51 protein-coding genes (2 of these 51 running past the window's edge) are annotated in these 57671 nt (G+C 44.8%); 20 read left to right on the plus strand and 31 right to left on the minus strand.

The annotated features are described in order from the left end of the window. The 6 genes from OH459_RS09965 to OH459_RS09990 form a co-directional block, all read right to left on the minus strand. A protein-coding gene (locus tag OH459_RS09965) for a TniQ family protein (protein WP_269986703.1) crosses the window boundary here: on the minus strand, positions 1 to 159 show its start. It extends 705 nt beyond the left edge of the window; the window shows 159 of its 864 coding nt (coding positions 1–159); the start codon lies at positions 157 to 159; the stop codon falls past the left edge of the window. 50 nt (positions 160 to 209) lie between these two features. Continuing rightward, on the minus strand, positions 210 to 1868 hold the full coding sequence (locus tag OH459_RS09970) for an AAA family ATPase (protein WP_269986535.1): 1659 nt from the start codon (positions 1866 to 1868) through the stop codon (positions 210 to 212). Continuing rightward, positions 1868 to 3952 carry a transposase gene (locus OH459_RS09975; protein ID WP_269986537.1) on the minus strand — a complete coding sequence of 695 codons (2085 nt, stop codon included), beginning with the start codon at positions 3950 to 3952 and terminating at the stop codon, positions 1868 to 1870. The genes OH459_RS09970 and OH459_RS09975 overlap by 1 nt, the downstream gene beginning before the upstream one ends. Beyond that, positions 3939 to 4769 (minus strand): TnsA endonuclease N-terminal domain-containing protein, encoded by an 831-nt coding sequence (locus tag OH459_RS09980; protein WP_269986538.1) that lies wholly within the window; start codon positions 4767 to 4769, stop codon positions 3939 to 3941. The genes OH459_RS09975 and OH459_RS09980 overlap by 14 nt, the downstream gene beginning before the upstream one ends. 140 nt (positions 4770 to 4909) lie before the next feature. Then, positions 4910 to 6742 (minus strand): glutamine--fructose-6-phosphate transaminase (isomerizing), encoded by a 1833-nt coding sequence (gene glmS, locus OH459_RS09985; protein WP_005450449.1) that lies wholly within the window; start codon positions 6740 to 6742, stop codon positions 4910 to 4912. Between the two features lie 115 nt (positions 6743 to 6857). Then, positions 6858 to 7619: a DeoR/GlpR family DNA-binding transcription regulator gene (locus OH459_RS09990; protein WP_005450450.1), complete on the minus strand. Its 762-nt coding sequence runs from the start codon at positions 7617 to 7619 to the stop codon at positions 6858 to 6860. Positions 7620 to 8051: 432 nt separating this feature from the next. On the opposite strand from OH459_RS09990, the gene pykF reads away from it, so the two are divergent. Next, on the plus strand, positions 8052 to 9464 hold the full coding sequence (gene pykF, locus OH459_RS09995; RefSeq protein ID WP_005450451.1) for a pyruvate kinase PykF: 1413 nt from the start codon (positions 8052 to 8054) through the stop codon (positions 9462 to 9464). A 151-nt stretch (positions 9465 to 9615) separates the two neighbouring features. Next, positions 9616 to 10293 (plus strand): GntR family transcriptional regulator, encoded by a 678-nt coding sequence (locus OH459_RS10000; RefSeq protein ID WP_017190055.1) that lies wholly within the window; start codon positions 9616 to 9618, stop codon positions 10291 to 10293. A 92-nt stretch (positions 10294 to 10385) separates the two neighbouring features. On the opposite strand, the gene OH459_RS10005 is transcribed toward OH459_RS10000, so the two are convergent. The 8 genes from OH459_RS10005 to OH459_RS10040 all read right to left on the minus strand — a co-directional run bounded on the left by OH459_RS10005 (position 10386) and on the right by OH459_RS10040 (position 21252). Continuing rightward, positions 10386 to 12266, minus strand: a complete 1881-nt coding sequence (locus tag OH459_RS10005; protein ID WP_269986539.1) for a sensor domain-containing diguanylate cyclase — start codon at positions 12264 to 12266, stop codon at positions 10386 to 10388. 112 nt (positions 12267 to 12378) lie between these two features. Next, positions 12379 to 12873, minus strand: coding sequence for an acetolactate synthase small subunit (gene ilvN / locus OH459_RS10010; protein WP_005450454.1), 495 nt, complete (start codon positions 12871 to 12873; stop codon positions 12379 to 12381). A 1-nt stretch (position 12874) separates the two neighbouring features. Then, positions 12875 to 14599 carry an acetolactate synthase 3 large subunit gene (locus tag OH459_RS10015; protein WP_239924021.1) on the minus strand — a complete coding sequence of 575 codons (1725 nt, stop codon included), beginning with the start codon at positions 14597 to 14599 and terminating at the stop codon, positions 12875 to 12877. 449 nt (positions 14600 to 15048) lie between these two features. After that, positions 15049 to 16857, minus strand: a complete 1809-nt coding sequence (locus tag OH459_RS10020) for an AMP-dependent synthetase/ligase (RefSeq protein ID WP_009698844.1) — start codon at positions 16855 to 16857, stop codon at positions 15049 to 15051. Positions 16858 to 17156: 299 nt separating this feature from the next. Further along, positions 17157 to 18116 carry a LysR family transcriptional regulator CalR gene (gene calR / locus OH459_RS10025; RefSeq protein ID WP_005430441.1) on the minus strand — a complete coding sequence of 320 codons (960 nt, stop codon included), beginning with the start codon at positions 18114 to 18116 and terminating at the stop codon, positions 17157 to 17159. A 532-nt stretch (positions 18117 to 18648) separates the two neighbouring features. Next, entirely contained in the window at positions 18649 to 19695 is a 1047-nt protein-coding gene (locus tag OH459_RS10030; protein WP_050904027.1) for an MJ1255/VC2487 family glycosyltransferase, read from the minus strand. Positions 19696 to 19698: 3 nt separating this feature from the next. After that, complete coding sequence (locus OH459_RS10035) at positions 19699 to 20247, minus strand: phosphatase PAP2 family protein (RefSeq protein WP_005450458.1); 549 nt, start codon at positions 20245 to 20247, stop codon at positions 19699 to 19701. 216 nt (positions 20248 to 20463) lie between these two features. Continuing rightward, the gene (locus OH459_RS10040) at positions 20464 to 21252 is read right to left on the minus strand and encodes an SH3 domain-containing protein (RefSeq protein WP_005450460.1); all 789 of its coding nucleotides are present in this window, start codon (positions 21250 to 21252) and stop codon (positions 20464 to 20466) included. 534 nt (positions 21253 to 21786) lie between these two features. Here OH459_RS10040 and leuA point away from each other — a divergent pair. The 5 genes from leuA to OH459_RS10065 all read left to right on the plus strand — a co-directional run bounded on the left by leuA (position 21787) and on the right by OH459_RS10065 (position 27574). Continuing rightward, a complete protein-coding gene (leuA, locus tag OH459_RS10045; RefSeq protein ID WP_005450461.1) occupies positions 21787 to 23334 on the plus strand; it encodes a 2-isopropylmalate synthase in 1548 nt (515 codons plus the stop codon). Between the two features lie 89 nt (positions 23335 to 23423). Beyond that, positions 23424 to 24515 (plus strand): 3-isopropylmalate dehydrogenase, encoded by a 1092-nt coding sequence (leuB, locus tag OH459_RS10050; protein ID WP_005450462.1) that lies wholly within the window; start codon positions 23424 to 23426, stop codon positions 24513 to 24515. Between the two features lie 111 nt (positions 24516 to 24626). Then, the gene (leuC, locus tag OH459_RS10055) at positions 24627 to 26045 is read left to right on the plus strand and encodes a 3-isopropylmalate dehydratase large subunit (RefSeq protein ID WP_005450463.1); all 1419 of its coding nucleotides are present in this window, start codon (positions 24627 to 24629) and stop codon (positions 26043 to 26045) included. Positions 26046 to 26055: 10 nt separating this feature from the next. Continuing rightward, positions 26056 to 26658, plus strand: coding sequence for a 3-isopropylmalate dehydratase small subunit (gene leuD / locus OH459_RS10060; RefSeq protein WP_005450464.1), 603 nt, complete (start codon positions 26056 to 26058; stop codon positions 26656 to 26658). A 133-nt stretch (positions 26659 to 26791) separates the two neighbouring features. Continuing rightward, a complete protein-coding gene (locus tag OH459_RS10065; protein ID WP_061065568.1) occupies positions 26792 to 27574 on the plus strand; it encodes a DUF547 domain-containing protein in 783 nt (260 codons plus the stop codon). A 136-nt stretch (positions 27575 to 27710) separates the two neighbouring features. Here the strand turns inward: OH459_RS10065 and djlA are convergent, their stop codons facing one another. After that, entirely contained in the window at positions 27711 to 28571 is an 861-nt protein-coding gene (djlA, locus tag OH459_RS10070) for a co-chaperone DjlA (RefSeq protein ID WP_009698850.1), read from the minus strand. A gap of 269 nt (positions 28572 to 28840) precedes the next feature. Between djlA and lptD the strand changes: the two genes are divergently transcribed. The 6 genes from lptD to apaH all read left to right on the plus strand — a co-directional run bounded on the left by lptD (position 28841) and on the right by apaH (position 35600). Beyond that, positions 28841 to 31186, plus strand: coding sequence for an LPS assembly protein LptD (gene lptD, locus OH459_RS10075; protein ID WP_005450467.1), 2346 nt, complete (start codon positions 28841 to 28843; stop codon positions 31184 to 31186). Between the two features lie 61 nt (positions 31187 to 31247). Continuing rightward, a complete protein-coding gene (gene surA, locus OH459_RS10080; protein ID WP_269986540.1) occupies positions 31248 to 32531 on the plus strand; it encodes a peptidylprolyl isomerase SurA in 1284 nt (427 codons plus the stop codon). Beyond that, positions 32521 to 33519, plus strand: a complete 999-nt coding sequence (gene pdxA / locus OH459_RS10085; RefSeq protein ID WP_005450469.1) for a 4-hydroxythreonine-4-phosphate dehydrogenase PdxA — start codon at positions 32521 to 32523, stop codon at positions 33517 to 33519. The genes surA and pdxA overlap by 11 nt, the downstream gene beginning before the upstream one ends. Next, positions 33516 to 34325, plus strand: coding sequence for a 16S rRNA (adenine(1518)-N(6)/adenine(1519)-N(6))-dimethyltransferase RsmA (rsmA, locus tag OH459_RS10090; protein WP_005450470.1), 810 nt, complete (start codon positions 33516 to 33518; stop codon positions 34323 to 34325). The genes pdxA and rsmA overlap by 4 nt, the downstream gene beginning before the upstream one ends. A 75-nt stretch (positions 34326 to 34400) precedes the next feature. Beyond that, complete coding sequence (gene apaG, locus OH459_RS10095; RefSeq protein ID WP_005450471.1) at positions 34401 to 34781, plus strand: Co2+/Mg2+ efflux protein ApaG; 381 nt, start codon at positions 34401 to 34403, stop codon at positions 34779 to 34781. 12 nt (positions 34782 to 34793) lie between these two features. Beyond that, positions 34794 to 35600 (plus strand): bis(5'-nucleosyl)-tetraphosphatase (symmetrical) ApaH, encoded by an 807-nt coding sequence (gene apaH, locus OH459_RS10100; RefSeq protein WP_049534604.1) that lies wholly within the window; start codon positions 34794 to 34796, stop codon positions 35598 to 35600. Positions 35601 to 35667: 67 nt separating this feature from the next. On the opposite strand, the gene folA is transcribed toward apaH, so the two are convergent. From folA to rplU, 6 genes are all read right to left on the minus strand, one after another. Further along, on the minus strand, positions 35668 to 36147 hold the full coding sequence (folA, locus tag OH459_RS10105) for a type 3 dihydrofolate reductase (protein ID WP_269986541.1): 480 nt from the start codon (positions 36145 to 36147) through the stop codon (positions 35668 to 35670). Positions 36148 to 36156: 9 nt separating this feature from the next. Further along, positions 36157 to 36630, minus strand: coding sequence for a threonine/serine exporter family protein (locus tag OH459_RS10110; protein ID WP_009698851.1), 474 nt, complete (start codon positions 36628 to 36630; stop codon positions 36157 to 36159). Further along, the gene (locus OH459_RS10115; RefSeq protein ID WP_017817252.1) at positions 36630 to 37430 is read right to left on the minus strand and encodes a threonine/serine exporter family protein; all 801 of its coding nucleotides are present in this window, start codon (positions 37428 to 37430) and stop codon (positions 36630 to 36632) included. The genes OH459_RS10110 and OH459_RS10115 overlap by 1 nt, the downstream gene beginning before the upstream one ends. A gap of 303 nt (positions 37431 to 37733) precedes the next feature. Then, entirely contained in the window at positions 37734 to 38906 is a 1173-nt protein-coding gene (cgtA, locus tag OH459_RS10120) for an Obg family GTPase CgtA (RefSeq protein WP_269986542.1), read from the minus strand. Positions 38907 to 39117: 211 nt separating this feature from the next. Then, positions 39118 to 39375, minus strand: coding sequence for a 50S ribosomal protein L27 (rpmA, locus tag OH459_RS10125; protein ID WP_005383095.1), 258 nt, complete (start codon positions 39373 to 39375; stop codon positions 39118 to 39120). Positions 39376 to 39395: 20 nt separating this feature from the next. After that, positions 39396 to 39707, minus strand: coding sequence for a 50S ribosomal protein L21 (gene rplU / locus OH459_RS10130; RefSeq protein WP_000271393.1), 312 nt, complete (start codon positions 39705 to 39707; stop codon positions 39396 to 39398). Positions 39708 to 39964: 257 nt separating this feature from the next. Here rplU and ispB point away from each other — a divergent pair, with 257 nt between their 5' ends. Next, the gene (ispB, locus tag OH459_RS10135) at positions 39965 to 40936 is read left to right on the plus strand and encodes an octaprenyl diphosphate synthase (protein WP_005450493.1); all 972 of its coding nucleotides are present in this window, start codon (positions 39965 to 39967) and stop codon (positions 40934 to 40936) included. 75 nt (positions 40937 to 41011) lie between these two features. Here the strand turns inward: ispB and OH459_RS10140 are convergent, their stop codons facing one another. Continuing rightward, entirely contained in the window at positions 41012 to 41203 is a 192-nt protein-coding gene (locus OH459_RS10140; RefSeq protein WP_005430528.1) for a hypothetical protein, read from the minus strand. 133 nt (positions 41204 to 41336) lie between these two features. Beyond that, entirely contained in the window at positions 41337 to 42272 is a 936-nt protein-coding gene (gene mdh / locus OH459_RS10145) for a malate dehydrogenase (protein ID WP_005450494.1), read from the minus strand. Positions 42273 to 42630: 358 nt separating this feature from the next. Here mdh and argR point away from each other — a divergent pair, with 358 nt between their 5' ends. From argR to OH459_RS10165, 4 genes are all read left to right on the plus strand, one after another. Beyond that, a complete protein-coding gene (gene argR, locus OH459_RS10150; RefSeq protein ID WP_005430583.1) occupies positions 42631 to 43101 on the plus strand; it encodes a transcriptional regulator ArgR in 471 nt (156 codons plus the stop codon). A gap of 384 nt (positions 43102 to 43485) precedes the next feature. Continuing rightward, positions 43486 to 44454, plus strand: coding sequence for a TAXI family TRAP transporter solute-binding subunit (locus tag OH459_RS10155; RefSeq protein WP_009698854.1), 969 nt, complete (start codon positions 43486 to 43488; stop codon positions 44452 to 44454). Positions 44455 to 44760: 306 nt separating this feature from the next. Continuing rightward, a complete protein-coding gene (locus tag OH459_RS10160; RefSeq protein WP_026000312.1) occupies positions 44761 to 47340 on the plus strand; it encodes a TRAP transporter permease in 2580 nt (859 codons plus the stop codon). Positions 47341 to 47384: 44 nt separating this feature from the next. Continuing rightward, positions 47385 to 47822 carry a universal stress protein gene (locus OH459_RS10165; RefSeq protein WP_005450497.1) on the plus strand — a complete coding sequence of 146 codons (438 nt, stop codon included), beginning with the start codon at positions 47385 to 47387 and terminating at the stop codon, positions 47820 to 47822. A gap of 71 nt (positions 47823 to 47893) precedes the next feature. Here the strand turns inward: OH459_RS10165 and thiQ are convergent, their stop codons facing one another. From thiQ to mpl, 5 genes are all read right to left on the minus strand, one after another. Continuing rightward, on the minus strand, positions 47894 to 48598 hold the full coding sequence (gene thiQ / locus OH459_RS10170; protein ID WP_172580347.1) for a thiamine ABC transporter ATP-binding protein: 705 nt from the start codon (positions 48596 to 48598) through the stop codon (positions 47894 to 47896). Beyond that, positions 48598 to 50184 carry a thiamine/thiamine pyrophosphate ABC transporter permease ThiP gene (thiP, locus tag OH459_RS10175; RefSeq protein ID WP_269986644.1) on the minus strand — a complete coding sequence of 529 codons (1587 nt, stop codon included), beginning with the start codon at positions 50182 to 50184 and terminating at the stop codon, positions 48598 to 48600. Before thiP ends, thiQ begins: the two co-directional genes overlap by 1 nt. A 14-nt stretch (positions 50185 to 50198) precedes the next feature. Continuing rightward, a complete protein-coding gene (thiB, locus tag OH459_RS10180) occupies positions 50199 to 51191 on the minus strand; it encodes a thiamine ABC transporter substrate binding subunit (protein ID WP_005450500.1) in 993 nt (330 codons plus the stop codon). Positions 51192 to 51442: 251 nt separating this feature from the next. Next, positions 51443 to 52081, minus strand: coding sequence for a flavin prenyltransferase UbiX (locus tag OH459_RS10185; RefSeq protein ID WP_269986646.1), 639 nt, complete (start codon positions 52079 to 52081; stop codon positions 51443 to 51445). After that, on the minus strand, positions 52081 to 53439 hold the full coding sequence (mpl, locus tag OH459_RS10190; protein ID WP_005450502.1) for a UDP-N-acetylmuramate:L-alanyl-gamma-D-glutamyl-meso-diaminopimelate ligase: 1359 nt from the start codon (positions 53437 to 53439) through the stop codon (positions 52081 to 52083). The genes OH459_RS10185 and mpl overlap by 1 nt, the downstream gene beginning before the upstream one ends. Before the next feature lie 314 nt (positions 53440 to 53753). Here mpl and fbp point away from each other — a divergent pair, with 314 nt between their 5' ends. Together fbp and ppa are read left to right on the plus strand one after the other, a co-directional pair. Beyond that, positions 53754 to 54770: a class 1 fructose-bisphosphatase gene (fbp, locus tag OH459_RS10195; protein ID WP_005450509.1), complete on the plus strand. Its 1017-nt coding sequence runs from the start codon at positions 53754 to 53756 to the stop codon at positions 54768 to 54770. A 125-nt stretch (positions 54771 to 54895) separates the two neighbouring features. Then, positions 54896 to 55426, plus strand: coding sequence for an inorganic diphosphatase (gene ppa, locus OH459_RS10200; RefSeq protein WP_009698861.1), 531 nt, complete (start codon positions 54896 to 54898; stop codon positions 55424 to 55426). Between the two features lie 63 nt (positions 55427 to 55489). Here ppa and OH459_RS10205 read toward each other — a convergent pair whose 3' ends face one another. The 3 genes from OH459_RS10205 to tamB form a co-directional block, all read right to left on the minus strand. Next, complete coding sequence (locus OH459_RS10205) at positions 55490 to 55849, minus strand: DUF2799 domain-containing protein (RefSeq protein ID WP_005450511.1); 360 nt, start codon at positions 55847 to 55849, stop codon at positions 55490 to 55492. Between the two features lie 123 nt (positions 55850 to 55972). Then, positions 55973 to 56320 carry a gamma-glutamylcyclotransferase family protein gene (locus tag OH459_RS10210; protein WP_005450512.1) on the minus strand — a complete coding sequence of 116 codons (348 nt, stop codon included), beginning with the start codon at positions 56318 to 56320 and terminating at the stop codon, positions 55973 to 55975. A gap of 28 nt (positions 56321 to 56348) precedes the next feature. Then, positions 56349 to 57671, minus strand: partial view of an autotransporter assembly complex protein TamB gene (gene tamB / locus OH459_RS10215; RefSeq protein WP_269986648.1) — the 3' portion only. The gene runs 2592 nt beyond the window's last position; 1323 of the gene's 3915 nt are visible here — the last part of the coding sequence; its start codon lies beyond the right edge, outside the window — the gene reads right to left on this strand; the stop codon is at positions 56349 to 56351.

Below are 57671 nucleotides of genomic sequence, written 5' to 3' on the forward strand. Positions count from 1 at the left end.
CTGTTGGACGTCAAATCGTCCCGTGTTAACTAGCTGCTCTGATATCGAAGACAAATGACTAGGCAGGTCAATTGTCGCAATCACTTTTCTGTCACCATACACTTCATCTAGTAGCTGTTTAGAACTTGTAATCGCACTGCGAATTCCAGCTCTAGCCACCAAGCTATAGATTAATTCATCTGGATAAGGGACAGGGAAGCAGTGCAATATTAAACCGCCTTTTCTAACAGTGACTGAATGTCTAGAATCAAACCCGACTTTGACATTGCTGTGTACACTTCATTATCAGAATCAGATTGAGAGTGAACAAACCTCAAATCCTCACTATCAAGGGTATGCCACTGAGTCTGTTTGATTGCGGATGCCCTCTTGCCCTTACTTGGCTTAGCCTCTTTTTTAGATTTTAACAGCTCAGGATTGGCAAGTTGCTCATGTACCAATGGGAGTAAGCTTATCCATGTCAAATCAGGATGTTGATCAAATAGCTGTCGTATTACAGGAGCTAAAAGCGTTGAGTCAAACTCATCTTTTAGGGCCATATATACACGTCGCTCTTCATCGGTTCTGAGCCGTTGATATGCAAACTCCTCTGGTGTCTGTTGAACAGTTGTTGCTACCTGTTTTTGCAACTCAAGTAACCGTTTATCAGTGTTGCTTAGTTTAAGGTCTGAAAACTTAATCATTTCTTCGACATCACCCGAGCGAAGAGCAGCTAGCATTGGGTGAACAGGTTTTAATTCATCCTCGTAAACCTGTTGCATTAATTTAGGTGTGATCCTTTCTACTTTTGTCGCGATTGCTCTCAGCTGACACAAGACATATAGCTTAACCACAATATCCAAGACACCTTGGCTTAGCTCATACCATAGAGAACGAATGTCATCCGACAACACCTCATCACGTTTTTGTAGCCATTGAAGAGTCCATAACTTATCCGTGAGCGCTTTCCATTCTCTTCCTTCTTCCATTGGATCCCAAAAAATCGCTCCAAGACCAGAGCCTCGCCTTGCAGATCTCATATCAGCCTCAAATATCTCGCGGGCTCGTGGTGTTCCAACCAAAATCACAGGAAGGCCAATGGTATTTACTAATGTCACAAAGAAGTTAAGCATTTTCTCAGAGCCACCAGAGCGAGAACGGCTAAGGTGCTGTATTTCATCAATAATAAGAACACCTACTGCATGAGCATTTGCAACCTGAGCCATTGCAGCTAAAAGTGTTTCAATACTCGGTCTTTTGCTCATCGAGTATTGTCTTTCGTAGTTGGATGTCCCTAATGCTCTATCCATCGCACGAAAAAAGTTCAAGCACAGCTCTTTCAGTGATCCATCATGGGAGCAGTCAATTTTTAGATAAACGACTTGCTCAAGATTTCTGTCAGGGTGGTAAATAACTTGAGGGTATAACGACAAAAGCTGCTTGATCGCTGTTGTTTTGCCATTACCGCTACATCCAATCAATGTCATACTTTGGGCTGTAGAACTAACTTCCGTGAACTTTATCGCCTTTAAATCACCAGTTAATACACGTTCGTAACCATTTTGTATATGTCTTGCCCAATCACCTGTTTCGGGGTTTCTTCCAACATAACCACGCCGTATCATCAGTGACAGTCGTTCGTGCAACTGTATGTGCTGACTGAGGGGTTGAAAAAAATCATCAATAACACGACAGATACTATGCGCTCTTTCAATACCATTTCGATGGATATCTTCTGCGGTACACCTCAACGAGCCCTTTAGAGCACTCGAGTCGTCCAAGAAGCTATTTATTGGTGGTAGTGCCTCTATCAGCGGGTTACCTAGATAAGCTGAGAGTGTTGCACCTTGATAGACTGCAACTACACGATGATCTTGATTTCTCTTCATCAGCTATCACCCTCATCATCAAAGAGCTCCGGTATGAAGTCAGGCAGTTGATAACTTTCCTCCTCTCCATGTATAGGTATAACCGGTGCAACTTCTTCTTGTTTTGCCCTCGCGGGCTGTATTGCTAGTTCCTTTCTCTCTTGCTCTCGCGCATTCCGTTTATTGCCTTTGATGTCATTTATCTTTTGCGCGTTGCTCAATGTACTGGTTTTACGATTTTTTGTAGCTTTCTTCAGTTTCTTTTCAAGAAGATCATCAAAATCTCGTTCTACGGGTGCAAATTGATACTTAGCTTCAGCTAAAATCTGCTTTTGATATGCTTGACGCTCCCATACTTGATACCAAGTTAGATCACGGAACTCTCTACTTCGACTAGAAAGATCACAAACCCAAAATGTATTTTTTCCTTCTTCAGGAAACAGATATATGTGATTAGCAGAACCAAGCTCATAGGCTGCAAATAGTTTTTTAGGTCTAGACACTTCCGAAGAACGGTGCATCCAACCTGTCTGAATAATTTCTTTTCCTGTGTAGGTTAATCCCCATAACTTTATGCCCAATTCAGATACAGTGACTTTTTGACGAGGTAACAGCAGTATTTTTGCAATATCCGTATCAATAGCTCGTAAACGCCCAGTACGATTCTGTAGGCCCCACCTCCAAAGCTCAATAGGGATCGATGGAAGGCTTTCTGGCATATCAGGAGCACGATCGTACTTATCCAATGGCTTGTTTAAGTTGTGAGCAAGTATTGAATAGAGCAGTATTTCAATAAAGTCTGATCTCGCCACAGCAGCTTCAACTCTATAGTCTCTTTCACCATGCTTCTTAACCTTGTTACCAGTTACGACACCTGGCATATAGGGCTTGAACTTAGCCTGCAATGTACCAAATGATCTCTCGACAATGCCTTTAGCATCGCCTCTTCGAGGTGGAGCACTTTCAAGGCGAACACCAATAGCATCAACCAAATAATTTGCTTGATGGCTCATCAATTCGCCACGATCAGCCAGCAACACATCGGGAATGCCTATGCATGGCCACTGTTCTTCTGAAATATCGATACCATATTTTGCGCAAGTTTCTATTTTGCTGCTAAAGCTGCATATCAGTGCTTTCATTGCAACGGGGAAAGATGGGTTATCGAAACCAATATAAAACCCTGCAACCATACGGCTAAAAACATCAATGACCATATAAATCGTCGGCCGACCGATAACCTTGTCTGCATCGTCATCATCGACCAAGTAAATATCTGCAATGGTGGCATCAATCTCATATCGACTCCCTGGGCCTAAAGCTTGCTCGGTTGCAGTTCCATGTAGTGGCCTAACATCTTTATTGTAATTGCCTTGAGGTGTTTGAACGGTAAGCTTTGTGACATTGCTATACTCGGTTTTGTAGAAGTATCTAAATTGGCGGAGTGTTGGAATTTCATGCTCTTCAACACCTGGGTTCTTTAACTTATATGCTTTTGAAAACTTTCTATGTGCATAAGCAACGGAGTCCCCTTTATCATTCATCAAATATTTATCACAAATAATTCGGAACTGTTTTCTGATTTCTTCAGTGACTTGTTTGCCATCACCGACACCGTAAACCCTAGACTTACCAGCTTTATTTGTTGTGAAGTTTCTTCTCTTTCCGGCAGCGCCTGAGTTTTTGTAGTCTGGTATTAGGGCATTTTTTATTTGTCCACGCTGCCAATATCTCCGAACTAAACGATAGATGGTCGATTTGGTTTTATTTGAATTGGCAACCGCATGACTAACCCTTTTTGCTCGAACCCTTTTGTCAAATGCTCCTTCACCATCTACGATAGGCTTAATCAAGTCAAAGTCGTTCTGCCTTTTCTGATATGCATTTGACTCTTTGGTCCAAGACTCTCCTTGAAGGTATGAATAAGGGTCCGGAATTTTTTCTATACGCCCTTCATCAACCCAGTTACGGCATTCATCAAAATAGACTCTTTCCGGTAAACCTTTATCCTCATCAATAGCAATCCAATAGAAGTAATTTGTCTCGGTAAAAAGCACGCGGTAAGCCTTACCGTCAAACGCTAGAGTTTCGTTAACTGGCCACATTATGATGCCCCCCGAACAAAGAAACGCTTCTAAACGCAATTTCTTTCGCTTTCAAACTATGAAATGGTAAACGAATATCGAACGTTATAAGCCTTGCTGCACACATTAAACGAATATCATAAAGCGACTGACCAAGATCTTGCTGGTATGCCATGTCATACTCTTTACACAGATCAACGACTTTTCTTTCTGGGTGTTGAACAAAATAAGCACTGATATGCCCAAAAGTAAGCGATAGCTCATCCGTTATTACTTCATCAAAGTACCCCTTAACCCCGTATAACCACTCAATATTCGATACGACTGTTTTGTCTATCTCTTTATCTGTTACGAGGAACCAGGGGATTCTTTTTAGCTGCCAATAACGGCGTTCTATTTCTAGCTTCTCAATAGTTCTCGGATCTTTTAAGTCTTTAGAATATTTTGCTTGAATAGCGAACTTGGGCTGAGTTTTAGAAGCGGTGCTAACCAAAAAGTCAGAGGACATGACAAGATTTACCCCTCCTTGCGAAGGGTGCCAAAGTTGACCGTCCTTGGAAATATTGAGAGTGTCATCTCTGTTGAGTGGAAACTGCTCACGAATGTCTGTTACGGCAGGGTTATGGTCTAGAAGGAGAAAGACTGCGAACTCAAGATCCGATAGTACATGATGAATCCGCCCCGTTAGGTGAGAGTAAACTCTCTGAGATCGACCTTCTGAAGGAACCTCATTGACATACAGCCACGGCTTATAGCCAGAAAGCCTTCCTGCACCTCGGCCTTCACTTATCCGCTTGATGATCTGCTTTTCAGTTAAAACGTACTTTGATTTTGCCATAACAAAAACCCGGTCAACTTTTAATCAGTTTAACCGGGTTTAAAAAGTTTTCAACTTTAGTGGTACAGTTTCAAACTTTAATGTCACAGTTCCAAACTTTAATGTCTACCGACAGTAATCTTAATCACACCATGTGTTGATTATTCTACGGTTACCGCTTTCGCTAGGTTACGTGGTTGATCTACGTCCGTACCTTTGATCAGCGCTACGTAGTAAGAAAGTAGCTGCATTGGAATGGTGTAGTAGATAGCCGCCGTGATTTCACTAACGTGTGGCATTGTGATGATCTTCATTGTCTCATCACCTTCAAAGCCTGCGTCAGCATCGGCAAATACGTAAAGCAGACCACCACGAGCACGTACTTCTTCAACGTTTGATTTCAGCTTCTCTAGAAGATCGTTGCTTGGTGCAACAACCACAACTGGCATATCTGCATCGATCAATGCTAAAGGACCGTGTTTCAATTCACCTGCCGCGTAGGCTTCTGCGTGAATGTAAGAGATCTCTTTTAGTTTTAGAGACGCTTCCATCGCGATTGGGTAGAACTCACCACGACCTAGGAATAGAGTGTGGTGTTTATCGGCAAAGTCTGGTGCTAGTGCTTCAATTTCTTTTTCGAAAGACAGCGCTGCATTGATTTGTTTCGGTAGAGCGTGAAGCGCTTCTACGATCTCTTTTTCTTTCTCTTTGCTAATGCGGTTTTGTTGCTTACCAAGTGCCGTCACTAGCATGAGTAGCGCAGAAAGCTGAGTCGTGAACGCTTTAGTTGATGCCACACCGATTTCCACGCCTGCACGTGTCATGAATGCGAAGTCAGACTCACGAACCAAAGAAGAACCCGCTACGTTACAGATGGTCATTGCCGCCATGTAACCCTTCTCTTTTGCTAGGCGAAGTGCTGCTAGCGTATCGGCGGTTTCACCAGATTGAGAAAGCGTGATCAATAGGCTGTTTGGACGCGTCACAAATTTGCGGTAACGGAATTCAGACGCGATTTCTACATCACAGCTCACGCCCGCAATGTCTTCAAACCAGTAACGTGCTGTCATACCAGCGTTGTACGATGTACCACATGCAACGATTTGTACGTGTTCCACTTTGCTTAGGATTTCTGCCGCGTTAACACCGATTGCTTCAGTGACAACAGAGTCTGCCGTGATACGACCTTCCATTGTGTTGATCAACGCTGTTGGTTGTTCGTAGATCTCTTTCTGCATGAAGTGACGGTATTGACCTTTGTCACCTGCGTCGTGTTCCGCGTTTGATTCTGTGATTTCGCGTTCTACACGCTCACCTGTTGCATCAAATACCGTTACGTCACGACGAGTGATCTCAGCAACATCACCTTCTTCTAGGTACATGAAACGGCGTGTTACGTTAAGTAGCGCAAGTTGGTCAGACGCGAGGAAGTTTTCACCCACACCAAAACCAATAACGATTGGGCTACCTGAGCGCGCCACAACAATACGTGAAGGATCTTTACGATCCAGTGCCACTGTACCGTATGCACCTTCAAGTTGTTTTGCTGTTTTTTGTACTGCTTCAAGCAATGTTTCTGAAGTGCGAAGCTCCCACTCAACCATGTGAGCGATAACTTCAGTATCCGTTTGAGATTCAAATACGTAACCGCGAGATTGAAGTAGCTCACGTAGCTCTTCGTGGTTTTCGATGATGCCGTTGTGTACTACTGCGATGTCACCAGACATGTGTGGGTGTGCGTTCACTTCTGAAGGCTCACCGTGTGTTGCCCAACGAGTGTGTGCGATACCAGTACCACCGATCACTTTTGCTTGATCAACTGCGTCTGCCAGCTCTTGTACCTTACCTAGACGACGAATACGCGTTAGGTTGGTTTCGCCATCAACGATCGCTACGCCCGCTGAGTCATAACCGCGGTATTCCAAGCGACGTAGACCTTCAACCAAAATTTCTGCAACATCTCGTTGTGCTACTGCACCTACGATTCCACACATGTGTTTATCTCCGTTTGTAGTTTTGTTCTTCCCTAGCCATGGTTTCAAATAGAGGCAGCAAGCAAAGGCCTTTATCCAGAGGGAAGTGAAATATGAAACTGTTTACTTAGTTAGATTAGGCGCAAATGACTTTTACGCCATGTTGTTCAATCTGTGCTTTGTGTTCTGGCTGTAACTCTGCGTCGGTAACCAATACATCAATTTGGTCCCAAGCCAACTCTAAGTTCGGAATTTTGCGTCCGACTTTTTCAGACTCGATCATGACAATGACTTCACGAGAGACTTCTGCCATGACTTTGCTTAAGCCAACCAATTCATTGAACGTTGTGGTTCCGCGCTCTAAATCGATACCATCAGCACCGATAAACAGCTGGTCAAAGTCGTAAGCTCTTAGTACAGATTCGGCTACTTTGCCTTGGAAGGATTCTGAGTGCGTATCCCAAGTTCCACCTGTCATTAACAGGGTAGGTTCGCTCTCTAATTCGTTAAGTGCATTTGCGACATGCAACGAGTTGGTCATTACAACCAAACCACGTTTGTCGTTTAATTGCTGAATCAATGCCGCTGTTGTGCTGCCACTGTCGATCACAATTCGGTTATGATCACGAATCAGTGATGCTGCCGCTTTTGCTAGACTTAACTTTCGACTCGAAACAATTGGACTCAATTCTTCATGAATAACTTCGGTTGGAATCGAAATCGCACCACCGTAACGGCGCAAAAGTTGTCCATTTTTCTCTAAAGAAGCTAAGTCCTTTCTAATCGTGACTTCTGAGGTTTCAAATTTCTGCGCCAGTTCATCAACGCTGACTTCCCCAAGCTCATTTACTAGGTTAGAAATGGCGTGTCTTCTTAGTTGAGTGTTTCGTTTCGACATTTATGTTTTGATTTTAAGTTTCGGTTTGAAATTTATTATAGTCAAAACGAAACTTTTAAGTCCATTTATTTCGATCCAAAAAATTAATATTTCTCGATAAAACCTTGTCCTAAGACAATTCTTAAACAGTGATATTGGATTCATTCGGTGGTAGAATTCGCCACCGAAAAGAAAAAAAATTACAGAATTGAAGGTTATTTTTTTGCAACTTTCTGCATATAAAGTGGGATTAGTCACAAAAAGGTAACCAAAATCGCCGATCTTTTAGTCATAAAATGACTAAACTTGGTGAAAGACTTACAGAATCTGAAGTTCCAATAATGCGGCGGAAAATCGGTGGGTGACAGGCACTAAATGTCATCAAAACGCCCTAACTTCAGAGTAAACAACCGACTTTCAAATTGTAACTATACTTACCGGAGAGTATCTTCCATGAAAAAGACCAAAATCGTTTGTACGATTGGCCCTAAAACTGAATCTGTAGAGAAGCTAACTGAACTAGTAAACGCTGGCATGAACGTTATGCGTCTTAACTTCTCTCACGGTGACTACGCAGAGCACGGCACTCGTATCGCGAACTTCCGCCAAGTAATGGAAGCTACAGGCAAACAACTTGCAATCCTTCTAGACACTAAAGGTCCAGAAATCCGCACTATCAAACTAGAAGACGGCAACGACGTTGATCTAGTAGCTGGTCAAGAATTCACTTTCACAACTGACATCTCAGTTGTAGGTAACAAAGACAAAGTTGCAGTAACTTACGCTGGTTTTGCTAACGACCTAAACGTTGGTAACACTATCCTAGTAGACGACGGTCTAATCGAAATGGAAGTGCTTGCAACTTCTGAAACTGAAGTTAAGTGTAAAGTTCTTAACAACGGTGCTCTAGGCGAAAACAAAGGTGTTAACCTTCCAGGCGTTTCTGTAAACCTACCTGCACTATCTGAAAAAGATAAGAACGACCTTAAATTCGGTTGTGAGCAAGGCGTTGATTTCGTAGCTGCTTCTTTCATCCGTAAAGCTTCTGACGTTCAAGAAATCCGTGAAGTACTTGCTGCAAACGGCGGCGAGAACATCCACATCATCTCTAAGATCGAAAACCAAGAAGGTGTTGATAACTTCGACGAGATCCTAGAGCTTTCTGACGGCATCATGGTTGCTCGTGGTGACCTAGGTGTTGAAATCCCAGCTGAAGAAGTAATCTTCGCTCAGAAGATGATGATCGAGAAGTGTAACCGTGCACGTAAGATGGTTATCACTGCAACTCAAATGCTTGATTCTATGATCAACAACCCACGTCCTACTCGTGCGGAAGCTGGCGACGTTGCTAACGCGGTAATGGACGGTACTGACGCAGTTATGCTTTCTGGTGAAACTGCTAAAGGTAAGTACCCAGTTGAAGCGGTAACTATCATGGCTCAAATCGCGAACCGTACTGATTCAGCTCTAAAAGCTGAGCTAGGTTCTCGTCTAGACAGCCCACGTCTTCGCATCACTGAAGCAGTATGTAAAGGCGCGGTAGACACAGCTGAAAAACTAGCTGCTCCACTTATCGTTGTTGCAACTGAAGGTGGTAAGTCGGCACGTTCAGTACGTAAGTACTTCCCAACTGCAAACATCCTAGCACTAACGACTAACACTAAGACTGCTGCACAGCTAGTTCTAACTAAAGGTGTTACTCCAGTAGTTGTTGAGTCTATCCAAAGCACTGACGCGTTCTACGTAGCAGGTAAAGAACTTGCTCTAGAATCAGGTCTAGGTAACAAAGGCGATATCGTTGTTATGGTTTCTGGTGCTCTAGTAGCTTCAGGCACAACGAACACAGCTTCTGTACACGTTCTATAAGACTGAAGAATTCAATCATCAGTTCAATAAAAAAGAGGGCTTCGGCCCTCTTTTTTTATATATTTAATCTTGCCCTCATAATCAGTACGCTGTATTATCAATCACAACCGAACTACGTACTGTTTAGTTGTCGTCACGATAATAAAATTTCATGAGGTTGCTTGTGTCCAGTCCTACTCTTACCGACAAAGTTTCGAAAATGATCTGTCAGGACATCCTGACGGGTGAATTAAAGCCAGGTCAAAAGCTTGTGGTTGCTGACCTGAAAGAGAAATACAACGTTGGTGCATCACCTATCCGCGAAGCACTTGTGCAACTGTCTTGGAGCAAGTATGTAAAGCTTGAGCCACAAAAAGGCTGTTGGGTTGCGCCTGTGTGCAAAAAAGAATTGAACGACCTATACGAAAGCCTTCGTGTGGTTTCTTCTGTACTGCTTAAGAAAGCAATCTTGGCGGGTGATGAAAGCTGGGAATTGGACGTGCTAACGTCATACCATAAGCTATCTCGTCTGAACTTTGACGAAACATTCTGTTGGAAAGAGTGGGAAGAGCGCCACCATCAGTTCCACGTCTCTTTGTTGGAAGGTGCTGATTCAAAGAACATGTTTGAGTTCTTCAGTGATCTGATAAACCAAATCAAACGCTACCGCTACTTTGCGATGCAAACATTGAACTCTGAGCAAGATGCTCTGTTCAACATTGATGAACATGAGATGATCATGAAGCTTGTTCTTGCGAAGAACAGCGAAGAAGCAATGACACTGCTTGATAAGCATTTATTGAGCTCAATGCAGCGTATTGAAACCGTACTAGAGCTAGAAACGGCTTAATCATATCGTCGCCCAATAGATAGCAAAAAATCGGGGTTATCCCGATTTTTTTATTTGCTAGAGAAGCCAATTACTGCTTTTTCTCATCGCCTCTAAGCAATGTCATCAAAACTGTGACAAATCGACACTCGGTTCCGCCCTGCACTTTTTGACTCGTACAGGGCAATATCGGCACATTTGTAACTGCGAGTTCTATCCGCAGTCACATCGCTGTAACCCACACTTACGGTCACTGAACGGTCACTACTTAGCTCTACTGCAACACGCAAGCGATTCAAAACCACTTCCGCCTCTTGCGTAGTAGTGTGCGGCATGATCACCGCGAACTCCTCTCCGCCAACTCGAGCCACGAAGTCGGTGCTTCTCACCCCACGAAGTAAAGTTTCAGCCACCGTACAAATGACTTTGTCGCCTTCATCATGCCCCAGTTCATCGTTGATACGCTTGAAATGGTCGATATCAAACAAGGCTAAACAAGTCGTGGGTGTATTCGGATAGCGTTCAACCAAGTTGGTATATTGTGCAAGCTGCTCTTCAAATTTACGACGATTCCAAAGGCTAGTTAAACCATCTTTCTCACTTAAGTTGCGCAGCTTTTCTTCTAGCTCTTTACGCTCCGAAATATCCACCAGTGAAGAGATGTAATAACTGACCTTACCAGACTTTGCCATAATGGCTTGAATACGCATAATGGCAGTAAACACATGATTAAGTTTAGTACGACAACGCACCTCACCTTCCCATACTTGCTCAACACCCAGTTGATTCCAAATCGCCAGAATATTTTCAATGTCTTCGGGGATAAAAATCAGATTGTGGGCATTCCAGCCTCGTAAGCGAGAATTCGAATAACCCATCATGTTTTCGAACTCTTGGTTAACCATCATAATTCGGTGTGAAGTATCCGATATCATCACTGCGGTCATGCCATCCAGTGCCGCTCGAGCCAGCTTGGACTCAATGCTATGGCGACGATAGTGCAGTGCTAAAGTTGTTATCGGGAGCGCGAAAACCAGCATCAAGCTTAAAACAAAGAGAGCTTCTTGCAATAAGTCATCAATGTCTCGATCAGCTCGCTCTAAGAGCTGTTCTTGCGAAAGATCGATAATTAAATGAAGAGACTCCCCCGGCACAAAGTTAATCGTATTAAAGATCACCAGATGGTTACCATCGTATTCGTAGCCCATCTTTTCTGCCCCCATGTTCTGCCAAACTTTGGGGTGAAGCAAACCAAAGTTGAATCGAGAGCGAGCAGGAATAATATCGCCATACAGCTTGTCATTATGAGAGCTCGCAACGTAGTAACCCGCTTGGTTGATAAGCTCGATGTTAAAATCTCTTACAGGTGAGTAATTTAAACGTGACGATAAATATTGAACGTTGATGTTCAGTACCAGATAGCCTTCGCGCGTGCCATCCATCGCAACAGGCATCATGATACGAATCGATGGACTGTACGGATAAACGAGCTCACTATTTTCTCGTTCTAACTCTATCCCCCAAGAACCGATCTGGTCATTGCTAAGATTCTGAGCGAATTGGAAATAAGCTCGCTCGGACTTATCTTGCAAAACCTGAGCTGGCGCAGCAATGCCCGTTTTGAAGTCGTAATTAATCCGTACGTTCTCTTGCCCTTCAAGGTTTAGGAAACGTATCTGTCGATACCATTTTTGGTTAACGGCGACTGAGCTCCACACCTCTTGTAAAATGGCGAGATTTTTGTCGCTAGGATCACGCAAATAATCGTAAAGGCTTTGGCTATGACCGAGTAGATCACTGATGGAAGAGATTTGATCTTGAACGTTGTTATATTCTCGCTCGGAATACGCGAGTTGATGAAGAGCCTCTTTAGCGGTGCTCTTGACGTTATCCGCTAACAGCGTTTGATATTTCTGATAGTAGTAGATTGAGATGAGCGCGCTAAAAAATAGCGTCGTCGCCAACAAAGCGCTGACTAACTTCCTGACTTTCACGCGTTCTACTACTCACATTGATTACGAAAGCAGCAATTATATCACTGTTTGTTATTTTCTAAACAAAAAGCCATCGAACAACGATGGCTTTTCTTAAATGCATCAGATTTCATTAAGGCTTGAGGCAACGTTCCCCGCGAGCAATGCCTACGACACCGCTTCGAGCCACTTCGACCACTTCCGTAACTTCCGAAATCGCTTGGATGAAAGCGTCCAGTTTCTCACTGGTACCCGCAAGTTGCACCGTGTATTGAGAAGCCGTGACATCAACAATCTGACCACGGAAAATATCCGCGGTACGCTTCACTTCAGCACGAGCAAAACCACTCGCTTTTACCTTGACCATCATCAGTTCGCGCTCGATGTGGTCAAATTCCGTAACTTCTTGCACTTTGAGCACATCGATCAGCTTATGCAGTTGCTTCTGAATCTGCTCCAACTGCATTTCATCAGAGTTAGTCGTGATATTTAGACGCGACAGTGTTTCGTCATCAGTTGGTGATACGTTCAACGATTCAATGTTGTAACCACGCTGAGAAAACAAACCGACAACGCGAGACAAAGCACCTGGCTGGTTTTCCATTAACAAAGAAATAATGTGTCTCATATTAAGTACGCTCCGTTTTGCTTAGCCACATCTTGTCCATACCCTCGCCTTTGATCTGCATTGGGTAAACGTGTTCGGTTTCATCTACGTTGATGTCGACAAACACCAAACGATCTTTCATGTCGAGCGCCTTTTGGAGACCCGCTTCTAGCTGATCTGGCGTTTCGATACGAATACCGACGTGACCATAAGCTTCTGCAATCGCTGCAAAATCAGGAACAGAACTCATGTACGAGTTAGAGTGACGACCTTGATAAATAATGTCTTGCCATTGTTTTACCATGCCTAGGAAACGGTTATTCAAGTTAATGATTTTTACAGGGATGTCGTATTGCATGGCCGTCGACAACTCCTGAATATTCATTTGGATACTGCCATCACCAGTCACAATCACCACTTCTTCTTCTGGCATTGCGAATTTCACACCCATACCAGCAGGTAGACCGAAGCCCATTGTGCCGAGACCACCCGAGTTAATCCAACGGCGTGGCTTATTAAATGGATAGTACAGCGCCGCAAACATCTGGTGCTGTCCCACATCAGACGCAACGTAAGCGTCTCCCTTGGTTAGCTTGTGCAGTGTTTCGATAACTTGTTGCGGCTTAATGCGCTCAGGAGATGTCTCATACGCCAAGCAGTTGCGATCTCGCCATACTTGAATGTCTTCCCACCACTGACCTATCGCTTCTTGATCGTTGTTATTGCCCTGCTCGTTGAGCAGACCAACCATGGTCGCTAATACTTTTTCAGCAGAACCTACGATAGGCAAATCAACTTTCACATTTTTCGAGATAGAAGATGGGTCAATATCAATGTGCATCACTTTAGCATTCGGACAATACTTCTCTAGATTATTAGTCGTACGGTCATCAAAACGTACCCCAATACCAAAGATAAGATCCGCTTCATGCATCGCCATGTTAGCTTCGTAAGTACCGTGCATACCTAGCATACCAAGCGAGTTTTTATGTGTACCCGGGAAGGCACCTAACCCCATTAGTGTGCTTACAACAGGAAGGTTTAACTGCTCCGATAGCGTTTGAATATGCTCATGCGCACCGGAAATTACCGCCCCACCACCGATGTACAATACTGGTTTCTTCGCTTCAACAAGCGACTTCAACGCTTTTTTGATCTGACCTTTGTGACCAGACGTCGTTGGCTTATATGAACGCATCGAAATGCTTTCTGGGTACTCGTAAGGAAGCTTGATTTGCGGGTTCAAAATATCTTTCGGCAAATCAATCACAACCGGTCCAGGTCGACCTGTTGTCGAGATGTAGAACGCTTTTTTGATCGTTTCAGGAATGTCTTCCGCTTTCTTGACGAGGAAGCTGTGTTTCACAACAGGGCGTGAAACACCCACAATGTCACACTCTTGGAAGGCATCATTACCAATCAGGTTGTTTGGTACGTTACCTGAGATAACAATCATTGGAATTGAATCCATGTATGCAGTCGCAATACCTGTGATGGTATTGGTTGCACCAGGACCAGAACATACCAGTACGACTCCGGGCTTGCCCGTCGCTCGCGCATAGCCATCTGCCATATGGGTAGCGGCTTGTTCGTGTCTTACTAGTACGTGTTTGATTTGATCGGTTTTGGCGTGCAGTGCGTCGTAGATATCTAAAACGGACCCGCCAGGGTAACCAAAGATTTGCTCTACGCTCTCTTCAATCAGAGATTGCACAACCATCTCTGCGCCTGACAACATTGCTGTCATAATTTGCTCTCCTTACCAGTTTTCCTCACCGTAAGGCCAACGGTTTGGTCTGGTTTTACATAGTCTAGGTCTTATTCGTAGCCTAATAGAAATACTTCCACTTTTTCAGCTATGTCTTACGTCTGTCATAACAAAACGCAAGGTAACACAACAAATGTAACGTTTTATTATCAACGGGTCTAATGAGAGTTGAATCAAATTTTAAACAAGATGCTATAAATCAGAACAAAGGCAGGGTTTGACGCTAACTAAGTAGCGCAAAATAGAATCAAGATAAGAAACCAAAAGAAAATAAAGTGAATAATTTCACTAGAAATGGCAACTTTCAGCGAAACTTCCTTCATAAGTCACAACTAAAAGTGTGAAAGACGGTCATAAAAAATCCCCAGCAGCACAATATCAGGCAACTGGGGACATTTTCATCAATCTGAAATCTAAGTTAGCTTAAGTTACTTTTTATCAGACTTTTCAGTGTACATTTCTTCGATTTCGTCTTGGTATTTGTCGTTAATGACTTTACGACGAAGTTTTTGTGTTGGGGTCAACTCACCATCATCCATCGAGAATGCTTTAGGTAAAAGTTTGAATTTCTTAACTTGTTCAAACTTAGCCAGTTCTTTCTGCAGGTCATTAACACGCTTCTCAAGCATCTCAACAATCTGATGATGTTTGATCAATTCAACACGATCGTGGTACTTGATATTTAGTTCTTTCGCATACTCTTCAAGTGAGTCGTAACACGGAACAATCAGAGCCGATACAAATTTACGTGTATCTGCGATGACAGCAATCTGCTCAATGAAGTGGTCTTTACCGATTGCACCTTCTACGACTTGAGGTGCAATGTACTTACCGTTTGAAGTCTTCATCAGTTCTTTGATGCGGTCAGTAATGAACAAGTTGCCATTTTCATCAATGTAGCCTGCATCGCCAGTCTTCAAGAAGCCATGTTCGTCAAACGTCTTCTCAGTTTCCTCTGGCATTTTGTAGTAGCCACGCATCACCATTGGACCGCGCACTAAAATTTCGTTGTTTTCACCAATCTTAACTTGAGCGCCTGGCATTGCCATACCGATAGAGCTCGGATCAAAGCATTGATCATCCCAACAAGATACGGTTGCCGTGGTTTCTGTCATACCGTAGCCAAGCTTAACATTGATGCCAATTGCGTGGAAAAAACGCCCAATGGTTTCATCTAGCTTCGCGCCACCACATGGCATGAAATTAATGCGTCCACCCAATAATGCACGTAGCTTGCTCAACACTAGTTTGTCTGCCAAAGCATAAGATTTACGTAGCATCAGTGATGGCTTGCGGTTTTCTTGATGACAAGCAGCCATCTTCGCACCCATGTTGACCGCCCAAGTAAACATAATTTTGCGATGGAATGGTGCACGTGACACTTTCTCGTGGATCGCAGAGAAGATCTTCTCATAAAAACGAGGAACCGCACTCATCACGGTTGGGCGTACTTCACTCAGGGCATCACGTACTTGCATGGTGTCTTGCAGGTAGCAGTTGGTACCACCTTTATAAAGCACATAGAATGTCCATGCACGCTCAAACACGTGTGATAATGGCAAGAAACACAGCGATACGTCGTCTTCAGTTAAACTCAAGCGCTCATCATGACCTTCAAGTTGGGCAGAGATGTTCGCGTAATCTAGCATTACACCTTTCGGTTGACCTGTGGTACCAGAGGTGTAAATCAGGGTCAGTAGATCTTCTTCTTGCGCATGTTCTAAACGAGTTTCTAGCTCAGCTTGGTGACTAACGTCGCCCTTAGCAACGAAGTCTTTCCATGTCATGGCAAATGCATGATCGCCTAGGTCAATATCATCTGACATCGCAACGATCAGTTCTAGCTGCTTACATTCATCGAAAATGCTAACCGCGGCATCAAACTGTGGCTGCTCACCAACGAACAACACTTTGACGTCTGCGTTATCAATGATGTAAGCCGATTGAGCTGCGGTGTTAGTTGGATAGATAGGTACGGTAACGCCACGCAATTGCAGTGCTGCAAAATCAGCAATGGTCCATTGCGGCATGTTATTTGAGAAAATACCGATCTTATCTTGAACGCCCAATCCCTGAGCCAAAAGCGCAAGTGACAAAGCATCTACTTGCTGACCAAACTGCTCCCAAGTAATACCTTGCCATGTGTCGCCGACTTTATGTTTAAGCGCAACACGAGTACTACCCTTCGCAATTTGTTCACGAATACGTTTTACGATATGAAAATCTAACTTGGCCATTCTTTACATTACCTTTTGGCTTACAGGCGTAAGCTATTTGAGCGCACAAGTGTAACCTCGACGCTTAAAAACGCAACTGACCATTATCAAACTTATCATTATTAAGAGACGACTATCACTAATGAGAGCATAGCAGGTCTTTAACTGCTGAAGGTTTAATCAACTTAAGTCGCTGTTTCGACTATTAAATAGCGGACATAAAAAGCCCCTGAGAGACGGCGTTCTCTCAGGGGCAAGGAATTGTAAAAATTGATGATTACAAGTCCAGTCTGACCAGTTGATCAGGCTAAAAATTCAGCTTATTTAAGCGCAACAACTTCACCACAAGTGATCATAAGTTGGTCACGTAACCAGATGTGGCCTTTGTCCTTCTCACTTGATTCGTGCCAGCTTAGGTAACCACTGATTTCCTTGTTTTCAAATGGGAAATCTAGGATTTGCAACTGGTCGCTGTTCACTGCATTCTCAGCCATCCAGCGAGGAGCGATAGTCACAAGCTCAGATTGGCTTACTACGTATAGCAGGTTGCTTAGGCTTGAACCTTCATAAGCGGCTTGGCAATCAAGTTCGCGGTACGCTTGCTCAGAGAAGCTACGTTGACCATGTACACGTGATAGCTTCGCGTGTTTCTCGTTGATCAGTTGCTCAGCAGATACACCACCTTGGATGCGAGGGTGCGTCTTAGAAGCAATAACCACTAGCTCATCTTTAAAGATTTCAGTACTTGAGAAACCTTGATCATCAAAACGTGCGTAGTCAATTACGAAGTCGATTTCTTGGTAGCGCATACGCTCAGATAGAAGGCGATCAAATTCCGCATCTAGGTGTAGCTGTACGCTTGGTGCTTGCTCGTTAATATTAGCCATGATTCTCGGTGCGAAACGCATATCACATGGGCTACAAATCGCCAGTTTAAACAGACGAGTTGAAGACTCAGGTTGGAAAACTGAGCTTGGAAGTTCGTTACGAATAAGCTGTAGTGCTTGGCGGATAGGACCAAACAGTTGACGAGCACGCTGAGTTGGCTGAATACCACGACCCTGACGCATGAATAGCTCATCATTAAACATTACTTTTAGGCGAGCAACCGCATTACTTACTGCTGGTTGTGACATGCCAAGGTTATGTGCTGCACGAGTAATATTTTGCTCTTGCATCACTGCATCAAATACGGTCAATAGGTTTAAATCTACACCACGCAATGTGCTTTCCATACGGTAGCTAGCAATTGCGCTCATCGCGTCTTTTTTATCTAACATGGAGTGCGCCTCTTATGTAATCGTCAACTTGGTTCAATGAATTCTTAACGAATAGAATCTCTTTGCACACAAACGACCGTGGCTGGATTCAAATCATTTTTTAAGGAATAGAAAACCGAATTTGTATTATATTTATCGTCCAGATATTTCCGGCTCGAACCGTACTATCAACTAATCAATCAAGGTTTCGCAACTAGATTGATATTTAATCATTAAATTTTAGCCAATTAGTTATTTATTCCATATTTATCATATCGTTAAGAAAAACATAAAAAAGTATAAAACGCCTAAATCAGAGGTTTCTTACAACCTATTTAGCACGTTAATGACAATCTACAGGGATCATACAACCCATTTACCCTGCTTATTGTTTGCATTTGCGTTCAAAAACCAGCATCAATAGTTAAGTTCACAAAACATGCAAATCAGTTAAAGAGTCAGCAAAATGACCGTGAATAGAAATGATATAGAAGGCATAAAAATGCAGCCAATCAGCGCGTGAATGACTGCAACTTAGAAGATAAATCGGACGTTAAATATTCGATACGTAACTCGGAAAATCGACTTGTTCCCATAGTTGTTCAGAGAGTTTTTCAGGTGTATCCCAAGCACCTTGTAATACCCAGTTGGCGATCGCTTTTGCAACATCAGGATACTTCACGCTTTCTGCTTGTTGTTCTTTCAACCACTGACGTACCGTCGAAATATCAAGATTTTCCATCGAAGATGCTAGCCCTAAATCTTCCAATGTTGCGACGTTACTTTGCTGTTCAAATTGCCCAGAAAGCGGTTTAAGTAATAGCTTCTTGCCAAGAGAAAGGGCTTCCGATGGCAGTTCAAAACCACCATTGGCAATCACTCCACTACAACGTTGCAAATGAGATTGAAAGTTAGTGTGACACAGAGGTCTTAGTTCAATATTTTCCACTTGCTCACACTCAATCACGTTCGGGTGATAACAGACAAAAGACTGTTGATTAAAATGGAACAACAAATCGCTGATGTCTTCTATTGATTCAAACGGAAGATAGACGAGAACAAAGTCATCATTACCACTCGTTTGCTCAAGCGTATGAACGATAGGTGGTAAGATCGGCTGATCAAAGTGATACCAATGCAAGCCTAGGTGGTGTTGCGAAGGAGCAAAATGCTCTATGACGGATTTATCCAACCAACTCGCCCCCTTAAGAGGTACTGGGTAGCGGAATGCATTTTGATGACTGATACCAATACAAGGTTTGTTCTGCTTACGAGCAGCCCAAGCCGAGACGGGTTCGAAATCATTGATCACCAGATCATAAGAAGACAAATCCAGCTGGTTTACTTCTTGGATAAACTGAACCAAGTTATTGCGTAATGCCGTTTTAGCATAGCTCACGGCGCCTTTCTCTGTCACAAAGGTAAAGCCACGCCGAGTTTGATAGTTTCCAAAAGACTCCATTGAAAAGTACTTTTCTGGTTCGCGTCCAGAGAAAAGAAAATCAACCTGCACGTCGTGAGTTTGAAAAGCTTTACTCATGGCTCTTGCGCGGGCGATGTGACCATTTCCTGTGCCTTGAACACCATACAGAATTTTCATCCATTAACCTCCAATGAGCCCAATTGCCAAAGAACCACATAGGCTCCCCAACAAAGCACCAATGATAATGTCAGTAAAAAAGTGCACGCCAAGCAGAATACGTGATGTCCCAATCAAGGCTGCCCAAGTGAAAGCAAATATGCCTAAGTCTGGATAAAAATGATGAATGAGCGTCGCCATCAAAAAGCCCGCCGCAGTATGACCTGACGGTAAGCTGTAGCGGTCAGAAGGAGTAATAAAGGCAGGAAGCAACGCGCTCAATTCCTCAGGACGACGGCGCTTAAAGCTGTTTTTCAACACCCAGTAAATGGGTAATTCGATGGCAAATGCGGTTAACCCGGTAATCAAGAACCAATGACCATGTTGCTTATCAAGTAGCCAAGCTAACAACCCTAACACCACATAGAGGTGTCCATCCCCACTATGAGAAACTCCTTTACTGATATTCGCGACTTGCTGATTAAATCGATGTTGTAAACACACACTGGAGAACGCCAAATCAAATTTAGCAATGCTTGCCATTGGCTGGCTAATTGTCTCTAAAGCTCGCATGTAACATTCCTTTACTTTGACCTTTATATGAAAACTAGGCGTGTAAGGTGACAACTACATGACGAGAATTTGGATAATTAATGACACGTTATCATTTGCAGCAGGGCAGAAAAAACGGCGGGAGTTAAGAGTAGCACTAAGCTCGGTAATCGTTACGTTGATCAACCGAGCTCATAAGTACGAAGATATTCACCCAGAAGATCTGAGCATAAAAGATCAAGACTGATTGGAAGCAGAGACTGGTGCATCGATGTACCAGATCTTTCTTTGTTTACGACATGCTCTAAGCGAGCCGGTGGTCATGTGACCATCTTTCGTGAGCTCATAGCTCAAATCACGGCAAGTATAGCTACCGAACAATTCGTTTTTCCCTTGTTCGCTTGGCTCAACATTATGCTTTAATAGTGGATTAGGCTTGATCGACAAAATGTCTCGGTTGACGACATTACTACGAGCGTAGTCTTTGTGTACGTAACCTCTAATCACACCTTTTTGTTCGACCAGCAACCATGGTTCGCCTTCCACTTTAGCAAGAGCATTAAAGACCTCACCTTTGGTTAGCTCTCCCAGCTTCTCTCCTTTTAAGCTCGGTTTTGCTCGCAAATTAAGAGTGGTCTTTGAGCGATATGAAACATCCATAAATTCAAGTGTATTTGACGTATCCACTCCCTCTACAATAGGACGACTTACTTCTGCTTCCTTCCATTGATTTGGCTGGACACGGATCTTCCACCAAGAGTAAGTGTCTGGATCTTTACCTTTAAACTTGTCACGGTTATCCGACTCTAACGCCACCAGCATTTGATTTAGAAAGGATTCACGTCCATCTTCACTCAAGTATTCATCCATTTGGTGGTTGATCATCAAGACACTATGAGCATGATCGCTCGCCACCACTGAAGAGGTCGCCTCTGTCGGTTGCCCAAATTGAAGTAACTGACACCCAGATAAAGAAACCAGAGCTAGAGCCAGCGCAGAACGTCCAAGTTGTTTCGCTAAATCCATTAATCCCTAACCTATTTGCCTCAAAAATTCGGTAGATACAACCGTTCTACTATAAATCGCTCTGCTGAATTTATGCCAACCAATTGCCTCCTTTGTGTGATAGCTCGCAAAGCATGCAGTATCAAAACAATGAGAAGAAGATGGTGAGCGTGATCTTAGTCGCGGCAATAATTGTTGTAGCACAAACATCTCCCCTTTCTTCACATTGAAGACGTCCATCATTGATAGAAGATTAATTCACCTACTGATCCGATATGAATAAAAAATCAACTTTAGGGTTGACGTGCTCCATTGAGTGCGGTACTAATTTGTTAACTTAATTTTGTGGAATGCTTAACAACTATGTCAGCACGTTTTTCTATCCTGCTTAGCCTCCTCCTGATCGTGACCAGTTCGCGCGGGTAGGCTGTGGAAGAAAAATAACCACACCAATTTCTTAGAAACCCGCATGCAAATGCGGGTTTTTTTATATCTAAATACCGGAAGTAAACGATTAACTTGCGCAAAAGTGCAAAAATCATGAAGGAAGCAAACATGAACGATCAGGTCATTATATTCGACACCACATTGCGTGATGGCGAACAAGCGTTGTCAGCAAGCTTGACGGTTAAAGAAAAACTGCAGATTGCCTATGCGCTTGAAAGGCTGGGCGTTGATGTTATCGAAGCGGGTTTTCCTGTCTCTTCACCAGGTGATTTCGAGTCCGTACAAACCATCGCAAAACACATAAAAAATAGTCGAGTTTGTGCCCTTTCGCGTGCCGTTGCGAAAGACATCGATGCCGCCGCTGAAGCACTAAAAGTCGCTGATGCTTTCCGAATTCACACCTTCATCTCCACTTCGACTGTTCACGTTCAGGACAAACTTCGCCGCAGCTACGACGATGTGGTTGAAATGGGTGTTAAAGCAGTAAAACACGCACGCAATTACACCGACGACGTCGAGTTTTCTTGTGAAGACGCAGGGCGCACTCCAATCGACAACCTATGCCGCATGGTTGAAGCCGCTATCGATGCGGGCGCAAGCACCATCAACATTCCAGACACCGTTGGCTACACAGTACCAAGTGAGTTTGGTGGCATCATTGAAACCCTATTCAACCGCGTACCCAACATCGACAAAGCCATCATCTCTGTGCACTGCCACGATGACTTAGGTATGTCAGTCGCAAACTCTATCGCAGCCGTCCAAGCAGGGGCGCGACAAGTAGAAGGCACCATTAACGGTATCGGTGAGCGTGCAGGTAACTGTTCTTTAGAAGAAATCGCGATGATCCTAAAAACACGCCAAGAATTCATGGGTGTGCATACCGGTCTAAAACACGACGAAATCCACCGCACCAGCAAGTTGGTTAGTCAGCTATGTAACATGCCAATTCAGAGCAATAAAGCGATCGTTGGTGCCAACGCATTCAGCCACTCTTCAGGCATTCACCAAGATGGGATGCTAAAGAACAAAAACACTTACGAGATCATGACGCCTGAATCGATCGGTCTTAAAAACCAAGCTCTGAACCTAACCAGCCGAAGTGGTCGTGCAGCCGTGAAAAGCCACATGGATTCAATGGGCTACAAAGAAGAAGAATACAACTTAGATGCGTTGTACGAGGACTTCTTGAAGCTTGCCGACCGTAAGGGTCAAGTATTTGATTACGATCTAGAAGCCCTAATGCACTTCTCAAACTTGCGTGAAGAAGATGATTTCTACAAATTGAACTACCTAAGTGTGCAATCAGGCAGCGTAATGGCGACCACCAGCATCAAGATGCAATGTGGTGATGAGGAAACGTGTGAGGCTGCAGTCGGCAATGGTCCGGTTGATGCGCTATACCAATGTATCTACCGCGTGACAGGTTACGACATCGTTCTAGACAAGTTCGACCTAACGGCAAAAGGTGAAGGTGAAGATGGTCTTGGTCAAGCAGACATCATCGCCAACTACAAAGGTCGTAAGTACCACGGTACCGGCGTTTCTACCGATATCGTAGAAGCATCTGGTCAAGCGCTATTACACGTCATCAACAGCATTCATCGTGCCGATAAGATTGAAGAGATGAAGCAAAAGAAAATCGCGACAGTTTAATGTGATTCATTGGGGTCTGATTTACATCTCAGACTCCAACCAAATTCGTTTAGATAAGCTCAAAAATTTAGAAATATTAAAGGATTAACATGACAGACAAATCATACAAAATTGCCGTTTTACCTGGCGACGGTATCGGCCCAGAAGTGATGGCACAAGCGCATAAAGTGTTGGATGCAATCGAAAAGAAACACGGTATTGCATTTGAGCGTGACGAGCATGATGTTGGTGGTATTGCGATCGACAATCACGGCTGCCCACTTCCAGAAAGTACAGTCAAAGCGTGTGAAGAGTCTGATGCCGTCCTATTCGGTTCAGTAGGTGGACCAAAGTGGGAGCACTTACCACCAAATGACCAACCTGAACGTGGTGCCCTACTTCCGCTACGTAAACACTTCCAATTATTCTGTAATCTTCGTCCAGCACAGATCCACTCTGGTCTAGAAGCCTTCTCACCACTTCGTGCAGACATCTCAGGTCGTGGTTTTGACATCGTGGTAGTACGTGAATTAACTGGTGGTATCTACTTCGGTCAACCGAAAGGTCGTGAAGGTGAAGGCGCAACAGAAAAAGCATTTGATACCGAGGTTTACCACCGCTTTGAGATCGAACGTATCGCAAAAATTGCGTTTGAATCTGCACGTCTACGCCGTAAGAAGGTGTGTTCAATCGATAAAGCGAACGTTCTGCAAAGCTCAATCCTATGGCGTGAAGTGGTAGAAGAAATCGCAAAAGATTACCCAGATGTCGAGCTGTCACACATGTACATTGATAACGCAACAATGCAGTTGATTAAAGACCCAGCTCAGTTTGACGTAATGCTTTGTTCAAACATCTTCGGCGACATCATTTCTGATGAGTGTGCAATGATCACTGGCTCAATGGGTATGCTGCCTTCAGCAAGCCTAAACGAAAGTAAATTTGGTCTGTACGAGCCAGCAGGTGGCAGTGCACCCGATATCGCAGGTAAGAATATTGCTAACCCTGTGGCGCAAATCCTATCAGCAGCACTGATGCTGCGTTACAGCCTAGGTGAAGAAACTGCGGCGCAAGACATTGAAGCCGCAGTATCAAAAGCACTTTCAGCTGGGGAGCTAACGGGCGATCTTGCTGGTGACAACCCTGCGCTTACAACATCTGAGATGGGCGATAAGATCGCTGAGTACATCTTAAACTCATAATACAGAACAGATTCATAATAAATACTAAATCCTCTATCCACCAATGACTTACCTCTCAGTCATTGGTGCTAAAACAAAGCGACAAGGATAACGAGGAAAGGAAGCAAACCAATGGGCAAAACACTATACGAAAAAGTCTACGACGCACACGTTGCCGTCGCAGCAGAAGGGGAAAACCCAATCTTGTACATCGACCGTCATTTGGTACACGAAGTGACGTCTCCGCAGGCATTTGACGGCTTGCGTGAAAAAGGTCGTAAAGTGCGTCAGGTCAGCAAAACTTTTGCGACTATGGACCACAACGTTTCCACGACGACAAAAGACATCAATGCTTCCGGCGAGATGGCTCGTATCCAGATGGAAACGCTATCGAAAAACTGTGAAGAATTTGGCGTTACGCTTTACGACATTAACCACAAATACCAAGGCATTGTGCATGTAATGGGACCAGAACTTGGCATTACGCTACCGGGTATGACCATTGTTTGTGGTGACTCACATACCGCAACTCACGGTGCATTTGGTTCACTTGCATTTGGTATCGGTACTTCAGAAGTGGAGCACGTACTAGCAACTCAAACGTTAAAACAAGCACGTGCAAAAACGATGAAAATCGAAGTGAAAGGCAAAGTAGCCCCGGGCATCACTGCTAAAGACATCGTACTTGCCATTATTGGTGAGACCACCGCTGCTGGCGGTACAGGTTATGTCGTCGAGTTCTGTGGAGAAGCCATCACTGATCTTTCCATGGAAGGTCGTATGACGGTATGTAACATGGCGATTGAGCTAGGCGCAAAAGCAGGCTTGATTGCACCAGATGAAACCACATTCGATTACATTAAAGGTCGTAAGTTCTCGCCACAGGGTGCTGAATTTGATGCGGCAGTGGAATACTGGAAAACCTTAAAAACGGATGATGATGCTCAGTTTGATGCCGTAGTAACGCTGAACGGTGCAGACATCAAGCCACAAGTCACTTGGGGCACAAACCCAGGTCAAGTAATCGCTGTAGACCAGCCAATCCCAACACCAGAGAGCTTTGCAGATCCAGTAGAAAAAGCCTCTGCTGAAAAAGCGTTGGCTTACATGGGACTTGAAGCTGGTAAGTCGTTATCAGATTACAACGTCGATAAAGTCTTTGTTGGTTCTTGTACTAACTCACGAATCGAAGACATGCGTGCAGCAGCAGAAGTAGCGAAAGGTCGTAAAGTCGCAGAGCATGTTCAAGCTCTTATCGTTCCGGGCTCAGAACAAGTAAAAGCCCAAGCTGAAGCGGAAGGCTTGGACGTTATCTTTAAAGAGGCAGGATTTGAATGGCGTCTACCGGGTTGCTCAATGTGTCTGGCCATGAACAACGACCGCTTGGGTCCCCATGAGCGTTGTGCGTCAACATCAAACCGTAACTTTGAAGGTCGCCAAGGTCGTGATGGTCGCACCCACTTGGTTAGCCCTGCTATGGCAGCGGCAGCGGCAATCGCTGGTCACTTTGTTGATATTCGCGAATTGACTTCTTTTGAGAACCAGGACTAGGAGAGAACAGATGTCAGGTTTTAAACAACACACAGGCTTAGTTGTTCCTCTAGATGCAGCGAACGTAGATACCGATGCCATTATTCCTAAGCAGTTCCTACAAAAGGTATCTCGTCTAGGTTTTGGTAAACACTTGTTCCATGACTGGCGTTTCTTAGATGATGCTGGCGAACAGCCAAATCCAGAGTTCGTGATGAACGCTCCGCGCTACCAAGGCGCTTCTATCTTGCTAGCACGAGAAAACTTCGGTTGTGGTTCTTCTCGTGAGCACGCCCCTTGGGCATTAGCCGATTACGGCATCAAAGCGATGATTGCACCTAGCTTTGCCGATATTTTTTACGGCAACTCCATCAACAACCAGATGGTACCTGTTCGCCTTACAGAACAAGAAGTGGATGAAATATTCCAATTTGTTGAGGCTAACGAAGGCGCTGAAGTGGAAGTGGACTTAGAAGCTAATGTCGTTCGTGCTAACGGCAAAGAATATGGTTTTGAAATCGACACCTTCCGTCGTCATTGCTTACTGAACGGTTTAGACAATATCGGTCTGACCCTTCAACACGAAGATAAGATTGCTGAATACGAAGCGAAAATTCCAAGCTTCTTAAGCTAATTCAAATCGAGATTGAAACAAATACAAGGTTGGCTTATGCCAGCCTTTTTTCTTTTATTTTCATTACCTCAGAAAGAAACTACTTCTTCTACAGGTCTACACTATCAACAAGGTTTAACCCAAAGGTTCAATTATGAAGCGTCTATTATTGATATTGTGTGCCCTCGTCTCTTTCTCCGCTTTTTCTGCGCCGAAATCCGATTTGTGGCCGTATTGGAAGCAATCGAATCAAGCCAACAAAACACAAATTTCTCACCAAGAATGGCAACAACTATTAGACCGCTATTTGGTTGAGCAGGATGAAAACACGTTATTTCGCTATAACCAAGTTTCAGCAACGGATAAAGCGAAGTTAAAACAGTACATCCAACGCTTAGCCAAACTCGATCCCCTACAATACAATCAAGCAGAGCAATACGCGTATTGGGTTAACCTTTATAACGCCATCACCGTTGACCTAATTTTGGATAACTACCCTGTTAACTCCATTACGAAACTAGGCGGGCTATTTAGCTTTGGACCTTGGGGAGACGAAGTTGTGGTGGTGAATGGTAAAGATTTGACTTTAAACGACATTGAACATCGTATTTTGCGTCCAATTTGGCAAGATCCGAGAACACACTATGCAGTGAATTGTGCAAGCTTGGGATGTCCAAATTTACAAACTCAAGCTTTCACCGCTGAAAACACGCAGGCGCTACTCGACTCTGCAGCCAAAACATTTATTAACAGTAGTAAAGGTGTATCAATTAAAGGTAATTCAGCGCAGCTTTCTTCCATTTATGACTGGTTTGCTGAAGATTTTGGCGGTGAGGAACAAGTATTTAATCACATTGCTCAATATGCACCGCAATACCAAGGCTTTTCTGGAAAAGTAAAATACGAATACGATTGGAATCTAAATCAAGCCAATTAATGGGGACTGGTAGGTCTATGCGCTTTTGGATCATGCTAACCCGAAAGCTCGAAACCATCACCAAACCAAAGACCAGACAGAAACTAAAAAAGGGCACTAGGTGCCCTTTTTATTGAGATTTGATGAGAATACGCGCTTATTTAAAGCCCTTCACCTTTTTGATCAGATCGTACGCGTTTTGAATTTCCTGCGACTTTTCTTTCGCAACGTTCATCATCTCTGGTGGTAGACCTTTTGCCATCAATTTATCTGGGTGATGCTCGTTCATCAATTTACGGTAAGCGCGCTTAACGGTTTTACCGTCTGCATCTGAAGACACATCCAGAATTTTATAGGCATCTGCCAACTGGTCTGCTTGTGACGCTTGCTGCCACCCAGCACCTGAAGATTGATACTGACCTTGTTGCTGACCATGGAAGCCACCTTGGCTTTGGAAACGGAAAGCCGCTTCTTGCATATTGAGACGTCGCTCTAGCTGTTCGGAAGAGAAACCAAGACCACGAGCAATTTTATGTAGAACACTGCGCTCACTCGGATGAATAGAACCATCGGCAAATGCGGCAGAAATTTGTAACTCTAAAAAGAATTGCAGCAAATCAAAGCGACCGGCTGAAGAAATCTTCACTCGGACCAATACTTCTTCCAGTGGAAAGTCGCTCTCTTTACCTTCTCTGAATGCATCTTGGGCAGCACGGCGTTGCTCACCATGAAGGCTCATGCGGTCCATCATCGTTGAAGCAAGTTGAATCTCTTCTTTCGTTACCTGCCCTTTGGCTTTAGCCACATGTCCCATTACTGCGAATGCTGCTTTAAAAAATTCTTCCTGACGTTGAGCTTGGCTTGGACCTTTACCAAAACCGCCAGTAGAAAACCCCGCTTGACTCAAACGACGTGCTTTATCGAATTGGTGACCGATAAATAGACCAAACAATAAACCGAATGGACCTCCGAGTAACAAGCCAAAAAAGGCACCCAATATTTTGCCAAAAATATGCATTATGTGTTCTCTATCAATGAATTTTTATCGACGACGGCGGTCTTATAGTGCCGGACGCAACGATTTCCTTTATGATAATGGAATTAGTTTTTTTACGGTCAGGCTATTTCGCCTGCTTATCTTTGCAGCTATTTTATATCGGCATTATGCCACAGCGAGTCCATGCTCTGGGATAATTGCAAACTATAGTTGATTCATTTGGCTATAAAGCTAGGGTACAACAAGCCCTATAGCCATCGAGTAGTAGTGACACAGGAAAGTTCAATTCAATGCAACATTTCTCCCGCACATTTTTAGCGGCCTCTATCAGCACCGCCTTGTTTGTACCCACCACTCAAGCTGAAGCGAATATCAATGATAGTGTGCAGGAAATGCCCATCACAGATCAATGTTTGGTCGAGACAAGTGGTGAGGAGGACGCGCTAAATTCCCCAGTCGTAGTACAAGCTGATAGTCTTCAGGCGATCAATGGCGACAAAGCCCAATACTCCGGCAACGTAGAAGTGACGCAAGGACCAAAGAAGATTACTGCGGATAGCGTGACACTTCATCAGCAAGACAATGTAGTGGTAGCGGAAGGTAACGTAACCTTCAATGACGGTAAGGTGAAGGCGCGCTCTGATCGTGTCACCAACGACATCAACCGAGATACCTTCTCGCTAGAAAATACCGACTACCAATTCCTTTGCCAGCAAGGTCGAGGTACCGCAGCGTATATCGCACGTACGGGTCAATCCGTTTATGAGCTGGAAGACGGCTCTATCACATCATGCCCTCAAGGCGATAACTCTTGGCGATTAGTCGCATCAGGTATTGATGTCGACCAAGATGAAGAAACCGCTACACTGCACCACCCTCGTTTTGAAGTATTGGACGTTCCCGTTTTTTACGTACCGTACTTAACAATGCCAATTGGTGATACGCGTAAGACAGGCTTCCTATTCCCTTCTCTGTCGTATGGCTCCAACGATGGTATGGAAGTTGAGATTCCATTCTATTGGAACATCGCGCCTGAGTACGACATGACGATTACCCCGTTATACATGCAGAAGCGTGGTAACAAGCTCGACGCTGATTTTCGTTACCTAACCGATGGTTGGGGACAAGGTGAAATCAAAGGCGAGTACATGAACAGCGACAAGAAGTACAACGACGAGTCGCGTTGGGGTTACCAGTTCAAACATGAAGGCATCATCAACAAGCAATGGTTAGTCAACTTAGACTACTCCAAAGTCAGCGATATTGATTACTTCCGAGATCTCAGCTCTGATATTGGTAACCGAGAAGATGGTCAGTTGCTTCAAGAAGGTGAAGTACAATACCGTTCGAATTTCTGGGATGCATCACTGCGAGTTCGTGATTTCCAAATCCTACTTCAAGACGAGAACCAACCATACCGTCTGCTGCCTCAGTTGGATTTGAACTACTACACACCACTCATGGGCAATTACGTTAACTTTGACGTGAAGAGCCAAATCAGCCGCTTTGATACTGATGATACAGCTAAGCCCGATGCAACTCGTGTTCACGTAGAGCCAGGTCTTACTATCCCGCTTTCGAACTCATGGGCGACATGGACTACAGAAGCTCGTGTCCTATCGACATACTACTCTCAAGACTTAACAGGGCTAACAGATACTAATTTACGCAACCAGCTTGATGAAAACGTATCACGCGTCATCCCAGAGTTCCGTACGCATGCGCGTATGTATCTAGAGCGTGACACTAGCTGGATTGAAGGCTACACACAAACGCTAGAGCCTCAGTTGCAGTACTTGTATGTCCCTGAAGAAGATCAGACGAACATCTACAACTACGATACCACCTTGCTGCAAACTGACTACTATGGTCTATTCCGCAGCCGTAAATACAGTGGCATTGATAAGATCGCATCAGCAAACCAGTTGAGTTACGGTGCAAGTACTCGATTCTTTGATGATGACTATAAAGAGCGCCTCAATATCTCGTTTGGTCAGATCTACTACTTCGATAAGAAAACCAAGATCAGTAACAGTCCTAGCGTGCCAGATGAGACCTCAAACTACTCATCTTGGGCTATTGAAACAGACTTCAACTACAACGATTACCTGTTCTACCACGGCGGTATTCAATACGACATTGATTTGAGCGCAATGCAGCTTGCTAACAGCACGCTGGAATACCAATTCAATGGTGGTTTTGTTCAAGGTAACTACCGTTACGTCACTCGAGAATACATCGAAGATACGATCATTCTCGAAAACCTAGATACGATCACTCGTAAGGGGATTTCACAAGCGGGTATTGTAGCGGCTTACGAGTTCAACCCAAGCTGGTCTGCAAGTGGTCAGTACTACTATGACCTGAATGAAAACATTGATATGGAATGGTTGGCGAGCGTGCGCTACCAATCTGACTGTTGGTACTTTGGTTTGACATATTCCAACCAACTGCTTGGCTGGGATGAAAAAGCCATCGGCAGTGCTGGCGCATCACCAAAATACGAAAACAACATCAGCGTGAACTTTGGTATTCAAGGTTTTGCAACCAACCAACGAGCTGATACTGCGGCGAAAGAGCTTGATGGCTCAGACAACGCAATCAAATACGGTCGTCCATTCTATTTGAACAATTAATCAAATTAGGCGTCTTAAACAATAGCAAGACGCTTAATCTATATTACTGACGGAATTTTTAATGAAAATTTGGAAATCACTCTTATTCACCGCGCTACTTTCTTGTGGTGTAACCGCTGCGCCAATAGAGCTTGATAAGGTTGCGGTTATCGTTAACGACGGCGTAATTCTTCAAAGTGACATCGATACTGCGATGAAGACACTTCAGGCAAATGCTCGTCAAAATGGCAAGAGCCTACCTTCAGCAAGTGTGCTGAAAGACCAAGTGGTAGAAAAACTGATCATCGACACACTACAAGGACAGGAAGCTGATCGTATTGGCGTCCGTATCGATGACAACCGTCTAAACCAAGCAATTGCGGAAATTGCTCGTAATAACAAGCAGACCGTAGAGCAACTTGCAGCATCTGTTCAAGCTGAAGGTCTAAGCTACCCAGAGTTTCGTGAACAGATCCGTAAAGAAATTGCGGCTTCTGAAGCTCGCAATGCGCTAGTGCGTCGTCGTATCAATATTCTTCCTGCTGAAGTAGATAGCCTTGCCGACCAACTGGCAAAAGAAACCAATGCAACCGTTCAGTACAAAATTGGTCATATTCAACTTCGCTTCTCTGATGATAAAGACAAGTCAGAAGTAGAAGCCGAAGCAAAAGCCTTGGTTAAGAAACTAAAAGACGGTGCTGACTTCTCGGAAATGGCATACACCTATTCAAAAGGTCCAAAAGCCCTACAGGGTGGTGATTGGGGTTGGATGCGTAAAGAAGAAATGCCGACCATCTTTGCAGACCAGATCAAAATGCAAAACAAAGGTAGCATCATTGGTCCATTCCGCAGCGGCGTAGGCTTCCACATCCTAAAAATTGAAGATGTAAAAGGTCTTGAAACCGTGGCAGTAACAGAAGTAAATGCTCGCCATATCCTAATCAAACCGACGGTAATCCTAAGTGATGATGGTGCGAAGAAAGAGCTAAATGACTTTATTCGTCGTATCAAGGCAGGCGAAGCGACCTTTGCTCAGTTGGCGACACAATACAGCCAAGACCCTGGTTCAGCAGCGCAAAATGGTGAGCTAGGTTACCAAACTCCTGACCTATACGTGCCAGAATTTAAACACCAAGTAGAAACACTACCGATCGGCTCAATCAGTGAACCATTTAAAACGGTACACGGTTGGCACATTGTTGAAGTTCTAGACCGTCGCCAGGTAGACCGCACGGATTCAGCGATGAAGAACAAAGCATACCGAATTCTATTTAACCGTAAGTTTAATGAAGAAGCTGGCGCATGGATGCAAGAGCTACGCGCAAGCGCATTCGTTGAAATCGTGGATGATAATGATGGCAACTAATTCGATTCGCAGAATCGTCGTAACCGCAGGGGAACCTGCGGGTATCGGTCCCGATTTGGTGCTCGCCTTGTCTAAGGAAGACTGGGCACACCAAATCGTCGTCTGCGCAGACAAAAACATGCTGTTGGAACGTGCCGCACTACTCGGCATTGATGTTCAACTGACTGATTACAATCCAGAAGAAGCACCCAAAGCCCAAAAAGCGGGTACCTTGATCGTTGACCATATCGAAATGGCAGAGAATGTCATCGCTGGTCAACTCAATGAAGCTAACGGTCACTACGTATTAAAAACACTAGAAAGAGCCGCTTTGGGCTGTATGAATGATGAATTTGATGCTATTGTCACCGGCCCTGTACATAAGGGGGTGATCAATCGCTCAGGCGTTGCTTTCAGTGGTCATACTGAATTCTTCGCCGAGAAGTCCAACACACCGTTGGTCGTGATGATGCTGGCAACTGAAGGACTGAGAGTAGCACTTGTCACTACGCACATTCCTTTGGCTTACGTATCAAAAGCCGTCACGGAAGAGCGATTAGAAAAAATCATCGATATTCTTCATAAAGATCTTGTAGAAAAATTTGCCATCTCGCAGCCAAACATCTATGTTTGCGGGTTAAATCCACATGCGGGAGAAGATGGCTGTTTGGGTCGCGAAGAGATCGAGACCATCACTCCGACATTGGAAAAGATTCGACAAGAAAAAGGAATCAATCTGATCGGTCCATTACCGGCAGATACCATTTTCAATGAAAAGTATTTAAACGATGCTGATGCTGTTTTAGGCATGTACCACGACCAAGTGTTGCCAGTATTAAAGTACAAAGGCTTTGGTCGTTCAGTAAACATTACTCTTGGTCTACCTTTTATTAGAACCTCGGTGGATCACGGTACTGCATTAGAACTGGCAGGGACAGGTCAAGCGGATACAGGGAGCTTCCGAACAGCGCTCACGCATGCGATAGAATTGGTAGAGAAGAAACAATGAGAAATGATGTCCATTTAGGACACAAAGCGCGTAAACGTTTTGGTCAAAACTTCCTGAACGATCCGTACATTATTGACGGTATCGTATCAGCAATTAACCCAAGACCAGGTCAAAACCTGGTTGAGATCGGCCCGGGTCTAGGTGCAATCACCGAACCTGTTGGTCGCGAAGTCGACAAGTTCACGGTGATCGAATTGGACCGTGACCTAGCAGAACGTCTACGCAACCATCCTGAATTGGCAGATAAGCTTACTATCCATGAAGGCGACGCGATGCGTTTCGACTTCACTCAACTGGTGAAGCCAAACAACAAGCTGCGTATCTTTGGTAACTTGCCATACAACATCTCTACACCATTGATGTTCCACCTATTTGAATTCCATAAAGACATTCAAGATATGCACTTTATGCTTCAAAAAGAAGTAGTAAACCGCTTGGCAGCAGGTCCGGGTAGCAAGGCTTATGGTCGTCTAACGGTCATGGCGCAGTACTACTGTAAAGTAGTACCAGTGCTAGAAGTGCCACCAACCGCTTTTGTTCCGCCACCGAAAGTAGACTCAGCTGTTGTTCGTCTAGTACCTTACGAAGAACTTCCATGCCCAGCTAAAGATCTACGTTTGCTGGAGCGAGTATGTCGTGAAGGCTTTAACCAACGCCGTAAAACAGTACGTAACTGTTATAAATCTCTGCTCAGTACAGAGGTGTTGGAAGAGCTTGGTATCAACCCAGGCATGCGTCCAGAAAACTTGACACTACAACAATTCGTCGCCATGGCGAACTGGCTCGCGGATAACCCGCAGCACTAAGAACTCAAACGATAAGCCAAACCCTTGCCGGTTTGGCTTATTATTATTGGGATATTACGTTTCTGAGGAGTGCACATGGACGTCATTCAACCTTGCATTAAGATTCAAGTTCATACCAAATACATCGAAGAACAGTCCAATCCAGAGCTACAACGCTATGTGTTCGCTTACGTCATCACAATAAAAAACCTCAGCCAACAAACGGTACAATTAGTCAGTCGTCGCTGGTTGATTACCGACTCCAACGGTAAACAAATGACGGTAGAGGGAGAAGGTGTCGTTGGTCAACAACCCTTTATCGCAGGTAATGACGAGTATACTTATAGCAGTGGCACTGCGTTAGAAACACCAGTTGGTGTCATGCAGGGACACTACATGTTACTGGATGAAAAAGGACAGGAATTCATCACTGAGATTGATCCATTCCGCTTGGCTGTTCCTAACGTCTTAAATTAATCAGGAGACTCTGTGGCTAACTACATTGTTGGAGACATCCAAGGCTGTTTTGACGAGCTTCAACAGCTATTAGAGCAAGTTAATTTTTCTGTAGAACATGACCAACTTTGGTTAGCTGGCGACCTTGTCGCTCGAGGTCCTAAATCATTAGAAACACTGCGCTTTGTTCGTTCTCTTGGTGACAGTGCTAAAGTCGTGCTCGGTAATCATGACCTGCACCTTATGGCGGTCTCGCAAGGACTCAAAAAGGTCAAAGATAAAGACAAAACCGCACCCATATTCTCTGCCCCAGACAAAGACAAATTACTGACTTGGCTCGCTCAACAACCACTACTTGCAGAACACGATGAGTTTGTAATGTGCCATGCCGGTATCTCTCCGCTATGGGATCTTGAAACCGCCAGAGCCTGTGCCCGTGAAGTGGAAGCGATCATTCGAAGTGAACAATTACCGTGGCTGCTAGAAAACATGTACAGCAACCAACCTGATCTTTGGGATGAATCCCTATCGGGACTTGATCGCTATCGCTATACCATCAATGCCTTTACCCGTATGCGTTTCTGCTTTCCTGATGGGCGACTGGATATGGATTGTAAATTGCCACCGCAAGAAGTATCAGAGGATGAACTGGTGCCGTGGTTTAAGTTACCGCAAAGAATCCCTCTAGAAAAAGCGGTACTTTTTGGGCATTGGGCGGCACTGCAAGGTCATATCGATGAAAGCATTATTGGACTTGATACGGGCTGCGTTTGGGGGGGCTCACTAACTATGATTCGTTGGGAAGACAAACAAGTCTTCATTCAAGAAGCTCTCAGTTAACGGCTCTGATTGCCGGACTAAAAAACAAAAAGCACCGCGTTTGCGGTGCTTTTCTCATTCTATCCGATTACTTTTCAAGGACAGTAAAACGCATGTTGTAAGCGTTTTTCCCATCTGCTTGGTATGCCTCAGAGTACGTTTCTTTAAACTCAATACCCCAATCAGGGAACTGAGTATCGCCCTCAATTTCAGCTTCGATATGAGTCACATACAACTTGGTTGCCATTGGCAGACAAGCTGCGTAAATCGCACCACCACCAATGATCATCACCTCTTCCACCTCACCCGCAACGTCTAACGCTTGCTCAATCGATGTGACAGTTGTTACACCTTCAATACAAAGTGACTCATCACGACTGATGACAATGTTCAAACGACCAGGTAGAGGACGCCCGATCGATTCATAGGTCTTACGTCCCATCACAACAGGCTTGCCCATAGTGCAGCGCTTAAACCATGCAAAATCTGCAGGAAGATGCCAAGGCATCTGGTTGTCTTTACCGATGATTCGATTGTCTGCCATCGCGGCAATCATGCTGATGATCATATTGGGTCCTTATACTATGGGTCTGCGGCGATAGAATAACAGCCCCGGAACCGCCAAGCCAACCGCTAAGCCTGCAATAATAAACATCGCCTTAAGAAAGTTTTCCATGCACGTCGCAATGAGTTCAGGCGAATAACCTAAGTGGTTTATCTCAACCATGGCTATCATGGCTTTATAAGCGAATACCCCTGGAACCATAGGGATTAAAGCAGCCACAGTGAATACTTTTGGATGAGCCAGAAAGCGATGGGACCAGTGAACACCTATCAAGCCCACTAAAGTCGCCGCGAAAAAGGTCGCCCACTCAATTGGCAAGCCAAAGTGCATCATTAGATAACGGCTACCATGACCGATCGCACCACCTGCCGCACAGTACTTAAGTGCCTTTTGTGGCACGTTAAAGACCATAGCAAAACCAACCGCAGGAATAGCGGCAAAGAACATGTCGTTTAAAAGCCCTAAAATAAGCTCAAATACACTCATTAGCTCATCCATCCCCAAATACCGGTAACTTCCATAGCAGCAACAATACCAAGACAAGTAGCTAGAGTGAGCAAACTCGCCATAGTGAAACGTGCAATGCCCATGTTGATATGACCTTTCAACATATCGGCAACCGAGTTAATCAATGGAAAGCCTGGAACCAGCATTAATACGGAAGACGCCATGGCAACAGTCGGCAAGTTACCAATTTCGAAGATAACCGCTTGAGCTGAAATCAACGTCGTAACAAAGGCAGTAACAGCAAAATTGAGAAGGGGATTAAAGTGTCGATGACCAATTTCTTGTCGCACGATCATACCGCCAGCAGAAGCAAGAAAAGTCATGACAAACACCCCTAAATCACCTCCAGCCAAATGACTGAATGCCGCACAGGAAAGCCCTATCATAAATACAACTAACCAACGGTTATAGCGCTCAGGACTGATACTATTGAGCTTCTTCTGCGCCATTTTCACATCAAGTAAGCCACGCTCCATCATGATACAAATGCGTTGGATCTGAGTTATCACGCGCATATTAATGCCACGATCCGCACAGCTTCTTGTGGTGGTGATACAGTGATCGTCCTTTACGGTCGTCACCACTAAAGCATTGGCTGATAATGCCACCGCAACGTCACTCACACCGCATGCAATGCCAATGCGCTGCATAATGTCACTAACCAGCGTACTTTCTGCCCCATGGGCTAATAACATTTGCCCTGCTTGGGCAACAAGCCGAGAGATGGCTCTTTGATTGGATGCCGTCGTAGTACAAGACGGTATAGCTTCCAGTGTCATAAATACTTCCTAAGTCCATTTATACCCAAGTAACCTCAAGACGTTTGGTTCAGCAAGAATGTCTTGGGTTGTAGACGCACAGCGATTTGAGGATTTAGTGAACCTAAATTAAAAATCGACAACAAAGTGCACAAGCCAAGACAACTCGCCCTTTGTAAGCGTGTCATCGACTCGCTCTGACTCCTTCGCCTTGAAGTCACTTGGGTATAATTTATTATTGTGCCGTAAATCACATCTACTAAACATGATTTAGATACAAAAAAAGCCGCAATACACATTGCGGCTTAGTGAATTAGCTAGCGATTAGTCGCGGACGTAAACAACGTGACCGTCGTCTTCTTCATCGTCCCAGTCATCCCAATCGTCGTCGCCTTCAGTAACAACGTCTTTACCAGCGATCGCGTCTTTATGGTAGTCATCCCACATGAAGTTAACTTTATCTTCTTCAGCAACTTCTTCCTCTTCGCGAGGTAGGTTTTCCATAAAGTCAGCTAACTTGTAGCAAAGCTCTTTTGTGCCGTTACGGTTGATCGCCGAGATCTTAAAGTACTCGTCTTCCCAACCTAGCGCATCCAAGATCTCTTGGATCTTTTCATTCGCTTCTTCTTCAGGCATCAGATCCGTTTTGTTGAAAACTAACCAACGAGGTTTGCCTGCTAGTTTTTCACTGTACTGCTCTAACTCATCAATGATAGTTAGGGCATTTTGGATTGGATCTGACTGATCGATTGGCATGATATCGATCATGTGCAGCAACACACGACAACGTTCTAGGTGCTTAAGGAAGCGAATACCTAGACCAGCACCGTCAGCTGCGCCTTCAATTAGACCTGGAATGTCTGCAACAACAAAGCTTTTCTCAGGTACGACACTCACTACACCCAAGCTTGGGATTAACGTAGTAAATGGGTAATCAGCTACTTTTGGTTTTGCTGCTGATACTGCGCGGATAAAGGTTGATTTACCTGCATTAGGCAGACCAAGCATACCAACATCAGCCAATAGCAATAGTTCTAAACGGATCTCACGGATTTCACCTTTAGTACCCAGCGTTCTCTGACGAGGTGCGCGGTTTACTGAAGATTTGAAACGCGTGTTACCAAGACCGTGCCAGCCGCCTTTAGCGACCATCACTTTCTTACCGTGTTCTGCTACTTCGGCAACGATTTCGTTAGTGTGGATATCAACTGCGCGAGTACCTACTGGCACGCGAAGTGTGATGTCTTTACCACGTTTACCAGTACAGTTACCGCCGCGACCGTTTTCACCGCGTTCTGCTTCGTAAAAGCGTTGGAAACGGTAATCGATCAGGGTATTTAGGTTTTCATCGGCTTGGATGTATACATCACCACCATCACCACCGTCGCCACCATCAGGACCACCTTTAGTGATGAATTTTTCACGCCAGAAACTTACAACGCCGCTACCGCCGTCACCAGCCTGAACTTTTACTACCGCTTCATCTACGAACTTCATCTTTTACTCCGACTACTTCGTGCGTGGATTAAATCTGATTTGCCATCAAACAATTTTAGCAGATGACAGATCTAAGCTCCCAGATTCCAACCGCGATGGGCTAAAACGAGAAACTTGAATATGCCGACTGCTACAAATAAAAAACCCCGCCGAATCGGCAGGGCTTTTGAATTCAGCTATAAAGCTTTAGTAATTAACCTAAAAGGTAAAATTACTCAGCTTCGATGCTTACAAACTTACGGTTCTTAGGACCTTTAACCTCGAACTTCACCTTACCTTCAGTAAGAGCGAATAGAGTGTGGTCTTTACCGATACCTACGTTGTTACCAGCGTGGAACTTAGTACCACGTTGACGAACGATAATGTTACCTGCAAGAACAGATTCACCACCGAAACGCTTAACACCTAGACGTTTGCTTTCTGAATCGCGGCCGTTACGAGTAGAACCACCAGCTTTTTTGTGTGCCATTGTTAAACTCTCCTAATAGATTAAGCGTTGATACCAGTGATCTTCACTTCAGTGAACCACTGACGGTGACCCTGTTGCTTACGAGAGTGCTTACGACGACGGAACTTAACGATTTTAACTTTATCGCCACGACCGTGTTGTACAACTTCAGCAACAACTTTGCCGCCCTCTACAAGAGGAGCACCAACTTTGATGTCTTCGCCGTTAGCAACAAGAAGAACTTTATCAAATTCTACAGTTGCACCAGTTTCAACGTCTAATTTCTCTAAACGAAGAGTTTGACCTTCGCTTACACGGTGTTGTTTACCACCAGATTGGAAAACAGCGTACATATTTTACTCCGCTTTTTCCGCACAGCCTTTTCATGAGGGTGTGCGCTAAACTAATCATCAATAGGGCGCAGATTCTACAGAAGAGATGCCCCTATGACAAGCCATATTTTGAAAAAATTGGCGAAAAGCTAATCGCCAAAGAAAAGTGCGGCAATCATGCCCTTTAGTAATGTATTAATCAACGTTTTTTAGTGTATTATTCGACAATTATATAAATCGAATAAGCCTTGCAGGGTCTAACTTCAGCCGGATATACGATGGATTTTAAAACTATCCAAGCGCTTACTGCCGATGACATGGCAAAAGTGAATGAAACAATTCAAGCCCAACTAAATTCTGATGTCTCTTTAATCAACCAACTCGGTTTCTATATCGTGAGTGGTGGAGGCAAACGCCTGAGACCACTTCTGGCGATATTGTCAGCTCGTGCTCTTGGTTACCAAGGTAACGGTCATACCATGGCTGCGGCGTTTATCGAGTTCATCCATACTGCGACTCTGTTGCACGATGATGTAGTTGATGAATCTGACATGCGCCGTGGTAAAGCGACAGCGAATGCTGCGTTTGGTAATGCCGCGAGCGTGTTAGTTGGGGACTTTATTTATACTCGCTCATTTCAAATGATGACTGAGCTAGGATCAATGAAGATCCTTAAACTGATGAGTGATGCAGTTAATGTGATCGCAGAAGGTGAGGTTCAGCAGTTAATGAACTGTAATGATCCTGACACGACTGAAGAAAGCTACATGCAGGTCATCTACTCAAAAACTGCGCGTCTGTTTGAATCAGCAACGCAGATTGGTGCCATCTTAAATGACGCACCAGAAGAAGTAGAAGTGGCATTGCAAAACTACGGCAAATACCTTGGCACCGCATTCCAACTGATCGATGACGTGATGGACTATACGTCAGACGGTGAGGATATGGGTAAGAATGTTGGTGACGATTTGGCTGAAGGCAAACCAACGCTTCCTCTATTGCATGCGATGCGCAATACCACGCCAGATAACGCAGCGATGATTCGTGAAGCTATCGAGAAAGCTAACGGTATGGATCGACTAGAAGATATCTTAACGGTTATGCAGCAAGCTGGTTCTCTTGAGTACACAACACAAAAAGCGTTAGAAGAAGCCGATAAAGCCATTGCTGAGTTGGCGGTGCTGCCTGAATCCGACTATAAGCAAGCACTAATTACACTCGCTCATATGTCTGTGAAGCGCACTAGCTAACAAAAAAGAAAGACCCAAAAGTAAAAAGGAAGAGCCATGCTCTTCCTTTTTGTTATCTTTTACTGGTAACAGACCTTAGTAATATTGATCGCAGTTACCATGCAACTGTGGGTTGTCTTCTATTTCATCAAAGCTTACCGCAAGCTGCTCTTCTGACCCCTGCTTCGCCAATAGAACGGTTTCAGCTTCTTGATCGACGACCAAGATGGTTCCAACACCTTGCTGACACTCTACAACCATACCTTTACGGATTCGACTCGCTTCCATCATCTTCTCCTTCACAAAGTTGTTTGGTTCTGACTCTGATACGGCAAGCCAAAAGAAAGGATCAAAAAAGCCGATCCTAAGATCGGCTTTCTTTGCTATTTGTCTTGTTTACATGCTTTGCATGTAGAGACGCTTATTTTGCGAATTCAACACCAATGTTGATATCACCATTTAGCGTTTCTAGCATGCCATCAAGTGCCGACTTCTCGTAGTCGCTTAATGCGCCGTAGCTTAGAACTTCTTCTACGCCATCTTTACCTAGCTTCACAGGTTGCGCGAAGTAAGGAGCATGCTCGCTATCGCCTTCAACATATGCACACTCGATCACGCCTTCTTCACCTTGAAGAGCACGAACTAGCGCTAGACCAAAGCGACATGCCGCCTGACCCATAGACAGAGTTGCACTACCGCCACCCGCTTTTGCTTCTACAACTTCTGTACCTGCGTTTTGGATACGCTTCGTCAGAGCTTCTACTTCTTCAGCCGTGAACTCAACACCTTCAACTTGAGAAAGTAGAGGAAGAATCGTTACGCCAGAGTGACCACCGATAACAGGCACGCGGATATCACCTGGATCTTTGTCTTTTAGCTCAGCAACGAATGTTTCTGAACGGATAACATCTAGCGTCGTTACACCAAACAGCTTGCGCTTATCGTAAACGCCTGCTTTTTTCAACACTTCAGCAGCAATTGGCACCGTTGTGTTCACTGGGTTAGTGATGATACCTACACATGCTGTTGGACATACAACGGCAATCTTCTCTGCTAGCGATTTAACGATGCCAGCATTTACGTTAAACAGATCCGCGCGATCCATACCTGGCTTACGAGCCACACCAGCTGAGATTAGCACCACGTCCGCACCTTCAAGTGCAGGCGTTGGATCTTCACCAGCGTAACCTTTGATAGAAACTGGAGTTGGGATATGGCTAAGATCAGCAGCCACACCAGGAGTTACTGGAGCAATATCGTATAGGGCTAAATCAGAACCTGCAGGAAGACGGTTCTTAAGTAGAAGGGCCAGTGCTTGACCGATGCCGCCAGCGGCACCAATAACGGCTACTTTCATGTAGTTCTCCTTGAGAGTATTTCTCTTATAAACGTATTCGTAGGGTATTTTGTAACCAGCTGAAATAAAGCTATCGGAATCACAACTTGATTACAATCAATTAACGCCAGCTTTGCGACCTCGCGCAACTCACTGTTACCGTGCTACAAACAAAGGTCTGATTATTCTTTTATTCTGTTGAAATGACAAGAAATTCAACACAATAAATAGGTCAACGATTTCATACTTAAAGAATCCTATCCTGTTTAGGGTTTACAGTGATGGAATTAACATAATGTCGTGACTTTTTGGCACTGCATGAATATCTATGCGAGAATATGCAAAATTGCTGACCCTTGATAAGAGAATCATAACGACTATGCGCAATTCAGAAAAACAAGATAACTTAGTTCGCGCTTTTAAAGCCTTATTAAAAGAAGAGAGTTTTGGCTCACAGGGCGAAATCGTTGATGCACTAAAACAACAAGGTTTTGAAAGCATCAACCAATCTAAAGTCTCTCGCATGCTAACCAAGTTTGGTGCTGTCCGTACACGCAACGCAAAAATGGAGATGGTTTACTGTCTGCCTGCTGAGCTAGGTGTACCAACAGTGAGCAGCTCTCTACGCGAGTTGGTATTAGATATTGATCATAACGCCGCTTTGGTTGTCATTCATACAGGTCCAGGTGCTGCTCAACTGATCGCACGCTTGCTTGACTCTCTTGGCAAATCTGAGGGTATTCTTGGTGTCGTTGCGGGCGATGACACTATCTTCATTACCCCAACAATGCCAGTATCTACAGAACAACTGTTCAAATCTGTGTGTGAACTTTTCGAATACACAGGCTAAGTAACTGTTTGTGGGCTATGAAATTAATTGAATTTTGTAGCCCATTAAAAATGTAAATTTTTTGATTTTACAGCTTATTTTTCACCCAGTAATTTTGTGATCAACATCACGCTATTGGTTTTTTTAACACCTCTTCTCAAACTCATCATAAGTATTTGTTCTAGAAAGAATTAACTTACAAATTTATCTCCACTCTCAGTCGCAACATTTAGACTTATTCGCTATAACTTTTAACAATCGGATAATTTTCTGCCAATTTTTTGTTATGATTCGCTCGCTTTTTCAAACGATTGGATTGGAAAAGATGCCGTTTCCAAATAGGAAACTCCTGAAGTAATTTATGGTTATTTCCGGGTTAATAATGAATATAAGGAAGGGAAATTCATGGCATTTAACAAACTTCTTAAAGTAGGCGCTATCGCTGCAGCAGTTATGGGCGCAGGCGCAGTTAACGCTCAAGAGTTTATTACTATCGGTACTGGCTCTGTTACAGGTGTTTACTACCCTACTGGTGGTGCTATTTGTAAATTGGTAAACAAAGGTCGTAAAGATCACAACATTCGTTGTTCAGTAGAATCGACTGGCGGCTCAATTTACAACGTCAACACAATCCGTGCTGGCGAGCTAGACTTTGGTATCGTGCAATCGGATTGGCAGTACCACGGCTACAACGGTACGAGCAAGTTTGCTGAACAAGGTCCGTACAAAAAACTACGCGCAATGTTCTCTCTTCACACAGAACCTTTTAACATCATTGCACGTGCAGATTCTGGTATCGAAAACGTTAAAGACCTGAAAGGTAAACGTGTAAACATCGGTAACCCAGGTTCTGGCGACCGCGCAACAATGGGTGTAGTGATGGATGCAATGGGCTGGACTAACGACAGCTTCAAGCTAGCATCAGAGCTTAAAGGCTCAGAGCGTTCACAAGCTCTATGTGACAACAAGATCGACGCGTTCATCTACATGGTTGGTCACCCGAATGGTTCAATCAAAGAAGCAACAACCTCTTGTGACGCGAAACTGATCCCTGCGACAGGCCCAGAGATCGACAAGATCGTTGCTGAAAACCCTTACTACGCGTTTAGCACAGTACCTGCTGGTATGTACCGTGGTACAGACAAAGACGTAAACAGCTTTGGTGTTGCGGCAACAATGGTAACAACATCAGACGTTTCTGATGATGTCGCTTACAACGTGGCAAAAGCGGTGTTTGAAAACTTCGACACATTCAAACGTCTACATCCTGCATTTGCAAACCTGAAGAAAGAAGACATGGTGAAAGCTGGTCTTTCTATCCCTCTTCACCCAGGTGCAGTGAAATACTACAAAGAAGTAGGTCTGCTTAAGTAAGCAACTACTGACTTCAAGCTCAGGCAGAAACGGATCGCTTTCTGCCTGATTGAGTATGCTGGCGGGACAGCCCCATCAGCATACTTTGTTCAATTTGCTTTATGCAATCTGCCGATTTCTTTCGGAAGTCGCGCTCATACCTAAGAAAAAGAAAACGCACCTTTACCACTCTCATCGTTCAATGAGTTTAAGGGTTATCGCGGTTCAATCGAAAGCAAACTTCGCTCTATTCACTACACTGTTATAGCGAAGCGAGGTTCTCGAAACACAAAACAGACAGGACCATCAATAATAAGGAAAAAGTACATGGCGACGAACAACACTCCGTCACAAGATGTGCAAGAGATGGTGGCTCAGGCAGACACAGGTGCGCGTAGCCCAATGGGCTTGCAAGGTCGAATCCTATGGTTCGTACCACTGTGCTGGTCGCTATTTCAATTGTGGTATGCCTCTCCGCTACCATTTATTTTTAATTTTGGCGTACTCAATGACACTGAAGCGCGAGCAATTCATTTAACTTTTGCTACTTTTCTCGCTTTCACTGCTTATCCAGCAATGAAAAACTCTCCGCGTGATCATATCCCTTTGATTGACTGGATATTGGCACTAGCGGGCAGTTTTGCGGCAGCTTACATTTATATTTTCTACACTGAGCTTGCCGGCCGTTCAGGCGCACCAACCACTGTCGATATCGTGGTATCAGTCACTGGTATGGCATTGTTGCTTGAAGCAACACGTCGTGCACTTGGTCCCCCTTTGATGGTCGTTGCAGCCGTATTCCTGACTTACACCTTCGCTGGTCCATACATGCCAGATGTTATTGCTCATAAAGGCGCAAGCCTAAACAAAGCAATGTCGCATCTGTGGTTAACAACAGAGGGTGTATTCGGCGTAGCGCTTGGCGTATCAACGTCTTTCGTATTCTTGTTCGTACTGTTTGGTGCCATGTTAGAGCGCGCAGGTGCTGGTGCTTACTTCATCAAAGTTGCTTTCTCACTGCTTGGTCACATGAAAGGTGGTCCAGCGAAAGCCGCAGTGGTTGCATCAGGTCTATCCGGTCTAGTTTCAGGTTCATCCATCGCTAACGTAGTAACGACAGGTACGTTTACGATTCCATTGATGAAGCGAGTTGGCTTCCCTGGAACAAAAGCGGGTGCTGTTGAAGTTGCAGCCTCTACTAACGGTCAGCTCACACCACCTATCATGGGTGCAGCGGCATTCTTGATGGTAGAGTACGTCGGTATCTCTTACGTTGAAGTCATCAAAGCTGCTCTACTTCCAGCACTGATTTCTTACATCGCCTTGATTTACATTGTTCACCTAGAAGCATGTAAAGCTGGCATGACAGGGCTTCCTCGTCGCCACAACCCAACAATGCTACAAAGCCTATTGTCATTTACTGGCACTATTCTCGGTTTGTGCGTTATCAGTGCCTTGGTTTACTACGGTGTGGGTTGGACTAAAGACGTATTTGGCGATGCTGCTACAACCATCGTAACCATCGCGTTATTAATTGCTTACGTCGGTCTGGTGAAGATTTCAGCCAACCACGCCAAAGATGGTGCAATCGAAATTGATGCGGAACTCACTGAGGTCCCAGATCCAGGTCCAACAATTAAATCTGGCTTACATTTCCTATTGCCTATCGTCGTACTGGTTTGGTGTTTGACCGTTGAACGCTTTTCTCCGGGTCTATCGGCATTCTGGGCAACGGTATTCATGATCTTTATCTTGCTGACGCAACGCCCATTGATCGCATTACTGTCAAAACAAGGTGACTTGGTTGAACAAACTAAAGACGGCTTTGTTGACCTCGCAGAGAGCTTGGTGTCAGGCGCACGTAACATGATCGGTATCGGTGTCGCAACAGCAGCGGCAGGCACTGTAGTTGGTGTGGTCACCCTTACTGGTATTGGCTTGGTGATGACAGACTTCGTCGAGTTCATCTCTGGCGGTAGTGTCATACTCATGCTGCTGTTTACTGCGGTTATCAGTTTGATTCTGGGTATGGGTCTGCCAACAACTGCAAACTACATCGTTGTATCAACACTAATGGCACCGGTTATCGTAACTCTGGGGGCAGCTCATGGCTTGATCATCCCACTGATTGCGGTGCACTTATTCGTGTTCTACTTCGGTATATTGGCTGACGATACCCCTCCAGTAGGTTTGGCTGCATTTGCAGCTGCTGCAATTGCCAAGTCAGATCCGATTCGTACTGGTATTCAAGGCTTTACCTACGATATTCGGACTGCGATCCTGCCATTTATGTTCGTCTTCAACACTCAACTTCTATTGATGGGGATCGACACTTGGTGGCACTTAGCGCTGACCGTAATCTCTTCAATCATTGCCATGTTGATTTTCTCTGCGGCGACGCAAGGTTGGTGGTTCACACGTAACAAATGGTGGGAAACGGTCCTACTATTAGTATTAACGTTCTCTTTCTTCCGCCCTGGTTTCTGGTGGGACATGCTCTACCCAGCGAAAGTTCTTTCCCCTGGTGTTGAGATAGCTCAAATCACAGAAGGGCTAAATGTAGGAGAATCCCTAGAGTTACGTGTCGCTGGTGAAAACTTAGAAGGCGATTACATAGAGAAAACGGTACGTCTTCCGTTCGAAGATAAAGCGGCAACCGCTGAAGAGCGTATTTCTTCAATGGGTCTAATGCTGACCGAGAACGACGGCAAAATGATCGTAGACATGGTTGAATTTGGCAGCCCGGCAGAATCTTCTGGTATCGACTTCGACTGGGAGATCAAATCGGTAGTTCAAGACGCCGATCGACCGATGAAAGAGTGGGTATTTATCCCTTGTTTGATGATTTTGCTGGTACTTGCCCTGAACCAAAAACGTCGTGCTCGTAAGGAACAGTTGAGCGCATAACCGATTTGGCCTCGAGGATACGGGGCCTTAATGAGAGACATTGAATGTACAAACAAATTCTTGTTCCGGTTGATCTAAATGACCAAGGCTTTTCTGACCGCGCCGTTGAATTGGCGGTATGGCAGGCGAAGCAAGCCAATGCTGAAGTGCACCTGCTGACAGTATTGCCAGGCATCCATATGTCAATGGTCGCGAGTTACTTTCCGAAAGATGCCGCTGCAAAAATGAAGCAAGACGTAAAGCAGCAGCTAAAAGCGTTTGCTGATCAGCATATGGACGACGAAGTGATTTACAAAGTGCATGTTGCGGAAGGTAAAGCTTACGCAACCATCTTAGATTACGCAGAACGTTTAGGTGCAGACCTTATCATTATGCCAAGCCACAAACGTTCGAAGATCAACAAAGTGATGCTGGGCTCTGTAGCGAGTAAAGTAGTAGAGAACTCACCAATCAACGTTATGGTGGTGAAGCCTCAAGGCTAACGCGCTCATTCAAACTCAAAATGAAAGAAAAGGTTGATGCTCGCATCAACCTTTTTTCTGTCTTGGGCTAATTATCTCGCTGCTTTGACAAAAGCCTTCAATGCTTCGCTGCAATGTTGAGCATTGAGTTCGCGAATTTTACCCGACGCTTCTACCTGACCACCAGCAACAAAAGCAAAGTGGCTGGCGATGGCTCTGGCATCACTCAAATGGTGCGTGACCATCAATACCGTAATGCCGCGTTCAGCAGCCAACTGTTTAACCAGTGTCAGCATCTCTTCACGCAGCACTGGGTCTAGTGCAGAAAAAGGTTCGTCGAGTAGCCACATTGGATGCGGTTGAACAAAACAACGCGCAAGAGCAACACGCTGGCGTTGACCGCCAGAAAGATGTTCAGGTAAACGGTCCAGATACTCAGCAACACCCACTTGCATTGCTGCTTGCTCCACAAGAAGCTTTTGGTCTGTCGTGAGCTTTAACCCCGGATGCAAACCCAAACCGATGTTGTCTCTTACTGAAAGATGAGCGAACAGATTGTGTTCTTGAAACAACATTGAAAACGGACGCAGATACGGCTCTTTACTCACGATAGACTCACCATCAACCAGAATATCGCCTTGGTCTGGATTGATGAAACCAGCCACTAACGCCAATAAAGTCGATTTGCCTGCACCGCTCGGTCCCATCAGCGACACGATTTGTCCGCGTTTAATCTCTAAATCAAAGCGAAATAGCTCACGTTGATAGGTGTACTGAACATCATCCAACACTAACATTATGCTTTCCCCTTTGTTTTTAATACTTTTTCAATCACAGCAAAGCAGCCTACGCTGAGTAATAGCAAGGTAACCGACACAACCGCTGCTGCATCCATTTGATAACTGCCCAGTAGTTGGAATAAATACAGCGGTAAGGTTCTAAATTCTTGCCCGCCAAACAAGGCGATCGCACTTAAGTCACCAATCGCAAACATAAAGCTGATAGCAAAAGCATGTGCAAACGGCTTACGCAGTGCTTGCCACTCCACGACTTTAAATCGTTGCCAACCACGCATACCTAAGCTGGCACACACGTACTGATATTGCTGCTCAATGTGCAACATGGGTTGAGATAAAGTTTTAATGACATAAGGCAATGCCATCAAGCCGTTAACCAAAATAACGACAAAAAACGCTAAGCTGAATACATCGGTAAACGATCGTAGTAACAGGAACAATCCCGTACTGATCACCAATCCCGGCGTTACTAAGATAATGGTTCCGATAAGCTCGATTTGGTCGGCGCGAGTGTTTTTGCACTGCAATCGCCAACGTCGGCTGGTCAGTAAAATCGACACGCCAGCAGCAACAGCAAGAGAGCTAGCGAGAACAGCGACTTTGATTGAATTAAGCAACGCGGACCAAAAACGCTCATCGGTCAATACCGTCCCAACTTGTTGGTTGATCCCACTGAACACCACCATCAAAAGTGGCGGTATTACTACTAAAAAGGCACCTATGATCCAAAAGCTATCCCAAGCTTTTGACCACCCATGATCCTTCGTTAAATATTGCTGTACTGATGTACTGCCAGCGCTTACTGATACTGGCTTCGTCAACTTCTGTACGCCAATTGCTAACAAGCCACATAGTAGCATTTGCCACAGTGCCAAAAGTGCCCCTGCCTGCAGATCAAAATCGAACTTAATTGCCTGATAAATGGCAAGCTCAATAGTGGTCGATTTCGGTCCGCCACCCAGCGCCATCACGGTGGCAAAGCTGGTAAAGCAAAGCATGAACACTAAGCCGCTTACGTGTGGTAATTGCTGCCTTAGGCGTGACCATTCTACCCAGCGGAATTTGTCCCAATGGCTCATTCCAAGGTGCGCACACAGTTTATGTTGCTCTGCGGGGATCGACTCTAATGCTTGCAAAAGTAGGCGCGCCGCATAGGGCATATTGAAGAACACATGCGCAAGTAAAATTCCGTTCAGACCATAGATGGAAAACGGCAGCTCAGCGTCGATACTTTTTAGCCATTGAGCCAATAAGCCGCTATTACCGTAAATCGCCAATAAGCCAAATACACCGACCAACACAGGCAGAACTAAGGTAGACGCAAACAACTTTAATAGTAGAGACTTACCATAGAACTCACGTCGAGAAAGCGCGTGCGCCACAGGGATCGCCAAACCGACACTCAAAATCGTAGAGAGGAAAGCTTGGTAGAAACTGAACTTGGTGACGTGCTGATAGTATGGTTCTCCCCACACTATAGACACATCAAGAGAAGGCGCTTGGACAATCAAAGCACCTAGGGCAGAAATAACAAAGGTCGCGATAATCATCGCGACCCCTAACCCTATTTTCGAAACAGAATTCAAAAGTAGAACCTATCTTAGAACGTCAATGCGCTTTGCCATTCACGAATCCAAGTCTTGCGCATTTTTGCTACTTCGTCTGCACTGAAGCTCAATGGTTTACTTGGTACGCTTAAGGTTTCAAAGCCTTTTGGTAATTCAACGTCAGTCACTGGGTACATCCAGTTGCCTGTTGGCATTGCCGATTGGAACTCATCACTCAAGATGAAATTCATAAACTCATCAGCAAGTTCCGCATTCTTTGAGCCTTTAACCTTAGCCGCTACTTCTACTTGCATGTAGTGACCTTCAGAAAAATCTGCGCTCGCATATTTCGCATCATCTTCTGCAATCAAATGGTACGCGGGAGAAGTCGTGTAAGACAGCACGAGATCGGACTCACCGTTCAAAAACATCGAGTAAGCTTCTGACCAGCCTTTCGTAACCGTAACTGTTTTCGTTGCCAGTTGCTTCCACGCTTGAGTCGCATCATCGCCGTAGATGGACTTCATCCACAGCATCAAACCTTGACCCGGCGTCGAAGTACGAGGGTCTTGGTAAATCACTTTCAGATCATCACGCTCTTCCACTAGCTCTTTCATGCTTTTTGGAGGATTCGCCAACTTCTCCTTGTTGTACACAAACGCAAAGTAGCCGTAATCGTACGGTACGAAGGTCTTATCATCCCAACCATTAGGCAAGGTCGTCTTCGATGTATCAACATTGTGCTCAGCCAGAAGCCCAGTCTTTTTCGCTTCCGCCATCAGGTTGTTATCCAAACCTAACACGATATCCGCTTTGCTATTGTTTCCTTCCAAGCGAAGTCGGTTAAGGATTGAAACACCGTCATCCAGAGCAACGAAATTAACGTCGCAACCGCATTTGGCTTCGAACGCTTTTTCAACTTTAGGACCAGGTCCCCAATCGGCAGCGAAAGAGTCGTAAGTGTAGACAGTTAGGGTGTTTTCAGCGGCAAACGCTGAAGTAGAAGTGATGGCTGCAAGGGCAATCAGACTAAGAGTGGTTTTCACTGCTCGCTCTCCATTTGCATTAGTAAACATGAGTTGAGCGGCACAGGGTTGAGGCGGTATCTAGGACTTCCAATATCCAGACTCAATTCCTACGCCAGCATTATCTGGTTCAGGTAATACGGGTCCCTGTTTGCTCAACAACGTTAAGCGATTAGGTCTCAGCACCCAATGGTATTGATAAGGTCAATGCCAAATGGGTTTGCTCCCCGATGAGTTGGATGGATTGTAAAGGTCTTTTATTGATTACACAATCAACGTTGGTCATAACCCCAACGTGGCACCAAGCCTTGCTCAATGCCCAAGTGATCAAGAATTCTTGCCACCATAAAATCCACTAAGTCTTCAATACTCTTTGGTTGATGATAAAAACCAGGAGCCGCAGGCATAATGGTGACGCCCATCTGAGAGAGCTTGTGCATGTTTTCAAGATGCAGTGTAGAGAAAGGCGTTTCACGCACCACAAGTAATAACTGTCCGCGCTCTTTCATTACCACATCCGCAGCGCGTTCAATCAAGTTATCCGACATGCCGTGTGCAATGGCCGCGACACTCCCCGCAGAACATGGGCACACTACCATTTGCTTTGGTGCAGCAGAGCCCGATGCTACCGGAGAGAACCAATCGTCTTTGCCACAAACGGTGATGTTATCTGGATTGCAGTTGAGATGCTCAACTAAAGCCTTTTGCGCCGCTTCAGGGCCGCTTGGTAATTTCAGATCGTGCTCGGTCGCCATTACCACTCGCGCAGCTGAAGAGATCAGCACATACACGTGGTAATCTGCGGCAACCAAGCATTCAAGAAGACGAAGCCCATATGGAGCACCAGAGGCGCCCGTTAGTGCTAATGTGATGGATTTTTTAGGGGTTACTTTTTGCTGCATAGATGTCATTAAGCTTTTTGTTTAAGTTGTTGCAGAAGCTTGCCGTGGATACCACCAAAGCCACCGTTACTCATCACGAGGATTTGGTCACCCGGCTGCGCTTGCTCTACGATTTTTGCGACAAAGCTGTCCATCTCTGCATCCACAAAAGCAGGTTGTTTACACTGGTCTGCAATCTCTTGTACCGACCAATCAATGTTGTCTGGTTGGAAGAGGAACACCTCATCAGCACTGTGCAATGAAGCCGCCAAAGTATTTTTATGAACGCCGCGCTTCATCGTCGCAGAGCGAGGCTCTAAAACGGCAAGGATACGTTTTTCGCCAACCTTGTTACGTAAACCACCCAATGTCAGTTCAATCGCCGTTGGATGATGAGCAAAATCATCATAAACCGTCACGCCTTGCTCTTCTCCTTTGAGCTCCAAGCGACGTTTAGTGTTAATAAAGCGACCGAGAGCCTGACAAGCCAGTTCTGGTGCCACACCGACATGGCGAGCAGCAGCGATGGCCATCAAAGCGTTATCCACGTTGTGGTCACCAACAAGCTCCCAATCTACGACGCCTACTTTCTCACCTTGCAGCGACACTTCAAATTTCGAGCCATCAACAACCAGTTTGTGTGCTTGCCAATCACCATCGACACCAGAGAACTGCTTTTCTGTCCAACAACCACGCTCGATCACATCTTGCAACGACTGATCTTGCTTCGGTGCCAAGATCAAACCGTTCCCCGGAACAGTACGCACCAAATGATGGAATTGACGCTTTATCGCCTCTAGATCGTCAAAGATGTCTGCATGATCGAACTCAAGATTATTCATGATCAGTGTGCGTGGGTGGTAATGAACAAACTTAGATCGTTTGTCGAAAAAAGCACTGTCATATTCGTCAGCTTCGACGACGAAGAACATACTTTCACCCAAGCGAGCTGACACACCGAAGTTACCTAACACACCACCAACAAGAAAACCTGGTTGGTAACCGCAATCTTCTAAGATCCACGCCAACATACTTGAAGTGGTGGTTTTACCATGGGTACCCGATACCGCTAGAACCCAGCGATCGTGCAATAAGAACTCTTGTAACCATTGTGGGCCAGAGGTGTAACGCATATTGGTATTCAGCACATGCTCAACACATGGGTTACCACGGCTCATCGCGTTACCAATCACCACAAGATCTGGTTGAGGGTCAAGTTGAGAAGGGTCAAAGCCTTCAATAATTTCAATACCTTGAGACTCCAACAGGGTACTCATTGGTGGATAAACATTGGCATCCGAACCCGTCACTTTATGACCTAGCTGACGCGCTAAAATTGCCGCACCGCCCATAAACGTGCCGCAGATACCCAAGATATGAATGTGCATAAACTTAACCTTGTAATGCGTTCTTTAATCCTTTCATTATCGTGATAACCACCAGAAAAGCGAGAGCCTTTCGCTGTGTTCTTGCAGTCTCTTTCACAAATCTGACAGGGCTTAGCACTGACTGACCAAGCATTAACCAAGTGACAGACTTCTTATGCAATAAGACAAATAAATTGAGATCTCAGTCGGTTACTTCATTACCATTAATAAGATCCACGTCATAAACTTACATCTAGCGCAATCGTTTAACATCCATAAAGAGATGACCCCATTGCGCGACACCCCCAACGAAATGAAAAATGTAAGGATAAACCATGTCAGGACTGCGCACCCTAGGCGAATTCATTGTTGAGAAACAAGCGGATTTCCCCCACGCTAGCGGTGATCTTTCATCTCTCTTAGCTTCCATTCGTTTAGCTGCAAAAATTGTTAACCGTGAAATTAACGCGGCAGGTCTTGGTGATATCACCGGCGCTGTAGGTACGGAAAACGTACAAGGCGAAGATCAGCAAAAGCTTGATGTATACGCGAACGACAAGTTCAAAGCAGCACTCGAAGCACGTGACCAAGTGTGTGGCGTTGCAAGTGAAGAAGAAGATGAAGCGGTTGCGTTCAACAAAGAACTCAACCAAAACGCAAAGTACGTTGTACTAATGGACCCACTCGATGGCTCATCAAACATCGATGTGAACGTATCAGTCGGTACGATTTTCTCTATTTACCGCCGAGTTTCTCCTATTGGTACCCCGCCAACAGAAGAAGACTTCCTGCAGCCTGGTCACAAACAAGTGGCTGCGGGCTACGTGATTTACGGCTCATCTACTATGTTGGTTTACACCACAGGTAATGGCGTAAACGGCTTCACTTACGATCCATCGATTGGCAGCTTCTGTCTTTCTCATGAAAACATGATGATCCCAGAAGACGGCAACATCTACTCGATCAACGAAGGTAACTACATCCGCTTCCCGCAGGGCGTGAAGAAGTACATCAAGTACTGTCAGGAGAATGTGCCTGAAGATGGTCGCCCATACACTTCTCGCTACATCGGCTCACTGGTTGCGGACTTCCATCGTAACCTGCTTAAAGGCGGCATTTACTTGTACCCAAGCACGCAAAGCCACCCTCAAGGCAAACTGCGTCTGTTGTACGAGTGCAACCCAATGGCATTCTTGATTGAGCAAGCTGGCGGTCTGGCATCTGACGGTGTAAACCGCATTATGGATTTGAAACCAACCGAACTGCACCAGCGTGTGCCTTTCTTTGTGGGTTCAAAGAACATGGTGAACAAAGTCGAAGAGTTTCTTGAGCTGAATCGCGAAGAAGACTAATTTCAGACCTTTGTCCAACGCGGCAGGTGTTTACCTGCCGCGTTTTTGTCGTTAAAGTGAACTGCGTAAATGTTAGCCAGATTAAGCCTCTCAGCGCTTAATCCTCAATGAAAAGGAATATTCAAATGAGCTTAAACAACGTACCAGCAGGTAAATCTTTGCCTGAAGATATCTATGTCGTTATTGAAATCCCAGCTAATGCGGATCCAATCAAATACGAAGTAGATAAAGACACTGGTGCTGTATTTGTCGACCGTTTCATGTCTGCGCCAATGTTCTACCCATGTAACTACGGCTATGTGAACAACACCCTTTCTCTAGATGGCGACCCAGTGGACGTACTGGTTCCGACCCCTTACCCATTAATGCCAGGTTCTGTGATTCGCTGCCGTCCAGTCGGTGTATTGAAGATGACGGATGAATCCGGTGAAGATGCGAAAGTCTTCGCTGTACCGCACTCTAAAATCTCAAAAGAGTACGAAGGCATTCAAGATGTTGACGATATTCCAGAGCTACTCAAAGCCCAAATCACACAGTTTTTTGAACGTTACAAAGAGCTTGAAGCCGGTAAGTGGGTGAAAGTGGATGGTTGGGCAGATGTGGCTGCCGCAAAAGCAGAAATCCTAGAATCTTACGAGCGTGCGCAAAACAAGTAATTGCGAACGCCAGAAAGCAAAAGAGCTGCAAATTAGCAGCTCTTTTTTGTTATATCATTTTGACTAATACTCGCCAGCGGTAGAAGTTCGACCCGATTCATAATTTTGTTTGAAAAACGGGTCAATATCATCACAAATGCCAAAGTAAGGCATATCTCGTACGCCAAGCATATAAGCACTTTGCTCACAGTACTCTTTTTTACCTTCTTGGTAACCAGATTGATAAGCCATGATCAATTCCGGTGTAGCACGATTTGTATCATCAAGCTTGACGATACGGTCTTCCGATAATTCAATCAGACCATCGAGAGCAGATTGCTTACCGAAGTCCTGCCAATCTGTTACGTTCACTGAATCTGGTAACCTTGTTTGCGCACAAGCGGTGAGAAAAAGCAGCATGGCGCCGATGATGATGGATCTCATAAGTTCTCCTTGGGCTTATACAAAAGACCGTCGGAAACTCACTTTCATACCCCTTTATCGAGTACTCATTCGACAGTCATACACTTTCACTACAAATGCTTACGCGTACTCGCGGAGTATGGTTCACACTCTCTGACACCAATCACCAGATGCAATCTCTTCACTCAACTGCTCAGTGTCTTGATACAAGTAGATCCAAGCTTGGCCAAAAGGTGTAGTAATGCTTTCTCGACGATACTCAACCGGTACGTCTTCTAACTTATCAAGTTCCTGCAGCGTGTCATTATCAATCAAATAAACTTCGCCCTGTATCGCATTTTGTCCGACCGACAAAGCCGGGTAAGGACCTAAATCATACAGAGCGAATTGGGCATCTGTTTCATGATGACCAAGAAACTCAGCAGTGCTTAAAAAGTGATGATTGCACTCTCCTTTGCGCAAAGTTCCATACACAAACACTAAATGTTGCATAGCCGCTCCTTCTGCTTACAAGCTAAGTTTAGTTGAATTCGAATTGATAGAGCAGGTCAACAGCACTATCAACACCTGAAACCGCCTCTAGGTACAAGTCTTTCATCAAACGATAACGCACTGTGAACTCACCTAATGAGGTAAAGATACCCACACCATATTTCACCTGTAAACCAGGAAGAATATAGCCGCTCACCGTTACTTGAGAGTCGTCACCTGAACCTGCAGTATCCAGTTGCAGATCTTGTACGCCAAAGGCTTCGCCGATTTCACCTACGACTTTACCGCTCTTCGCTAAACTCAAGCCAATAAGGGTCGTCGTCATCGCATTACCGCCCGATTCTGCATCAATATCTTGACCTCGCAACAGGTAAGAAAGTGCGTTCGCTTGCGGCATTGCCGGATCAGAGAAGATTTCCACCGTAGGATCACTTGCAGGACCAGTCACACGTACACCCGCTGTCACATCATCTTGCGTGTTGTCCGGATTACGAATCGCTTTGATCGAGACATAAGGCTGATCCGCTGGTCCATTCATCATGATCTTACCTTCTTGGATGACCAAGTCTTGCCCAAATGAGCGATAAGAACCGTCAATGATGTTCACCTCACCGACAATAAACGGACCTTTGTCTTTTTGCGTCACGTTGAGGTTACCTTGCAAGTCACCTTTTAGACCAAACGCAGACAACTGGAAATCATCGCCGATTTTGATGTTAATGTTGGTTTCAACGTTAAACGGCAACGCTTGCTCACCATCAACAGGCTGCATGTCTTTGTTCAAAATAACTGTGTCGCTTGAAACACCAACCGCACTTGGTGGCAGTTCATCAATTAAGATACGTCCCCAAGGTAGATTAATACTGCCTTCGACCTTGGCAAGTTGAGGCGTCACATCAATAGTCATATCCGGTTTGACTTTGATTCTCACCATCGGTGGCATATCCACTTTAAGCTCTTCAGCGAACACACGAGCCTTAGTGTGCCAATTTTCTAGGTCACGCCAATCAGCATCGCCTTTAATCTCTAGCTTGCCATCTGGCGTAATGATCCCAGCATCTAAATCAGCTTGATGACCTTTAAAGTTAATCGCCACTTGTCCTGAATTGATATCAATTGGCGTGACTTCACCTTGCAGTTTCATTTGATCAATCAAGAACTGACCATTCACCTTTGGGTGCATCACATCACCAGATAGAGCAAGGTCAGTGTTCATGTTGGCTTTAAACAGGCTGTATTCGCCAATCAGGGGCGCTAAAAAGTCCAAGTGGAATGTCGATAGCGACACCTTACCGTCAATCGTCGGCTTCTCGGAAGACACATCATTCAGGGCGACTTTACCAGACAAATC

Source organism: Vibrio sp. MM46 (genome assembly GCF_027587135.1).
In the GTDB taxonomy this organism is placed as follows: Bacteria; Pseudomonadota; Gammaproteobacteria; order Enterobacterales; family Vibrionaceae; genus Vibrio; species Vibrio harveyi.

What these genes read in the sequence shown, in the direction of transcription:
- OH459_RS10030 (WP_050904027.1), bottom strand. Translation starts at nt 19,695, where the DNA reads ATGAAAATTCTGTATGGTGTTCAAGGCACAGGAAATGGTCACATCGCC.
- OH459_RS09970 (WP_269986535.1), bottom strand. Translation starts at nt 1,868, where the DNA reads ATGAAGAGAAATCAAGATCATCGTGTAGTTGCAGTCTATCAAGGTGCA.
- leuC (WP_005450463.1), top strand. Translation starts at nt 24,627, where the DNA reads ATGGGCAAAACACTATACGAAAAAGTCTACGACGCACACGTTGCCGTC.
- cgtA (WP_269986542.1), bottom strand. Translation starts at nt 38,906, where the DNA reads ATGAAGTTCGTAGATGAAGCGGTAGTAAAAGTTCAGGCTGGTGACGGC.
- ispB (WP_005450493.1), top strand. Translation starts at nt 39,965, where the DNA reads ATGGATTTTAAAACTATCCAAGCGCTTACTGCCGATGACATGGCAAAA.
- OH459_RS10205 (WP_005450511.1), bottom strand. Translation starts at nt 55,849, where the DNA reads ATGAGATCCATCATCATCGGCGCCATGCTGCTTTTTCTCACCGCTTGT.
- argR (WP_005430583.1), top strand. Translation starts at nt 42,631, where the DNA reads ATGCGCAATTCAGAAAAACAAGATAACTTAGTTCGCGCTTTTAAAGCC.
- leuD (WP_005450464.1), top strand. Translation starts at nt 26,056, where the DNA reads ATGTCAGGTTTTAAACAACACACAGGCTTAGTTGTTCCTCTAGATGCA.
- lptD (WP_005450467.1), top strand. Translation starts at nt 28,841, where the DNA reads ATGCAACATTTCTCCCGCACATTTTTAGCGGCCTCTATCAGCACCGCC.
- rplU (WP_000271393.1), bottom strand. Translation starts at nt 39,707, where the DNA reads ATGTACGCTGTTTTCCAATCTGGTGGTAAACAACACCGTGTAAGCGAA.
- thiQ (WP_172580347.1), bottom strand. Translation starts at nt 48,598, where the DNA reads ATGTTAGTGTTGGATGATGTTCAGTACACCTATCAACGTGAGCTATTT.
- leuB (WP_005450462.1), top strand. Translation starts at nt 23,424, where the DNA reads ATGACAGACAAATCATACAAAATTGCCGTTTTACCTGGCGACGGTATC.
- mdh (WP_005450494.1), bottom strand. Translation starts at nt 42,272, where the DNA reads ATGAAAGTAGCCGTTATTGGTGCCGCTGGCGGCATCGGTCAAGCACTG.
- folA (WP_269986541.1), bottom strand. Translation starts at nt 36,147, where the DNA reads ATGATCATCAGCATGATTGCCGCGATGGCAGACAATCGAATCATCGGT.
- fbp (WP_005450509.1), top strand. Translation starts at nt 53,754, where the DNA reads ATGTCAGGACTGCGCACCCTAGGCGAATTCATTGTTGAGAAACAAGCG.
- rpmA (WP_005383095.1), bottom strand. Translation starts at nt 39,375, where the DNA reads ATGGCACACAAAAAAGCTGGTGGTTCTACTCGTAACGGCCGCGATTCA.
- mpl (WP_005450502.1), bottom strand. Translation starts at nt 53,439, where the DNA reads ATGCACATTCATATCTTGGGTATCTGCGGCACGTTTATGGGCGGTGCG.
- pdxA (WP_005450469.1), top strand. Translation starts at nt 32,521, where the DNA reads ATGGCAACTAATTCGATTCGCAGAATCGTCGTAACCGCAGGGGAACCT.
- OH459_RS10020 (WP_009698844.1), bottom strand. Translation starts at nt 16,857, where the DNA reads ATGGCCAAGTTAGATTTTCATATCGTAAAACGTATTCGTGAACAAATT.
- OH459_RS10165 (WP_005450497.1), top strand. Translation starts at nt 47,385, where the DNA reads ATGTACAAACAAATTCTTGTTCCGGTTGATCTAAATGACCAAGGCTTT.
- OH459_RS09990 (WP_005450450.1), bottom strand. Translation starts at nt 7,619, where the DNA reads ATGTCGAAACGAAACACTCAACTAAGAAGACACGCCATTTCTAACCTA.
- OH459_RS10155 (WP_009698854.1), top strand. Translation starts at nt 43,486, where the DNA reads ATGGCATTTAACAAACTTCTTAAAGTAGGCGCTATCGCTGCAGCAGTT.
- OH459_RS10000 (WP_017190055.1), top strand. Translation starts at nt 9,616, where the DNA reads ATGAGGTTGCTTGTGTCCAGTCCTACTCTTACCGACAAAGTTTCGAAA.
- glmS (WP_005450449.1), bottom strand. Translation starts at nt 6,742, where the DNA reads ATGTGTGGAATCGTAGGTGCAGTAGCACAACGAGATGTTGCAGAAATT.
- djlA (WP_009698850.1), bottom strand. Translation starts at nt 28,571, where the DNA reads ATGCATATTTTTGGCAAAATATTGGGTGCCTTTTTTGGCTTGTTACTC.
- calR (WP_005430441.1), bottom strand. Translation starts at nt 18,116, where the DNA reads ATGTTAGATAAAAAAGACGCGATGAGCGCAATTGCTAGCTACCGTATG.
- OH459_RS10160 (WP_026000312.1), top strand. Translation starts at nt 44,761, where the DNA reads ATGGCGACGAACAACACTCCGTCACAAGATGTGCAAGAGATGGTGGCT.
- OH459_RS10035 (WP_005450458.1), bottom strand. Translation starts at nt 20,247, where the DNA reads ATGCGAGCTTTAGAGACAATTAGCCAGCCAATGGCAAGCATTGCTAAA.
- OH459_RS10115 (WP_017817252.1), bottom strand. Translation starts at nt 37,430, where the DNA reads ATGACACTGGAAGCTATACCGTCTTGTACTACGACGGCATCCAATCAA.
- OH459_RS10210 (WP_005450512.1), bottom strand. Translation starts at nt 56,320, where the DNA reads ATGCAACATTTAGTGTTTGTGTATGGAACTTTGCGCAAAGGAGAGTGC.
- rsmA (WP_005450470.1), top strand. Translation starts at nt 33,516, where the DNA reads ATGAGAAATGATGTCCATTTAGGACACAAAGCGCGTAAACGTTTTGGT.
- apaG (WP_005450471.1), top strand. Translation starts at nt 34,401, where the DNA reads ATGGACGTCATTCAACCTTGCATTAAGATTCAAGTTCATACCAAATAC.
- surA (WP_269986540.1), top strand. Translation starts at nt 31,248, where the DNA reads ATGAAAATTTGGAAATCACTCTTATTCACCGCGCTACTTTCTTGTGGT.
- OH459_RS10040 (WP_005450460.1), bottom strand. Translation starts at nt 21,252, where the DNA reads ATGGATTTAGCGAAACAACTTGGACGTTCTGCGCTGGCTCTAGCTCTG.
- OH459_RS10065 (WP_061065568.1), top strand. Translation starts at nt 26,792, where the DNA reads ATGAAGCGTCTATTATTGATATTGTGTGCCCTCGTCTCTTTCTCCGCT.
- leuA (WP_005450461.1), top strand. Translation starts at nt 21,787, where the DNA reads ATGAACGATCAGGTCATTATATTCGACACCACATTGCGTGATGGCGAA.
- OH459_RS10015 (WP_239924021.1), bottom strand. Translation starts at nt 14,599, where the DNA reads ATGACAGCAATGTTGTCAGGCGCAGAGATGGTTGTGCAATCTCTGATT.
- ilvN (WP_005450454.1), bottom strand. Translation starts at nt 12,873, where the DNA reads ATGAGACACATTATTTCTTTGTTAATGGAAAACCAGCCAGGTGCTTTG.
- OH459_RS09980 (WP_269986538.1), bottom strand. Translation starts at nt 4,769, where the DNA reads ATGGCAAAATCAAAGTACGTTTTAACTGAAAAGCAGATCATCAAGCGG.
- OH459_RS10185 (WP_269986646.1), bottom strand. Translation starts at nt 52,081, where the DNA reads ATGACATCTATGCAGCAAAAAGTAACCCCTAAAAAATCCATCACATTA.
- pykF (WP_005450451.1), top strand. Translation starts at nt 8,052, where the DNA reads ATGAAAAAGACCAAAATCGTTTGTACGATTGGCCCTAAAACTGAATCT.
- OH459_RS10110 (WP_009698851.1), bottom strand. Translation starts at nt 36,630, where the DNA reads ATGAGTGTATTTGAGCTTATTTTAGGGCTTTTAAACGACATGTTCTTT.
- OH459_RS09975 (WP_269986537.1), bottom strand. Translation starts at nt 3,952, where the DNA reads ATGTGGCCAGTTAACGAAACTCTAGCGTTTGACGGTAAGGCTTACCGC.
- OH459_RS10140 (WP_005430528.1), bottom strand. Translation starts at nt 41,203, where the DNA reads ATGGAAGCGAGTCGAATCCGTAAAGGTATGGTTGTAGAGTGTCAGCAA.
- ppa (WP_009698861.1), top strand. Translation starts at nt 54,896, where the DNA reads ATGAGCTTAAACAACGTACCAGCAGGTAAATCTTTGCCTGAAGATATC.